Below are 41,716 nucleotides of genomic sequence, written 5' to 3' on the forward strand. Positions count from 1 at the left end.
GTCTTCTCCTCCGGCCAGACGGTGCGGCAGGCGCCCGGCACCTACGCGGCGCTCGGCTCCACCGACCTCATCGTCACGGCGGGCGGCGGCATCGTCGCCCATCCGGGTGGGCCCGGCGAGGGGGTGGCGGCCCTGCGCCAGGCCTGGGAGGCGGCGGTGGCGGGGATCCCGCTCGGCCACCACGCCCGCACCCATCCGGCTTTGGCGCAGGCGCTGGAGGGCGCGGCATGAGCGCAGGGTCCAGGAATCGTCGCCCGCTCCCCGACGGCCCCCTCGTCGCCTTCTACGGCGACGACTTCACCGGCTCCTCGGCGGCGATGGAGGTGCTGGCCTTCGCCGGGCTCGAGACCGTGCTGTTCCTCGCGGCCCCGAGCGCGGACCGCCTGAAGGCCTTCGCGGGCGCCCGCGCCATCGGCATCGCCGGAATCGCCCGCTCCCAGCCGCCGTCCTGGATGGACCGGGAGCTGCCCCCCGCCTTCCGGCTCCTCGCCTCGCTCGAGGCGCCGGTCGCGCACTACAAGGCCTGCTCGACCTTCGATTCGGCGCCGCATGTCGGCTCGATCGGCCGGGCCGCCGAGATCGGCCGAGACGTCTTCTCCGGCGACTGGACCCCGATGGTCGTCGCCGATCCGGGGATGGGACGCTACCAGAGCTTCGGCCACCTCTTCGCGATGGCGGGCGGAACCGGCTACCGGCTCGACCGCCACCCGACCATGGCCCGCCACCCGGTCACGCCGATGGACGAGGCGGATCTCGGCCGCCACCTCGCCCGCCAGACGGCGTTGCCGGTCGGCCTCGTCGACTTCGTGGCGATGAAGCGGGGGGAGGGCGATGCGGCGCTCGCCCGGGCGCGAGAGGCGGGCGCGGCGATCGTCTCCCTCGACGTGCTCGATGCCGAGACCCTGGCCGAGGCCGGCCGGCTGATCTGGGAACGGGGCGGGCGCCCCGTCTTCGCGGTCGGCTCGCAGGGGGTCGAGGCCGCCCTCGTGGCGTATTGGCGCGCCGCCGGCCTCCTGCCCGCCGAGCCGCCGGTCTCCCGGTGCGCCTCCGTGGAGCGGATCGCGGCCGTGTCCGGCTCGGTCTCGCCGGCGACGGCCGGCCAGATCGCCCACGCCCTCGACCGGGGCTTCGCCGGCATCCGGCTCGATGCCCGCCTCGTGGTCGACGAGCCGGCCTTCGCCCGGGAGATCGGCCGGGCGGCCGAGGCGGCGGCCCGGGCCCTCGGCGAGGGCCGCGATCCCCTGGTCTACAGCGCCACCGGCCCGGACGACCCGGCCGTCGCCGCCCTGCGGGAGGCGGTCGCGGCGGCGCATCTCGATCCGGTTCTGGCGAGCGAGCGGCTCGGGGCCGGGCTCGGGCGGGCCCTGCGGGAGATCGTGCTGGCGGCGGGCCTGACCCGGGCGGTGATCGCCGGCGGCGACACGTCGGGCCACGCCGCGATGCAGCTCGGGATCGACGCGCTCACCGCGCTCGGCCCCCTCGATCCGGGCTCGCCGCTCTGCCGCGCGCACGGTGCCGACACGCCCCTCGACGGGCTCGAACTGGCGCTCAAGGGCGGCCAGGTCGGCCGTCCCGACTTCTTCCTGGCCGTCAAGCAGGGCGGCCGCACCCCTTCGTGAGGCGATGGACGTGAGGAGATCGACATGACGCAGCGGCTCGCAGGCAAGGTCGCCCTCGTGACCGGGGCGGCGCGGGGCATCGGCTTCGCCGTCGCGGCCGCCTTCGTGCGCGAGGGCGCGACGGTCGTCGTCGCCGACCTGAACGGGGCGGGCGCGGCAGAGGCCGCCGCGTCCCTCGGCGAGTCGGCGATGCCCGTCACCGTCGACGTCGCCGATCCGGATTCGGTCGCCGCGATGATGGCGGCGATCCTCTCGGCCCATGGCCGCGTCGACATCCTGGTCAACAATGCGGGGATCGGCGCCAACACGCCGTTCCTGGAGACGAGCCTCGCCGACTGGAACCGCATCATCGGCGTGAACCTCACCGGCGCCTTCATGGTGGCGCAGGCCTGCGCCCGCGAGATGGTGCGCACCGGCGGCGGCAAGATCATCAACATCGCCTCGCTGTCGGGCCAGCGCGGCGGCAACGGCCGGGCGGCCTACGGCTCGGCCAAGGCGGGGCTCGAGCTCCTGACCAAGGTGATGGCGGTGGAGCTCGCGCACGCCAACATCAACGTCAACAACATCGCGCCGGGCGCGATCGAGACCGAGATCGCCAAGGCGATGCACGACCGGGCGACCCGGGCCGCCTACGCCGCCCGGATTCCGATGACCCGCTACGGCACGCCGGAGGAGATCGCGGATGCCGCCGTGTTCCTGTGCTCGGACGAGGCCCGCTACATCCACGGCCACACCCTCAACGTCGATGGAGGTTTTCGCGAGGCGGGCTTGATGTTCACGCGGGACGCGGGCTGACCGGCCGGGGCCGATGGCGACAGGGGCCAGGGTGTCGCGCGCAAGGGCCCCCGAAATCGGTCCGGCGCCGCTCGTGACCCCGTCGAGAGCCTCGATCGGCTGGGCCAGCTTTCGGAGCGACGCCGTCCCGGCTCACCACCACCTGCATTGCCGCGAGGGAGCGGGACGGGGATAGCGGGGATCGCGGTGCGGCTCCGCACACGCCCTCAGGGATAGGGACAATTTGAGCGACCCGGTACAGGCCGTGTTCCGGCGCTGCTCGGATGTTCGTGCGCATGGACAGCGAGGCGAACACGCTCATGACGACGACATCCGCCCAAGAGACCCCCGCCCAAGAGACACCCGCCCTAGAGAACGGCCTCCAGGCGCGTGAAGACGACACCTTGACGGGCCTTCGGCCCGGGCAGAACAGCGACCGGCTCGCCGAACGCCGCGGCGGACGCATCCTCGCGAACGTCGCGCGCCTGAGCCTGGCCGCGGGCTGCGCGCTCGCGCTCTCCGCCTGCGTGACCCCGCAGGAGCAGCGTGCGATGGATCAGCGGCAATGCTACGAGTTCGGGTTCGAGACGGCGACGGACAGTTTTGCCCAGTGCATGATGGGCCTGAGCCAGCAGCGCACCCAGATCCAGGCCAACCGCGACATGCAGGCCCGGGCGCAACTCGCCGAACAGAACCGCCAGCGCGAGGCGCAGCAGGAACTCTACAAGGTCCTCAGCATCCAGCGCAGCGGCGACAAGTCGTTCCCCGTCTGCGGAGCATCCATCTCCGGCGGCATGGATCGCAACACCATGACCTGGTACGGCCCGAACTGCCGCAGCCGCTGAGCGGATGCCACAGGGAGCCGATCCCTCGATCCGCGCTCGCTCCCGGCACGCAGGGCGGGCCCCCGCACCGGTGAGCGGCGGCAAAGCCCGGCGTCAGGCTCAGTGCTTTCGATCGCGGGTGCAGGACGCGAGAGCATCCACCACGCGGCATGCGGACCTTACCCTGCCGCCACCGCCGCCGACCACGGCGAGGCGACGTCGCTGCACCCCGTGGCCTCGCCGCTCTCCAGCCGCACGAAGTTCGGGCAGGCGAAGTTGATCGGCAGGACGCCGTGCTCCACCACCGTGAGCGGGCCCGCCGCCGCGAGGGCATCGCGCACCTCCTGCGGGAGGCGGGCATCCGCGCTCGTGCCCTCCGGGCCCGAGACGTCGATGCGGGGGCTGTGGGCCGCGGCGCCCGCCTCCATGCCGAAATCGAGGAGGAAGGCGAGGGTCTGGTAGACGCTCGCCAGGATGCGCCGCCCGCCCGACGCGCCGGCGGCGAGGCGCGGGCCCTCGCCGGTCCGCGGCGTGACGATGACCGGGCACATGTTGCAGAGCGGGCGCGCGCCCGCGGCGATCGGGTTGGCGCTGCCGGGGCGTGGATCGAACCACATCACGCCGTTGTTCATCAGCACCCCGGTCTTCGGCAGCACGACCCGGCTGCCCATCGAGGAGAGCAGCGTCGTCGTCACGGATACCAGCATCCCGTCCCGGTCGACGACGGTGAGGTGCGTCGTGCAGGTGTCGCCCGGCTCCAGGGCCGTGCCCAAGCCTGCTTCGCCCGAGCCCGCTGCGCCCAGTCCCGCGAGGCGGCGGGCATAGGCGTCGCGCATCACCGTCGAGAGCGCGGAGAACCAGGCGGCGTCCGGGCCTGGGCGGGGGAGGGCGACATCCGCCATGCCGGCGACGACGTCGGCGAGCGTCGGCGCCGCGGTGAGCCCGCCCGCCGTGTGGACGAGGTGGTCGTCGCGCCACGCGATCGTCGGTGCGTCGCGGAGCACCGCGCGGCAGCGGGCCAGGTCCTCCCGATCCACGATGCCGCCGAGGGCCGCGATGTCGGCGGCGAGGTCGCGGGCGATCCCGCCCTCGTAGAAGTCGCGCAGGCCGCCATCCGCCAGCCGCTCCAGCGTCTCGGCCAGGCGGCCGAGCGGCAGGAAGCCGGGCGTGCCCTGGTAGGGCGGGACCGGCGGCAGGCCGCCCGGCAGGTAGATCCGCGCGCTCTCCTCGTAGAGCCGCAGCACCGAGGCCGAGGAGGCGATCTTCAGGGTGGTGTACCAGTCCTGGGCAAGGCCCCGCCGCGCCAGGGCGAGGGCCGGCGCCAGGAGGTCCGCGACCGGGCGGCCGGTCCCGAACGCCTCGTGCAGCGCGGCGTAGCCCGCCACCGCCGAGGGGATGCAGAACGACAGCGGCCCGTGGACGTTGCGATCGCCCTCGACCTCCGGCCAGGTGAACAGGTCGCGCTTCTCCCGGCCGGTGAGGGGATAGTCGGCGGCCCGGGTGTTGCGGCTCGAGACCGGTCCGAAATCGACGACGGTCGCCCGGGTGGCGCCGGCCGGCAGCACCAGCGCGAAGCCGATGCCGCCGAGCCCGCTGTTCCAGGGCTCGACCGCCGCGAGCGCGAAGGCGGTGGCGAAGGCCGCGTCGGCGGCGTTGCCGCCCGCAGCCAGGATCGCCGCTCCGGCCTCGGCGGCCTCGCGGTTCTGCGCCACCACGATGCCGTCCCGGCCCGACGCGACCGGCTTCGTCACCGTCCAGTTCTGCGTCCGATAGGGCGTGCTGTCGTGAGCCGGCATCGAGATCCTCCCGGGCGCGCCGGCCGCCTCGCGGCCGGGCCTTGCGTCGCCCGAGGATGACCGGCGGAGGGCGCTGCGCCAAGCGCCGATCCGTCGACGGATGCCCGGGCGCATCGGCCCGATCCAGGTCCCGGCCACCGCCGGGACCGGCAGCGGGGGCGGCACCCGCGCGCCTCGGCACCGCCCCCCCGACCCGGACCATGACGGTGCCGGCCGCCGCCCCGCTGCCCACCGACCCGTCCCGCCGAGGTCGCGGCGGGACCGGTCCCTTACTCCTCGGCGGCGGCCTCGGCCTTCCGCGGACGGCCGCGGCGCGCCGGAGCGGCCGGCTCGGGCTTCGCCTCGGCCTGCGCCTTCGCGGCGGCGCGCTCGCGCCGGATCTGGCCGAGGCCGAGGCTCTTGGCGAGTTCGGAGCGCTGGGCCGCGTAATTGGCCGCGACCATCGGGTAGTCGTAGGGCAGGCCGAATTTCTGGCGGTACTCGTCCGGCGTGAAGCCGCGCGTCGTGAGGTGCCGCTTCAGGCTCTTGTACGGCTTGCCGTCCAGGAAGCTCGTGATGTGATCCGGCGTCACGGATTTCCGGATCTGCGCCGGGCTGACCTTGTGGTCCTCCTCCGGCTCGGCCGCCGGCTGGCCGATGCCGACGAGGGACGCGTGCACGGATGCAATCAGGCCGGGTAGATCTGCCGCCCGAACGTTGTTGTTCGAGACGTAGGCGCCGACGATGTCACTCGTCAGCTCGATCAGAGGGGAGGTGAGGGAGGTTGCGTCGTCCATGTTTTATTCCAATTTATCACACGCTCCTGTGATGGGCGCCGGTCGATCCAAGGTCAATCGGCTGGATCGAACAACCAGCAGATAAAATCGCCGGGCCGGCGGAACAGGTGGGGATTAAGCTTGTGAATAGGCAGGCGGGGCCGGATCGCCCGCGCGTCGGGCACAGGCCACGACAGGACCGGAAAGGGCCGCTTTCCCGGCGGGGATGCGATCCCGTACGGCCCCGCTCGAACCCGGTGCCGACCTCGGCGTTCGCTCGTGGGGCAGCGTGCGGGAGCAGCAACCATGGATGTCGGACGCAAGTCGGGGCGCCTCGGACGGGTCGTCGAGGTCGGAATCCGCGGCCAAGCCCGCTACGCCCGGATGGCGAGCGGCGAGACGATCTGGTGGGGCTCGGAGGAGGACGTGCCGGACCGGGTCGCCCTGGCGGCCGCCGCCCTGTGCGACGCCGCCGAGCGCGGGCGCGCGGCGGGGCGCGGGCGGGCGACACCCTGACCGTCCGCGGTGCGATGCCGAAGGCGGCATGAGCGCCGCGCGCTTACCGATCCATGAGCGCCGCGCGCTCACCGATCCATGAGCGCCGCGGGGTCACCGATAGAAGAACACGGTCCGGTAGCCCTTGACCGTCACCACCTCGACGTCGATTCCGTAGACCGCGCGCAGGACCTCCGGGGTCACGATCTCCTCCGGCGGGCCGACGGCCACGACCTTGCCGTCGCGCATCGCCACGATCTGGTCCGAGTAGCAGGACGCGAAGTTGATGTCGTGGAGCACCGCCACGATCGTCCGGCCGCGCTCGTCCACGGCCCGGCGCAGCAGGCCCATCATGGCGGCGGCGTGGCGCATGTCGAGGTTGTTCAGGGGCTCGTCGAGCAGGATGCAGTCGGTGTCCTGGGCGAGCACCATGGCGATGTAGGCGCGCTGGCGCTGGCCGCCCGAGACCTCGTCGAGGAAGCGCTCGGCCAGGGGCTCGAGGTCGAGGAAGGCGAGCGCATCGGCGATCCGGGCGCGGTCGGCCTCCGTCAGCCGGCCCTTCGAATGCGGATAGCGCCCGAAGGCGACGAGGTCGCGGATCGTCACCCGGGCGGTGACGCCGTGCTCCTGGCGCAGGATGCCGAGGCGCCGGGCCAGGACGTCGCCCGGGGTCGCACTCACGTCGAGCCCGTCGACGAAGGCGCGGCCGGCGCTCATCGGCAGGAGCCGGCTGATCATCGACAGGACGCTCGACTTGCCGGCGCCGTTCGCCCCGATCACCGAGACGAAGGCGCGCTCCGGCATCCGCAACGAGACGCCGTCCACCACCACCGTGTCGCCGTAGCGGCGCGTGAGGTCTCGGGTCTCGATCATCGGGCGCGTCTCGCGAGGAGGACCAGCAGGGTGAGGCCGCCCAGGAACTCGATCACGATCGACAGAGCGGCGTTCAGGGCGAAGACCCGCTCCAGGATGAGCTGGCCACCCACCAGGGTGATCGCCGCGACGAGCGCCGCCGCCGGCAGCACGAAGGCGTGGCGGTAGGTCGGCATCACCCGGTAGGCCAGGTTGGCGACGAGGAGCCCGAGGAAGGTCACCGGGCCGACGAGCGCCGTCGAGAGCGAGACCAGAAGCGCGACGAGGACCAGCACAAGGGTCAGCGTCCGCCGGTAATCGACCCCCAGCGCGATGGCCTCGTCGCGGCCGAGCAGCAGCACGTCGAGGCGGCCGACGAGCCGCCACACCCCGAACCCGGCCGCCGCGAGACCGAGGGCGGCCAGCGCCAGCAAGTCCGGGTGGACGGTGTTGAAATTGGCGAAGAAGCTCGTCTGGAGCACGACGAACTGGTTCGGGTCGAGCATCCGCTGCAGGAACTGCGACAGGCTGCGGAAGAGCACGCCGCAGACCACGCCGACGAGCAGCAGCAGATGCAGGCTGCGCTCGCCCCGCGCCAGGAGCCAGCGGTAGAGCAGGCACGCGAACAGCACCATCGCGCCGGCCTCGGCGAGGAAGCGCAGCCGCGGGTCGCCGAAACCCCCGCTCCCGACCGCGACGACGAGGCCGGTCTGGATCAGGCGGTAGAGCTCGTCGAAGCCCATGATCGCCGGCGTCAGGATCCGGTTGCCGGACACGGTCTGGAACAGCACCGTCGCGGTGGCGACGGCGCAGGCCACGAGGAGCAACGAGGCGAGCTTGGTGCCGCGGAACGGCAGCACGAAGCCCCAGCGGCCATTGGCCCCCACCGTCATGAAGGCGATGGCGAGCCCCAGGGCGGCGAGGGCGAGGAGCAGCAGCACCCGGGCCGGGCTCATGCGCACCCGCGCGAGGGCGCCGAGAGAACGGCCGAGAAGACGGCCAAGGGGGCGGCCGAGCGAGCGACCGGGAGCGCTGTCGAGCGCACCGTCATGCATGGCGGGAATCCCGGCGCAGCAGGAGGACGAGGAAGAGGGCGCTGCCGACGACACCCATCATGGTGCCGACCGGGATCTCGTAGGGGAACCGGATCACCCGCCCGAGCACGTCGCAGAGGAGGAGGAGCCCCGCCCCCGACGCCGCCACCAGGGGCAGGGACCGGCGCAGGTTGTCGCCCGCCACCATCGCGACGAGATTCGGCACCACGAGGCCGAGGAACGGGATCGCCCCGACCGTGGCGATCGTCACGGCGGTGATCATCGCCACGATGGCGATCGCCGCGGCGACGACGCGGCGGTGGTCGAGCCCGAGATTGATCGCGGCGTCGCGGCCGAGGCCCGCGATGGTGATGCGGTCGGCCATGGCGTAGGCGGCGAGGGTCAGGAGCGCCGCGAGCCACAGAAGCTCGTAGCGCCCGCGCAGGACGGTCGAGAAGTCGCCCGCCTGCCAGGTGCCGAGGAATTGCAGCATGTCGTTGCGGTAGGCGATGAAGGTCGAGGCCGCCCCGACCACGCCCCCCAGCATGATCCCGACGAGCGGGACCGTCAGCCGGGCGCGCAGCGGCATGGCGCGCAGGATCCGCAGGAACAGGACGGTGCCGGCAAGCGCGCTCGCGGTCGCCGCCAGCATCTTCACCACCACCGGCGCGCCGGGGGCCAGGAGCGTCACGAGGAGCATGCCGAGTGTCGCCGACTCCGCCGTGCCGGCGGTCGAGGGCTCGACGAAGCGGTTCTGCGCCACGAGCTGCATGATGACCCCCGCCACCGCCATGCCGGCGCCGGCCAGGATCAGCGCCAGGGTGCGCGGCACCCGGCTCGCCAGCAGGATCTCCGGTCCGCCGGCATCGCCGACGCCGACGAGGAGGCTGGCGGCGGCGAGGACGACGAGGGCGGCCGGGAGGAGGATGCGGAGGGAAGGCGGGGCCATTCTCAGCGCGCGCCGTCGAGGGCGGCGGCGATCTGGTCGATCGTGGTCTGGAGCGCCCTCAGGCCCCCGGCGGCGAGGTACCAGCTGGCGGCATCGACGTAGACGACCTGTCCCTTGCGCCAGGCATTGGTCTGCCGCACCAGCTCGTTGTCCAGGAGCTGGCGCGCCGGCTGGCCCTGCGTGCCGATCGCGGAATCCCGGTCGAGCACGAACAGCCAGTCGGGGTTGGTCTTGGCGATGAACTCGAACGAGATCGGCTGGCCGTGGATGCCGGCGCCGAGATCGCGCGAGGCCGGCCGGAAGCCGAGGACGCCGTGGATCAGGCCGAAGCGCGAGCCCGGGCCGAAGGCGCTCAGGCGCCCCCCGGTGGAGAGGACGAACAGGGCCGTGCCGGCCTGCCCGGCCTTGGCCTGGATGGCCGCGAGGCCGGCCTGGATCCGGGCGATGCGCTCCTCGGCCTGCGCCTCCTTGCCGAAGAGGCGGGCGAGCGCCCGGATGTTGCGCAGCTCGCTGCCGAGGGGATCGGCGGCGTCGCTGGAGAGATCGATGGTCGGCGCCATCTTCGACAGCGCCTCGTAGCGCGGTCCCGAGCGGCCGCCGACGACGATCAGGTCGGGCTCGGCCGCGTTGATCGCCTCGTAGTCGGGTTCCCACAGCGTGCCCATCCGGCGATAGCGGGAGTCGTTGTACTGCGCGAGGGAGGGCGGCTTCGCCCCGCCCGGCACGCCGAAGACCGGGACCCCGAGGGCGTCGAGGGTGTCGAGCGCGGCGAGATCGAACACGACGACCTTCTTCGGCACCGCCGGCAGGACGGTCTGGCCGCGGGCGTGCTGCACGGTGATCTCGGCGAGGGCGGGCCCGGCCAGGAGGCCTGCCAAGGGGCCTGCGAAGAGCAGGGCCAGGGACAGGGCCGTGAGCAGGGCCGAGATGGGGCACCGGATCGGCTTGAGCGACGGCAACGTGGATCTCCCGTGAGGGGCTGGTCGGCCCGGTGTCCAAGCAGAGTTGCGATGGCAAGCCAACGCTTCGTCCGCTCAGGTTCTTGTCTGGTCGCAGATTTTTGTCGCAAAGCCGGCGACCACTTTTGCGAAATCTGCCTAGCCCATCCCATCCGCGACCTCATCCCGAGATGCTGGCGACCGGAGATCGCGTTCGGCCGGAGGGAACCTCGGGGGGCCTTCCGGATGTCTCTACGGATTCCGGAAGCGTCCTTCGAGCCCTGCGCGACGCTTCGGCATCTCAGGATGAGGTCGTGGATCGGAGGGACGAGAGGGCCGGTCGCGGCCCCATCCCCGGCCCCAGCCGCGCCATGCAGTGGACATCCACGAACGCGCCGTTCCGGAAGCTCGCGGCCCGATGGGTGCCCTCGATCTCGAACCCGAACCGCTCGTAGAGCGCGATCGCCCGGGTGTTGTCGACGAACACCGTCATCTCGATCCGGGTGACGTTGAGCCAGTTGTCGGCGGTGTCGATGATCGCGGCCAGCAGCTTCGCGCCGATGCCGCGCCCCGCGACGTCCTCGTTCACGGCGAGCCAGAACTCCGCCGCGTGGGCGCGCCGGCCGTAGAACGGGCGCAGGGCCGCGGCGCCCACCACCCGGCCGTCGACCTCGGCCACGAGGTGGACGTCCCGCGGCGAGCGCGGCGCCGCCCAGGCCTTGACCGCCTCGAACGACTCGAACGGGAGCGCCAGGGTCCCGAACCGGAAGGCGGGCTGGTTGTACATCTCGAAGAGGTCCGGCGCGTCCGCCTCGCGCATCGCGCGCAGGTTCACATCCATGCCGATCTCCGCGTCCCGATCATCAGGTCTCTTGCCCTTCAGGTCTCTCTTGACCCTCACGTCCATGCGAAATGCAGCGTCTCGCGAAAGGCGAAGCGCTCGAGGTGGCGCACGATCACGGCGTGGAAGTCGGGCAGCGTGGCGGGGTCGTCGACGGCGAGGTCGATCGTCAGGGCCTCCGCGTCGGCGGCGAGCCGCGCCTCCCCGAGGGGCAGGGCGATCCGGGCCGTCGTCGCGTCGAACTCCGTGTCGAACTTGTGCGACCAGTGCTTGGCGAGCTGCTGCAGGTAGCGGCTCGCATGAGCCGTGCCGACGATGGCGCGGGAATGGGTCATGAGAGGAGGACTTTCTCGGCCGGGCCGTGGTCGGGGAGGTGCGCCGCGTGCCAGGCCCGGTAGGCGGCGGCGAGCTGGCGCTTGAGCGAGAACTCGACCGCGTCGAGCTCGTCGAGCTTGGCCATGACGGCCGCCGCCTGCGCCGGATCCTCCGTCCGGGCGAGCTTGAGGACGGCGTAGTGCAGGGCGGTCAGGCCGTTCACCAGGGTCTCGATCTCGTCGCAGACCTGCTGGAACCCGGCATCGGGCCAGCGCAGGGCGCGCCAGAAGAAGGCGAAGCCGTGCTCGTAGGCCCATTTGCGGATGGTGATGACCGGGAGCTCGCGCAACGCCCCGCCGAGGGCGGCGAGCGTCAGCCCGCCCCGCCCCTCGGCATGGGCCGCCACGATGGCCCGGACGGCGTCGATCAGCGGGTTGGCGTCGGGGACGAAGCAGGCCTCGAAGAAGGCCGCGAGATCCGCATCCGCCGGCGGGCGGGCGCGCGCCGGATCGAACCGGTAGCCGCCCGCGACGCTCGGCTGGCGGATGGCGTTCAGCATCCGGTCCCGCTCGATCCGCCCCTCCCAGCGGAAGTCGGGATCGCGCACCTGCCAGAGGTCGGGATCCTCGGTGAGGCTCACCAGCAGGTAATGCGGGAAGGGGTTCTGGTTGAACTTGTTCTCCCGCTCCGGCAGGTGGAACATGTCCAGCATCACCATCACGCTCTCGTCCGGGTCGCGGCGCGCCAGGAGGTCGAGCAGGGTCGCGACGTTCTCGTCCTTGGAGCGGGAATGGTCGTACCAGGGGACGATCGGCACGCCGTAGAGCCGCTCGAACCAGTGGCGGAACGCCTCGTGGTCCATGGCGTCCGAGTGGTAGGCGAGGCGGGAATCGTCGGTGATCGCGAATTCGGCGTCCCAGATCAGGAAGTAGAACGGCCGGTGGTCGATCCGGCGCGCCTTCAGCCCGTCGCAGACGCAGCTGACGAAGCAGTGGATCTTCAGGTCGTAGGGCAGCTCGCCGTGGACCCCGTCGGACGGCGCCTCCGGTGCGGCGGGAGCCTCGGCCGCCGGCTCGCGCGCGACGAGGGCGGCGAGGTCGGCGACGGTGGAGAGGTCCTGCCGCGCGATCGCCTCCTCGGGGATCGAGAGCCCGAGGTTCAGTTCCAGGGACAGGATGAGCTGCAACACCTGCACGGAGTCGAGGTACAGGTCCTCGTTCAGCCGCGCCTGCGGCCCGAACAGGTCGAGATGCGGATGGTTCATCTCCTCGCGCAGGACCGTGCCGATGGCCGCGACGGCGGCGTCCCGGTCCAGGCCGGACGTCACGACGGGATCCATGGCGATGTTCCTCGACCGATCGACGACGAGAGTCATGGGGTGGCCTCCATCGCGCCGCTGCGGTAGCGCTCGGCGGCCTCCCGGCGGGAGATCTTGCCGTTGGCCTGGCGCGGGATCGCGCCGACCTGCACCGCCTCGACCGGCACCTGGTGCCCGGCGAGCCAGCGGCGGCACCAGTCCTGAAGGGCGCGGGGCGGCACCGGCGCCTCGGCGCTGAACAGCAGCATCACCCGCTCGCCCGCGAAGGCATCGGCCTTGGCGAAGGCCACCGCGTCGGTGACGCCGGGCATCGCCATCACCACGTCCTCGACCTCGCCCGGATAGACGTTGAGGCCCGAGACGTTGATCGTGTCGCTCTCGCGCGCGACGAAGACCAGCATGCCGTCGGGCTGCCGGTAGCCGAGATCGCCGGTCCGCACCGTGCCGCCCTCGCCCTCGACGACGATCTCCGCCGGCGCCTCGGCGCTCTCGCCCGCCCGGACGCGGTGATGCGGCAGGGGGCGGCCGATCGCGTCGGCCCGCTGCAGGTCCGGGTTCACCGCGATGCAGCCGGTCTCCGAGCAGCCGTATTGCTGGAAGAGATGGGTCACCCGGGCCCGGATGGCGGTGAACCAGGGAGCCGGCAGCAGCGTGCCCGAGGTCATCGCCGCGTGGATCCGCTCGTCCTCGGGCATCAGCCGGGCGAGCGTGTGCAGCATGGCCGGCGAGGTGTAGAGCAGCGGCCGCTCGATCTCGCGCAGGCGGCGCAGCAGGTATTTCGGGTTGCCGGTCTCGAGCACCACCGGCGCCCGGCCGCGGCGCAGGCCCACGAGGAGGCCGCAGATCAGCCCGTAGGAATGGGTGATCGGGCAGGCGATCACCGGGGTCATCCCCTCCGGCTCGGTGAAGGCCGCGACGTAGCTCTCGATCTCGCGCTCCACCGCATGCCAGGGGCGGGCGATGCATTTCGGATCGCCGGTCGTGCCGGAGCTCATCTGGAGCAGGTGCCCCTCGCCCGGCACGGGGGGCGGGGCCTCGTCCAGGCTCTCGCCGTCGAGGTCGTCGAGGAAGATCCGGTGGCAGCCGGCGCGGGCGGCCAGCCGCCGCGCGCCGTCATTGGGCAGGGCCGGATGGATCGGCAGCAGCGTCGCGCCCACCCGGCGGGCGGCCAGGATGAAGGCGAGGCTCGAGGGGTTGTCGCGGAAGCGGGCCGCGACGCGCTCGCCGCTGCCGCCCCGCAGGCCGGCGCGCTCCGCGAAATGCGCGAGGGCGGCTTCCATCTCGTCCGCCGCGACGTTGCGTCCGTCGATCTCGATCATGAGCCTGTCCGCAGGAGGGTGAGAGGGGAGGGGAAGAGGGCATTGGGGACGAGGCGGCTGCAGCGCGCCTCTTCCAGGCCGAGCTTGCGCGCGAGGAGCGCCTCGACCCGCAGCCGCGGCGCCTCCACGCCGAGCCGGGCGAACCGGTCCGCCAGGCCGTGCTCCGCCGCGTGGCGGCGCAGGCGCCGGCCGAGGCGGTCCCAGAAGCCGGCCTCGTCGAGCCCGCAGCAACGCCCCAGGAGGCGGGTGACCTCGGTGAGGTTGAAGACGAACAGGCTGTCGGTCACCAGCTCGGCGAGGGTGGCGGCCGAGCGCATGGCGTGGAAGCGGTCGTCCGGCGGACCGGCATGGGCCGGGTCGATGGCGCCGAGATCCGGCGCCGGCGGCACCCCGGCCAGGAAGTCCGGCGCGTATTCGGCGCTCTCGTGGAAGTCGCGCAGGATCACCCGCTCGGGCCAGCCGTCGCGGTGGACCAGGATCATGTTCTGGCCGTGCGCCTCCAGCGCCACGCCATGCGCCACGAGGAGGTGCCAGACCGGCAGCACCGCGACCTCGACCAGCCGGTCGAGCCAGGCGTGGAGGCCGTACCGCGCCAGCCAGGGCGCGACGAAGGCGGTGCCGTCCGGCTCGACAGCCGGGAGCGCGTTGAACGGCACGGCGGCCTCGCCGGGCGCCAGGTCCGGGCTCTCGCGCCAGATCGCCGCGAGCCGGCCCGCCAGGGGACCGTCCCGGTCGGCGATCCCGGCGGCGTATTCGCGCAAGACCGCCATCCGCCCGAGCACGGGATCGCCGGCGACGATGTCCGCCAGCCAGTCCGAGAGCGCCGGCGCGGTCAGGACGAAATGCGGGTCGAGGATCCGCAGGCTCGACGTGCTGACGACGCTCAAGGCGAGCTTCACGCTCGGGGCCCGCGGGTCGTCGCAAGCGTGCAGGGTGCGCAGGGACTGGCTCGCATGGTAGCGCGGGCCGGCCGTCCCGAGGGCCACGGCGCCGCCCTCGGCCAGCCGGGAGCGCAGGGGCTCGGTCCCCGCGAGGCGGCGCATCTGCCAGGGATGGACCGGCAGCACCGCGTGCGACCCGGGAGAATGGCCGGCCTCGTGCAGGCGGTGCCCCAGGAGGTCCCACTCCGCCCCGAGCGTCGCGCGCCAGAACGCCTCCTCGCTGCCCGGCAGCGACAGGGTCACGGCGCTCCGGGGCAGGGCGAGCCAGTCGAGGCGGAAGGCCTGCGCGGCCTCCGGCCCGTAGCGGGCATGGTCGTCGAGGGTGAAGCCGGTCCGGGCCTTGAAGCAGGGATGGTAGGGGTGGCCCTCCCACAACGCCGCGTCGAGCGCTCCGAAGGGCAGGGCGCGGCGCTCCGGGGCGCGCAGGGCCTCTGCGTTCCAGCGGCAGAGCGCGACCGTCTGCCGGAGTTCCGCCAGCAGCCGCTCGCGATGCTCCGGGCCGGCCGGCAGGGCCTCGATCAGGGCGGCGAGCGGGGCCGGCTGCCAGCCGCCTCCGGCCCGCGCCATCTCGACCGGCGCGGCGAGGCGGGGGCGGCCGAAGGGGCCGAGGGTGCCTGCGGCGCGGAAGCGGCGCTCGCCCAGCCGCCAGGACAGTCGCCGGTCGCCCGGTGCGGCCTCGGCCATCCCCTCGAACAGCACCGCCTCCGCGAGTTGCCGCAGGACGCGCTCCTCGATGGCAGATTCCTCGATGACAGGAGCCTCGATGTCTTGCGCCTCGGGCCGGGCGGTCACCTCAGGATGCCAGGACACGGCTGGACGTCGCCCGTGCGGCCCGCCGCTGGAGCGGGTTCGGCATGTCGATATAGGTGCCGGCGCCGTCGGCCGAGGCCAGCTCGTCGCGGTCGGCCAGGCGGACGCGCAGGTTGGCCTTGGTGCAGAGCGTCGGCCCGTCGAGGACCGAGCGGACGAAGGCCCGGCCCAACCCCGTCATGCGGCGGGCGATCGTCTCCAGCCGGCGGGCGAGGTCGTCGAGGAGCACCTCCTCCCGCACGATCCCGTCATGGCCCATCCGGGCCACCACGGAGAAGACCTGGTTGACCACGAGGTAATAGGCGAGGCGCCGGCGGATCTCTTCGTCGTCGAAGTAGAGCGAGGCGATGGTGCCGGTCTCGGGCACGAGGCGCTGCAGGCGCGGGCGGGCGGACTCCGACAGGTAGAAGCCCTGGTTGTCGCGGTAGAAGCCGCGGCGCGGCCAGCCCTCGGCGACGTCGAGCAGCGCGTTCTGCTGGTGCGCCTCCAGGGCGATGCCGTGCCGCTCGTAGAGGCCGACCACCGGCTCCAGCATGCAGTCGAGGTAGAGGCTGAACCAGGTCCGCGCCGCATGGGCGAGGCCGGTGCCGCCGACCCGGCGCAGCAGGCTTTCGAGCCGCGAGGGGCGGCCCGGCACGGGCTCGGCGGTCAGCGCCGCGAGGGTCGCGATGCCGCGCTCGGCGCCGCCCCGGAAGGGGTTTTCGCGGAGGACCGTCTCGAAGCCGCTCTCGCGGCGATCGGGGCAGTGGAGCGTGAGATAGGCCGGGTCGGCGACGATCCGGAAGGCCGGGTGCTCCGCCTCGCCGCTGCGCGCCAGGAGCCGCGCCACGGCGACCCCGGCCTCCAGCTCGGCCATCCGGTTCACCCGCAGCGAATTGGTCAGGGTGACGGGAAGCGAGAACTTCGCCATCCAGGCGCTGTCCGGCGCGTAGACCGTGCGCAGCGACGAGGTCGCGGTGAAACGCGGCCCGAAGGCACCGAGCGGCCGCAAGGTGCCCGCCGCCACCATCCCGGCGACGTGCGGCGTCAGCAGCAGGGCCTCGGCCTGGAGCGGATGCATCGGCAGGGCGATCTCGCCGGGGCGCAGGGGCAGGCGCGCGGCGTCGCGGCCGAGGAGATCCAGGGCGATCTCCGGCGCCGACCGGGCGATCGCCGAGTCGTGCCGCACCCGGGCGGCGTCCGCGGCGAAGACCGCGAGCTGGAACTCTCCGCCCTCCTCGGGCGCGTAGGATCGCGCCTGCCAGGGCGTGAGACCCTGCCGGCTCTTCGGCGTCGGATGCAGCCAGTGGCCGAAGACCAGGGAGCGCTCGGCCCCGATGAAGCTCGCCGCCTGGTCCGGATCGGGCGGCGGCAGGTCGAGCTGGCGGGCGGTCTCGCGGTAGCTGTCGAGCACGCGCCCCAGCAGCTCCAGCTCGCGCTCGCGGGCGGTCTCGTCCCCGCCCTCGTCGCACCGGGCATAGGCCTCGCCGAGCAGCTCCTGGAGCGCGCGCATCGGCGCGACGAGGCGCCAGCGCGGCTCGTGGTGCTGGCGGGTCCAGAGCCGCCCGAAGCCCTGTGCGCCGCACAGCGAGGGCGAGACGATCTCGGCCCGGATCGCGACGCGCTGGCTGCGCAGGTTCCATTCCACGCAGGCCGCCGGCGGGCCGTCGGCCAGGGCGTGGCGCACCGGGATGCCGGGGTCGATCTCGCGCAGGTAGCCGTTGGCGAAGCTGCGGAAGGCCGCCGCCTCGGCGACGCTCTGGGACGATGGGGACATGACGACCAAACCTTGTTCTGGCCTCCGGCGGGACTATCGGGGTCGGGTCTGCGGCCGAGACGCCGCCGCCCTGCGATCGCGGCGACCGGCCGGGCCCGAGGGACCGCATGCGGATCGCGTGCGGGCCTGCGTCACGGCAAGATCTATCACCCGCACGGCACGTACGAGTCAAGAAAATATGCCAAAATATCGTGCAATATAATGTAGTTTTTAACTATTCTGAAAACACAAAATCCCGTTTCTCGGATGATACGCAACGGATTTGCGCGTCCTTTGCTGCGAGACACGGATCAGAATCCCGGTTGCAGCGGGGATACCGCTGCGATGACCAGGATCGACCAGCCCGGACGGCCGTGACGGCGAGGCCGTCCGGACGAGGGCCGGATCCCTCCTCCCCCTGCGCCCGCGAGAAGAGGAGGGGACTTGCGCCCCCTCCTGCTCCGGGCATCCCGCGCGACACTCAGAAATCGACCGTCGCCGAGACGATGACCGTGCGGGGCGCGCCGACCGCCAGGAAGCCGCGGGCGGCCGAGGCCCAGTAGGAGTTGTCGAACACGTTCTCGACGATGGCCCGCACCGTGACGGGCTTTCCGGACGCGCCCTCGAAGGTGTAGCGCAGGCCGGCATCGAAGCGCGTCCAGTCGGGGACGCGCTGCGTGTTGGCCTGGTTGTAGAACTGGCCGCTCGTGTAGATGGCGCGGCCGGTGAGCGTCAGGCCGGGCGCCAGCCACGGCGGCAGGTCGACCTCGCCGTAGAGGTTGAACGCCACGTCGGGCACGCCGGGGGCGCGGTTGCCGTCGAACTGGCCGCCCGCCGTCCTGACCAGCCGCCCGTCGAGGAAGGTGACGCCGCCGAGCAGCCGCACCCCCGGGGTCAGCTCGCCGAAGGCCGAGAGCTCGAGGCCGCGGTTGCGCTGCAGGCCGCTGACCGAGAACCGGTTCGTGCCGGGATCCGTGAAGGCGTTGGGCTGCTCGATCTCGAACAGCGAGGCCGTGAGCGCGACGGTGCCGAAATCGTACTTGGCGCCGAACTCCTTTTGCCGGTTCACCACCGGAGCGAAGACCTCGTTGGCGTTGACCGCGGTGAAGGGCGGGGACGGGCCGGGGTCGAGCGCCTCGATGTAGTTGCCGTAGAACGACAGGTTGTCGGTCGCGCGGAACACCGCCGCGAGGGCGGGGCTGAACCGCCCGCTCTTGTAGTCCGACGCCTGGGTGCCGAGGGTCGGCCCGGGGCGGGTGTTGTAGCTCTGCTGGCTGATCTCCTGGAACCGCCCGCCGAGGGTCAGCAGGAAGCGGTCGCCGCCGAGCGACAGGGTGTCGGCGATGCCGACGCTGGTCACGTCGAGATTCGCGAAGAGCGGCCGGCTGTCGGAGCGCGGCAGCAGGATCGTGTTCACCGAGCCGCGAGCCAGGTGGATCGGATCGTAGATGTTGGTCTGGAAGACCGGCAGGGTCGGCGGCGTGAAGCCGCCGCGGTAGTTCCGGTTGTTCGACCCCACCGCCGCGACGTTGAGCTGGTGCCCGAGGATTCCGGTCTGGAACTTGGCGCGCAGGCCGACCTCGCCGCTCATGCCCGAGATTTCCTGTGGCTGGATGGCGAGGGAGTTGGTCGCCTGGCCGGTCACGCTCGTCACGCGGTAGGACGAGGTGAGGAAGTCCTCGTTGTAGCGGCTGACGCCGCCGGCCGCGTAGAGCGTCGTGTCGGGCAGGATGTCGTACTCGATCCGGCCCGCCGCCATGTTGAAGCGGCTGTCGATGTATTCGAGCGAGCTGGCGGTGTTGAGGCGGTTGTTCGGCGCCCGCGGCACCGGGATGTTCGGCGCCACCGCGTTGAACAACGACGTCGGGGCGGTGATGTTCTGGTTGTTGTGGACGAGGTCGAGCGAGGCGCGCAACTGCTCGCCGCGATAATCGAGGCCGAGCGTCGCGACGCCGACCTCGATGGCGTTCTTGTCGAGCGGCGTGTCGCCGTTGCGATAGGAGCCGTTGAAGCGAACGCCCCATTCCTTCGACGGGCCGAAGCGGCGGCCGAGATCGGCGTGGGTCCAGACCTGCGAGTTGCTCAGGTAGGTGGTGGTGAGACGGGTCAGCGGCTCGTCGTAGGCGCGCTTCGGGATCAGGTTGATCGTGCCGCCGACGCGGCCGGTGCCGCCGCTGATGAGGGCGGAGGGGCCCTTCAGGATCTCGACCCGCTCGATGCCTTCGAGGAAGGACCGGCGCGGGTTGGAGAGGTAGAACAGGCCGTCGAAGGCGACGTCGAGGTTGGTGACCGAGAAGCCGCGGATGAAATAGGAGTCGCGCTCGCTGAAGGGCGGCGCGTCGTTGCGCACGGACGGGTCGTTCAGCACCACCTCGGAGAGCGAGCGCGCCTGCTGGTCCTGGATCAGCTTCTCGGTGTAGCCGCTCACGTTGAACGGCGTCGTCAGGATCGAGCGGTTGCCGAGGAAGCCGACCCGGGTGCCCGAGGCGACGAGGCCGCCCGCATAGGGCGGCGGGGGCTGACCCACAGTCCCGGTCGGCGGCGGCAGGCCGGCGGCGCGGGATCCGGCGGCGGGACGTCCCTCGACGACGATCTCGTCGAGCCGCACGGTCTCCTCGGAACGTCCCCCGAGCTGGGCATAGCGCGGGTTGACCAGGGTGACGGTCGACGGGCTCACGCTCCGGTAGGCCAGGCCGGTGCCGTCGAGGAGCCGCCCCAAGGCCTCCAGCGGCCGGAACTCGCCCTCGACCCCGGTCGTGGTCAGGGTGCTCGTCATGTCGGTGGCGTAGACCAGCTTGACCTTGGCCTGCTCGGTGAAGCGCACGAGCGCCGGTTCGAGGGGGCCGACCGGGATCGAGAGGGCGACCGTGTCGCCAGTCTCCGCGGCCGTGGCCGCCCGTTTCCCGCCGGGCAGCGCGCCGGGCGCCGGTTGCCCCCGGGCGGCGTCCGGCACCAGCGCCAGCAGCGACACCCCGGCGAGCGCGATCCCGGCCAGCCGTCCACACGCAACCCTACGCTCCCGCGCCACCATGTCCGATCACCTCGTCCGTCTGCCAGGAAGGGGCGGTGCGTCGGCGCGCTCTCGTCCCCTCACCCGCTTGAGATCAACGAGGCGCCGATCTCCTGACGTCCGATCGCGCGATTTCTCGAAAAATTTTCAGAGGGGGGAGCCGACCAGGACCATGAGCGGGGTCAGCCGGGTGACCCGCAAGGACAGGCTCGCGGCGAGCGCGTCGAGGGCGTCGTCGGTGTTGCGGGGATCGAAGGCGCCGGTGACGCGCCGCTCGCCGGCCTTGGCGTCGAGCAGCAGGATGCGCCCGCGGCGATAGCGCGCGAGCTCCGCGAGGACGTCGGACAGGCGCTCGCCGGAGACGATCAGGCGCCCGTCGCGCCAGGCCGTAGCCCGGGCGACGTCCGCCTTGACGACCGCGGGCGCAGCCCCGGCCTGGGCGCGGACCGCCTCGCCGGCCGAGACCTGCAGGCGCCGGCCCGACTCCGTGACCTCGACGCGCCCTTCGGCGACGCCCACCGGCTGGGACGCGCCGTCGGCGCGGACGAAGAACACCGTGCCCACCGCCCGGACGCTGACCCCGCCGCCCTCGACGATGAAGGGCCGGCCCGGATCGTGGGCGACGTCGAACACGGCCTCGCCGCGCAGGAGCGCGACCCGGCGCTCCGTGCCGGTGAAGTGCAGGGCGAGGGCGGTGCCGGTATTCAGGTCGACGCGGCTGCCGTCCGCGAGGGTCGCATGCCCGATCTCGCCGACGCCGCTCCACAGGTCGGCGCGCAGCCAATCGGCGAGGCCCGCCCGGTAGGCCAGGGCCGCGCCGAGCACGAGGGCGACAGCGAGGCAGGCCGGCCCCGTCCGGGCCCGGCGCCGGCGCGTGCCGGGCGCAGGGCTGGGCAGATGGCCGAGCCGGTGCCACAGCGCGTGCATCTCCGCGTAGGCCGCCTCGTGGGCCGGGTCGGCCGCGTGCCAGGCCTCGAACGCCGCGCGATCGGCCTCGGTCGCGTCGGTGGAGGAGAGGCGCACGACCCAGCCGGCCGCAGCCTCGTCGATCGGATCTTCATCGTCCCGGGCTTCGCCGTTCGGGTCCCGCGCGTCGGTCTCGTCGCTGATGGCCACGGCCAGGCTCCCTCACGGGTCCCATGCCCGGACGGTCCGAGAATGCGTGCCCTACGCCCTATGATCGACGAGCCGTCCGCGTCCTGACGTCCGCTCTCTAAAAAAGTTCGCCACAGCGGCGGCGGCAATGCAAGAGCGCCTTGATCAGGTGCTTCTCGACCATGTTCCGGCTGATGTTCAGCCGTGCGGCCACCTCGCCGTTCGGCAGCCCTTCGATGCGCGCGAGCAGGAAGGCCTCCCGGCAGCGCGGCGGCAACTCGTCGATCGCCGCGGCGAGCCGCCTGAGGTCCTGACGCGCCATCGCCTGCCGCTCCGGAAGGGCCTGCCCGTCGGCGAGGCCGGCCCAATCGTCGTCGCTGACCGACTGGAAGATCGTGCCTTCCAGCCGCTGCCGGTTGCGCATCCGCCGCGCGACGTTGCTGGCGATCTGGAACAGGAACGCGGAGGGCTGCTCGACCTTGGTCCGGGCGAGCGCCGCGAGCATCAGGAGGTAGGTCTCCTGATGCGCGTCCGCCGCATCCACCGGGTTGCCGAGCCGGCGCGTCAGGAAGCGCCGCAGCCTCACGCCGTCGTCCCGATGCAGCGCATCGATCGAGATGGCCTGCATGCCCAACTCCGAACTCGTCTAAACTGTCTCTTGATTAAGAGACCATCTTGATTACGGTCATGCAAGCGTAGGGAACCACGCCCCATTTTCATCTTATTAGGTCCAGTTCTAAACTGGGTGGCCTGCCTCAGCGCAAGCCGTTGTGTTGCTGCCAGAAATAATCCGCAACCCCGTCCGCTTCACCGGACGGGCCGCGGCGCGACGGCGCACGAAACCCTCGCGATGATGCGGGATTGCAACATGCGGCGGGCGGACCGCGCCCGGTCCCGGGGCGGGAACACGTTGCGCGGCCCGCGCCTTGTCCCTCGGGGCGAGCGCGGAGGAACGGCATCATGCGGGATCACGGGGCCTCGTTCGGCATCGGCTTCGTCGCGGGGCTGCGCAGCCTGACGGCCTGCGCCGCGCTGACCTTCGCCGCCGCGCAGCGGCGGACCCGCGGCGGGTTCATCCCGTCCGGTCCGGGCGCTCGGGGTCTCGCCACGGCGGCGGCCCTGGCCGAGATGGCCGGCGACAAGATGCCGTTCGCCCCCGACCGGCGCATCCTCCCGTCCTTCGCGGCCCGGCTCGTCATCGGCGCCGCCGGCGGCTGGGCCCTCGCCGGGCGACGCACCTCGCCGGAGGCCGGCGCCCTCGCGGGGCTCGTCGGCGCCGTGGCCGGCACCCTCATCGGCCGCGCCGCGCGAGGCCCGGATTCCCGCACGCCGCCCGGTCGCGCCAGGGGGCTCGCCGAGGATGCGGCCGCCGTCGCGCTCGCGGCCGGCGTGGTCGCCTCGGCCGAGCGCCGGATGCGGGGGGTTTAGCCCGCAAGAGCGCTCAGCGCCGCCGCATCGTCGCCGCGACGCGCGCAGGCTCCCCTGCCGCCGCGACCTCCCGGACCGTCGCGATCCGCAGCGGCTCTTTCCGGCCGCGCACCGGGCGCAGGCCGAGATCCGCCGCGCGCAGGTCGGCGGGCAGCGGCCCGAGCCGGTCGAGCAGGTCGCCCGAGACGATGACCGGCACGTCGAGCTCCTTGGCCAGGCCTTCGAGCCGGCTCGTGGTGTTCAGCGCATCGCCGAAATACGCGATCTTGCGCCGCTCCAGGCCGATCTCGGCGGTCACGACCGGGCCGCAATGGAGCGCGGCGCGGAAGGTGGGGACTGCGCCGAACCGTTCCACCCAGCGATCCGCCTCCGCCTCGACGCTGTGCATGAAATCGAACACGCAGCGCAGGCAGGCCGCGTCCCGCGCGCCCCGGTCCATCGACCAGCTCACCAGGGCCATGTCGCCGACGTAATCGTCGATGGAGCCGCGGGCGCGATGCACCGGCAGGGCCAAGGCGGCGAAGATCGCCCCGAGCCAGCTCTGGGCCGCGAGGTCGCCGTGCTCCTCGGCGAAGCGCGTCGAGCCCGCCACGTCGAGGAAGAGGAAGATGCGTTCCTCGGTGATCGGGCGATGGTAGCGGCCGACGAGCAGGCTCGCGAAGACCCGCGGCCCCATCAGGTCGCGGACGCGGAAGACGAAGGTCGCGAGGGCCGAGATCCCGAGCGCGTAGGCGAAGCCCGTCTCCGACATCATCATCGCGCTCCGGGCATCGGGCATGAGGCCGAGGCCGCGATGGAGGATCGTGCCGGCGACCGCGTTGCCGAGGACGATCATCGCGATGTAGGTCGCCAGCGTCGCGACGGCGAAGATCGGGGTCGCGGCCCGGCGCGTCAGCGCGCGCCAGCGCCGGACGAGGAGGCCGCGCTCGTAGAGCATCAGCGGCGCACCGATGAAGATGCCCCGGATGGCGGCGACGACGGGCTCGCCGCCGACGACCGCACCGTAGAGCAGGCCCGCCAGCGCCCCGATGGTGGGCGCCACGATCCAGAAGCGGGCTCGGAAGGGAGGCATGGCCCCTCCATAGCCCAGCCGGGCGGCCGGCGCATGTCCGGCCGCCGGCATCTCAGCGGGCGTAACGGGTGAAGACGAAATCATGGTTCCTCACCCGCGCTTCGTGGCAGGCAAAGCAGGTCTCGTGCTGCGCCTCGTCCACCGGCGCGCCGTCGATGAAGCGGCCGAAGCCCCAGCCGCCGCTCTGCGGGTAGCGCCCGGAATCCTTGACCATCACCTGCACGGTGGTGGCCCGGCCCGGCACCGTGGCCGGCTCGAACTCGGCGGAGCGGGTCCGTTTCCAGGCGAGCTTCACCAGGATCGCCCCGTCGGGAAACGGCAGCGTGCCGTCCCGGTAGGCCTTCACCGCGAGATCGTTGCCGAGGACGGCGCGCAGCTCGTCGAGCGGCGCATCCTCGAGCGCCGGGGCGATCAGGCGCCAGTCGCGGTAGCCGTCCGGCACCGTGACGCCGTAGATCGGCGAGGCGGGCTTCACCGGCCCGCCGGCCACCGGGGCCGCCGCGACGAGGAGGCCCGACAGGGCGGCGCCGGCGAGCGGCAGGGCGACGCTCCGGCGGGGATCAGAGGGCATCGACGTCCACCACGGCCTGCGCGAAGGCCCGCGGGGCCTCCTGGGGAAGGTTGTGGCCGATGCCGCCGGTGAGCGTGCGGTGCGCGTAAGGCCCGGTGAACATCTTGGCATAGGCGGAGGGCTGAGGGTGCGGCGCCCCGTTCGCGTCGCCCTCCAGCGTGATCGTCGGGACGGCGATGGTCGGGAAGGCCGCGAGCTTGCGCTCGGTCGCGTCGAAGCGCGCCTCGCCTTCGGCGAGGCCGAGCCGCCAGCGGTAATTGTGGATCGAGACCGCGACATGGTCCGGGTTCTCGAGGGCCGCGGCCGAGCGGGCGAAGGTCGCGTCGTCGAACCGCCATCGCGGCGAGGCGATTTCCCAGATCAGCCGGGCGAAGTCGCGGGTGTAGCGGGCATAGCCCTCGCGGCCGCGCTCGGTGGCGAAGTAGAACTGGTACCACCACTGCAACTCGGCCTTGGGCGGCAGCGGCATCGCGTTCGCCTGCTGGCTGCCGATCAGGTAGCCGCTCACCGAGACCAGCCCGGTGCAGCGCTCAGGCGAGAGCGCCGCGAGGATGCAGGCCGTGCGCGCGCCCCAATCGTATCCGGCGACCAATGCCCGCTCGACCGCCAGCGCGTCGAGGAAGGCGAGGGCGTCGGCCGCGAGCGCCGCCTGCTGGCCGTTGCGCGGCGTCGCCTGCGAGCGGAAGCGGGTCTCGCCGTAGCCGCGCAGGTACGGGATCAGGACGCGGTGGCCGGACGCCGCGAGGATCGGCGCCACCTCGGCGTAGCTGTGGATGTCGTAGGGCCAGCCGTGCAGGAGCAGGACCGGCTTGCCGTCCCGCGGGCCGGCCTCCGCGAAGGCGACGCTGAGGTCGCCCGCCTCGATCCGCTTCAGCGGCCCGAAGCCGGGAGGAGCGCCCGCGGGAGCCGCCGGCTGGGCCCGGGCCGGACCGGTCCCGGCGAAGGACGCGGCGGCCAGGAGGGCGCCGGCCCCCGTCATCCAGGCACGGCGCGTCGCGTCGATCCCGTCGCCCGTCTTCGGTTCAGGCGTGATCAATTCAGGCGTGATCAATTCAGGCATGGGCGTCGTCCTTCAGAGGATGCCGATGCGGGGCGAGTAGCGGTGGCGAGTATCACCCATGTGCCGAGCGAAGCCGAGTTTGTAAGCGCCTGTAGGTCGCAGCTCCAGGGGCTACAAACGGATACGAAGCGGAGCGCGACCCTCTCCGGGTCGCGTCAGGCGAGGGTCAGCCTGGCCTCCAGCCCGCCGCCGGCGCGGTTTCGCAGGGAGAGCCGGCCGCCGATCGCGGCGGCGAGCTGGTCGGCGATGGCGAGGCCGAGGCCGGTGCCGCCGGTGTCGCGGCTGCGGGATTCCTCCAGCCGCACGAAGGGGAGCAGCACGGCCTCGAGCTGGTCCGCCGGGATGCCCGGGCCGCGATCCAGGACCGCGATGACGATCCGGCCCTCGGCCTCCTGCACGTCGAGCTCCACCCGCCCGGCATAGCGCAGCGCGTTGTCGATCAGGTTGGCGAGGATGCGCCGCAGGGCGCGCGGACGGGTCGTCGGCGTGACGTCCGGCAGGGCGGCGATCGTCACGTCCCGCCCGGTATCCCAGTAGTCGAAGACGAGGCTCTCGATGAAGGCCCGCAGATCGAGGCGGACCGGCGCCTCGACGGCGCCGTGGACGCTGCGGGCATAGGCGATGCCCTCGCGTACCAGCGCCTCGACCGCGTCGAGATCCGCCAGCAGCCTGTCCTGCTCGGGGCCCTGGATGCCCGTCTCCACCCGCAGCCGCATCCGGGTGATCGGCGTCTGGAGGTCGTGGGAGATCGCCGCGAGGATGCGCAGGCGCTCGTCGAGGTGGCGGGCGATGCGGTCCTGCATCGCGTTGAAGGCCTTGGCGGTCCGCACGACCTCGTCCGGCCCGGTCTCCGTGAAGCGGGCCGCCGGCCGGCCGGGCTCGATCCGGTCGACGGCCTCGGCGAACCGGGTCAGCGGCCGCAGGGCCAGCCGCACGGCGAGCCCGATGCAGGCCATGAGGACGAGGAGTTGCACCGCCAGCGCCGCCGGCAGCCACGCGGCGACCGGACGCGCCGTCGGCCGCACTTCGATGGTCAGGCCCGTGCCATCCGCCAGCACGAGATGGGCCTGCAACCGCTCGGTCGGGTCGACGACGGCGTCGAACCGCACGGGGAAGCGCGGCCGGAGCGCGCGGCGGATCTCGTCGGCGATCATCTCGGCCCGGGGCGAGAGCGCCGGCGCCCCCGGCGGGCCGGCGCCGAGCTCGAAGCGATAGGTCGGCCGGTCGAGGAGCAGCAGCCAGGCGGCCCGTTCGTCGGGCGGCAGCCGGTCGAGCAGGGCGACCGCGACGGCGACGTCGCGCTGGAGCGTCGTCAGCATGACCGCCCGCGCCGACTGGTCCCGCTCCAGCACCATGACGAGGGCGGCGAGCGCCTGCGTGCCGAGGAGGCCCAAGGCCAGGATCAGGAAGAGCCGGCCCCCCAGGCCCCCGGGCCTCAAGCGCCTCATCCCCGAGCGCCTCATCCCCGAGCGCCTCATCCCCAAGTGCCTCATCCCCAAGTGCCTCATCCCTCCTGCGCCCGTGCGGGATCGATCGGCCATTCGTCGCGCGCCTGCGCGATGGCGATGGGCATGGCGAAGACGTAGCCCTCGCTGCGCACCGTCTTGATGTAGGCGGGCTCCCGCGCATCGTCCCTCAGGCGCTGGCGCAGGCGGCTGACCAGGAGGTCGATCGAGCGATCGAACAGCTCGGCCTCGCGGCCCTGCGTGAGGTTCAGGAGCTGGTCGCGCGAGAGGACGCGCTGGGGATGGTCGAGCAGCACGCGCAGCAGCCGGTACTCGGCGCCGCTGAGCGGCACGACGGTTCCGCTCCCGTCGATCAGGTGGCGGGTCGTCGTGTCGAGCCGCCAGGCGCCGAAGGCGAGGAGGCGGGCGGCCTCGGTCACCTGGAGGTTGGGCGGAAGCATCCGGGTGCGGCGGAGCACGGCCTTGATCCGGGCGAGCAGTTCGCGCGCCGCGAACGGCTTCACCAGGTAGTCGTCGGCGCCCATCTCCAGCCCGACGATCCGGTCGGTCTCGTCGCTGCGCGCGGTCAGCATCAGCACCGGGATCGCCCTGTGCTTGCCCACCCGCAGCTCCCGGCACAGGACCAGGCCGTCATCGCCCGGCATCATGATGTCGAGCACCACGAGGTCGACCCGGCCGGTATCGAGGAAGGCGCGCATCTGCCGCCCGTCGGCGGCCACGCTCACCCGCAGGCCGTTCTTCCCGAGATAGCCCGACACCAGGTCGCGAATCTCGCGGTCGTCGTCGACGATCAGCACGTGATCGGTCTGGTCCACGGGCGCCTCCTCGGGCCGGGCTTTCTCCCGAATACCGCCAGGCCGGCCGCCCGGCGATGCGAAGATCGTATCGCCATGGAGCCCCGTTGCCCCGATGCGCGCATGACTTGGACGCATGACCAGCTTGGACGCATGACCAGGCCGCATCGCTCGGCCTGCATCACTTGCCCGGACGGGGTGGAAAGACACCCGCGCAGCCCCTATATGGTCGGCATGGCAGATAACACTTCCACTCCCTACACCATCGAAATTTCCCCCATCACGAAGCCGGCCGGGCAGTTCCAGTGGGCCATCCGCCGGAACGGCAAGCTGATCGAGCGCTCCGATCGCCCGCATCCGACGGAAGCCAAGGCCGAGGCCAGCGCCCTCGCCGCCGTCGAGCGCAGCATGCACTCCGCCGGCAGCGGGCGCTGGTAAGCGCCGCCGCTGCCGTACGACATTTCGTGATCCCGGAAACGGGCGGGGCCTCCGGCGTCCCGCCCGTTTCCGCGTGGGCACCACGATGCCGTTGACGCTGACGATGCCGCCCGATCCGCCTGCCCTGGTGCGGATGGTCGCGGCCGATCCTTGCGAGGCGGGTATCCGTGCGCGCCTGCTCGCGCCGCCGCGGACGGCCGGCGAGGAGGAGGTCCGGCTCACCTGCTCCTTGCGCCTGTCGCCCGGCGACCGGGTGCTCAGACGGATCGTGATCGAGGGCGCGGCGGCCTCCGGCCTCACCCTCGATTGCGCCGGCGCCACCCTCGGCCGCCCGGGCGAGCCGGCACATCTGGGCGCCTACACGATCGCGATCCGCTCCCGGCCCCCGTCCCGTCCGGGCGAGACTCCGGGCGAGACCTGGGACCGCCCCTCCGGCATCCGCATCCGCGACTGCACGGTGTACGGCCATGTCCGGATCTGGGGCATGGGCGAGAACGGGCAGGGGCCGATCCTGCGCGATTCCTCGCACAGCCTCGGCCACACCGCGCGGGCGCAGGCCGCCGCGCCCACGGACGTGACGATCACCGGCACCACCATCGTCGCCGCCGGGCCGATCCCGCTCTATCTCGGGCCCGGCGTCACGAAGGTCACCCTGCGCGGCTCGCGGCTCGCCGGCCGCTCGGTCTCGACGGCGCTCTACCTCGATGCCGAGAGCGCCGAGAACCGCATCGCGGACAACGACTTCGAGACCGAGACGGCGCGCGAGGCCGTCGCGGTCGACGGCTCGGCGCGCAACCGCATCACCGGCAACCGCTTCACCCTGCGCGGCCAGGGGGCCTTGCGCCTCTACCGGAATTGCGGCGAGGGCGGCACGGTGCGCCACCAGACCCCCTCCGACAACGTGATCACCGGAAATCTCTTCCGCACCAGCGGCTTCTTCCAGGCCGCGCCGATCGTGGTGAATTCCCGCAACGGCTGGCGGCTGACCTGCGGCGAGGATGCCGGCTACCCGTTCGGCAGCAGCATCGACAACGCCGATCACGGCACCGGCAACGTCGTGGCGCCGAACACGGTCGAGTGACGGGGCTCAGGCGCGCGCGGCGAGAATCAGCAGCGCCACGAGGCTCGCGACCGCCACCGGCATCTGGACTGGGCGCAGGCGCGCGAAGAACAGGGGCGCCTCGCCGCGCCGGGCGGCGACCGGGTCGAGGATGGCGACGAGGCCGTAGCCGACGATCAGGAGCGCGGCGGAAGCGCCCGCGCGGCCGAGCGCCACCGCCAGCAGGGCTGCGAAGCCGAGGGCGAACAATCCCGTCATCGTGGCGATCTGCGCGACCGTCGCGCCGCCCTCGGTGCGGAAGCTGACCCCGCGCCGGACCCCGGAGAAGAACAGCAGGATCGCGCAGGCCCACAGGAGCGTCGCCGCGGCGGCCGCCTGGCCGGGCTCGCCCCCCATTGTCCACGCCGCGACCGCGCCGGCCACGAAGGGCAGCATCGGGAGGGAGGCCAGCGCGACGCTGAGCCACGGCACCGCCCGGGGCTCGTGGACCGTGAGGGTCCGCCCGGTCGCGTCGTCCTGCATGGATCGGCTCTCCTGCTGCAATGGCCCGTCGAGGTCGCGGCATGCCCCTCGCGACGGGATGGGATGGCGATCGTCCTCGAGGCGGCTCACCTGTCTGGCTTGCCGGCCTCGCCCGCTCTATGCTGCCGGAAAATCGGGAGGATCGGATGGTTCGGAACGCGAAACGCGCTCTGTCTTGGTCGGTTGCGGCCGTGCTGTGGGCGGGCGCGTCGCTCGCCGCAGACGGGCCGCCGGTCCAGGAGGGCCTCGCGACCGATCGCCTGGCGCGCATCGCGCCGGCGATGCAACGGGAGATCGAGAAGGGCACGGTCCCCGGCGCGGTGACGCTGATCGCCCGCAACGGCAAGATCGTGCATTTCGAGGCGCACGGCTTCCTCGATTCCGCCAAGACGAAGCCGATGACCCGCGACGCGGTGTTTCGCGGCTTCTCGATGACGAAGCCCTTCACGGCCGTCGCCGCGATGGCGCTGATGGAGCAGGGCCGGCTCGGCCTGCGCGATCCGCTCGCGCAGTACTTCCCCGAGTTCAAGGACATGAAAGTCTACAGCGAGGTGCGCGACGAGCGCGGGCGGACGAGCCGCGTCGCCGTGCCGGCCAAGCGCCCGATCCTGGTCTGGGACCTGTTCCGCCATACGGCGGGCTTCACCTATGGGGGATCGGCGCCCTTCCCGGAGATGAGGGAGGCCTACGAGAAGGCCGATGTCGAGAGCCTGAACTCGGACCTCTCGAACGAGGAGTTCGTCAAGCGCCTGGCCGCGATCCCGCTCGCCTACGAGCCGGGCACGCGCTGGGAATACTCGGTGGCCACCGACGTCCTCGGCCTCGTCGTCGAGAAGGTGGCGGGCAAGCGCCTCGACCTCGTCCTCGACGAGGTGCTGTTCAAGCCCCTCGGCATGACGCAGACGAGCTTCCAGCTCCGGCCGGACCAGGCCGCCCGGTTCGCCGACGCCTACGACGCCGATCCGCTCAAGGCCGACCTCTGGAAGCTCGCGCGCAGCGAGCAGGACCCGGCCAAGCGCTACGTCCATGGCGGGGCCGGCGCGGTCATCACGGCCGAGGATTACTTCCGCTTCGCCCAGATGGTGGCGAATGGCGGCGCGCTGGACGGGGTGCGGATCCTGTCGCGCGAATCGGTCGAGTTCATGCTGTCGAACCACATCCAGGGCCTCGACGGCGCGCCGACCCCGACCACCGGCCCCGGCTACGGCTTCGGTCTCGGCTGGGGCGTGCGGCTCGACGAGGGCGGCGCCTGGGTTCCCGGCTCGAAGGGCGACGCGATGTGGGCGGGCGCCGGCGGCACCAGCTTCACGGTCGACCGCAAGGAGGGGATCGTCGGCATCTTCCTGGCCGCCGGCCCGAGCACGCGCCAGCACACGCGCTTCCTGTTCAAGAACCTGATCTACGGGGCGCTGGTGGAGTAGAACCCGGCGCGGCAGGGATGTCCGGGCAGGCCGGACATCCCTGCCGCGCGAGAGAGCCTCAGGCCGCCCGGATCGTCGCCAGGAAGCGCGAGACCTCGGCCGAGAGGTGCTCGGCCTGATGCGACAGCGCCGCGGTCGAGGCCAGGACCTGGCTCGCCGCCGCGCCCGTCTCCTCCGCCGCGCCCGCCACGCCCGCGATGTTGCCGGTGACCTCGCTCGTGCCGACGGCCGCCTGCGCCACGTTGCGGACGATCTCCTGGGTGGCCGCCCCCTGCTGCTCCACCGCCGCGGCGATCGAGGTCGCCACGGCGCTGATCTCGCCGATGCGGGCCGCGATGCCGCCGATGGCCGAGACGGCTTGGCCGGTCGAGCCCTGGATGCGCCCGATCTGCCCGGTGATCTCCTCGGTCGCCCGCGCCGTCTGGGTCGCCAGCTCCTTCACCTCGGCGGCGACGACCGCGAAGCCGCGCCCCGCCGCACCCGCGCGGGCGGCCTCGATGGTGGCGTTGAGAGCCAGCAGGTTGGTCTGGCCGGCAATCGTCGAGATCATCGCGACCACGTCGCCGATCTTGGCGGCCGCCGCGCTCAGCTCCCGCACCAGCTCCGTCGTCCCGGACGCCTCCGCGGCCGCCGTCCGGGCCAACTCGGCCGAGCCCTGCACCTGCCGTGCGATTTCCTGCACCGAGGCACCCAGCTCCTCGGCCGCCGCCGCCACCGTGCCGACATTCGTCGCCGCCTGGTCCGCCGCGGCCGCGACGGTGGTGGATTGCGACGCCGTCTCGGCGGCGATGCCGGCCATGCTCTGGGAAGTGGTCCGCAACTCGGTGGCGGCGTCCGTGACACGGCCGATGACGCCGCCCACCATGGTCTCGAAGCGGTCGGCCAGCTCGCGCGTCGCCGCCTTGCGCTGTTCCTCGGCCGAGGCACGGGCGAGCGCCGTCTCCGCCTCCAGCCGCTTCATCCGGATCAGGCCGTCCTTGAACACCTGGACGGCCTGCGCCATCTCGCCGAGTTCGTCGCGCCGGTCCGCGCCCTCGACCGGCGCGTCGAGGTCCCCGCCGGCCAGCCGGCGCATCATCCCGGTCATGCGGCCGATCGGGCCGATCACCCGCCAGCGCACGACCACGAACCCGGCCAGCGCGAGGAGCAGGGCGGCGGCGAGCAGGCCGATCTCGACGGCGAGCCGCGTCGCGGCCTCGGCACGGCGCGTCTCGGCGTGCTGCCGGGCGAGGCGCATCGCCGTGTTCGCGATCGCCGTCAGGGCGTCGAGGCCCTGGTTGCCGAGCCGGTTGAGCTCGTCGTTGCCGATGCCGGAGGGACGCCGCGCGGCCGCATCGTCGTAGGCGGTCTTGCGGATCCGCTCGTAGGCGCCGAACGACACCTCCCGGGCGGTGCCCGCCAGGGCCGCCAGCTCGGCGGGCGCCCCGGCCCGGGCCAGGAGCTCGTTGAGCACCGACCAGTTCACGAGCGCACGGCCGCGCAGCTCGGCCATCCGGCGGTCGAGATCCGGTGTCAGCTCGCCGCGGCTGCGCACCTCCGCCAGGGCCGTGCGCTCCAGCCCGAGCCCGTCGCGGGCGAGCCAGGCCGCCTGCTTCACGGCCATCAGCTCGGCCGTCGCGGTGTCGGTCATGCGGATGGTCTCGCCGAGGGCGACCGACATCGCCTCCAGCCGGTCGATCACGTCGGTGGCGGCGGCGTTGTAATCCCGGCTCAAGCCAGGGCGCCGCTGCTCCGGCGGAGCCTTGAGCGCCGCATCGGCCTCGCCGCGCAGGGCGGAGAACCGCGCGACGCTCCCGGGCAGGCCGGCCGCGATCTCGGGCCGGCCGCTCGTGCAATCGATCTCACGGCAGAGTTCGACGACGCGCGCAGCGGCCGGATCGGCCTTCCGGCGCGCCGCGGCCAGCATGTCGAGGAACGCGTCGGAGGCCGGCTGCCTGGCGTCGAGCGCCACCCGCGTGGGGCCGCGCTGGGTGCGGGTGTTCTGGAGCGCGGCGAAGACCTCGTATCCGGCCTCCGCCACCTGCGCGGCCCGCGCGCTCTCCCGAAGCTTCTGCGCGTCGCTGTAGATCGGCGTGCCGACCGCCACGGCCATGAGTGCCGTCATCGACCCGAGCAGCATCTGGAGGGTCGTGCTGATTCTCGGCGGAAATCGTCTCGCGTCCATTATTCGTCCAGATGTCGGCATCGTCAGGGGCGTGCCGCCGCAGGCTGGGCGATAAGATTGAAATTTATCTTACCATTTTAATCGATTTACATATGTTTAAATGATGAAACCTGACCGAGTGTTATTTGGCACTTTTCTATCATTCCGGTTCGGCAGGTCGATACCTTGCCGCAAGGACGATGAAGTCTACGGGTGATGCGCACCGCCACGACGTGATCGTGCCAGGACGTCTCCAAGGTGAGAGGCATGACGGAGCCGGGCCTCGCGGACGGGCGACCGGGCCTCCGTAGCGGGGCGCGGCAGGGATGAAAAAATTCCGCGCCTCATGGAATAACAAGGCGGGAGAAGCATCCCTGTCGGTGTGACGACGATTCGCGAGGAGGTCCGTCACGTGGAGGTCCGTCACGTGGAGGTCCGCGCATGCCGGCAGGCCGATCGTGGGCGATCCGATGCGCCTCGTCGCGCCGCGGATGCCGGACCGGCACGGCGACAGCCTCCCGGGGGCGATCGACGAGGGCCGTCCTGCCCCCCGGCAACGACATCCGCCGCAGGCCCGCGGCGAACACCTGAAGGCAGCCCATGGCCTTGCTGAACACCCTGATCGGGGCACCTCCCGGAATGCCCGCCCGCACCCTGCTGGTGCGCCTCGCCGCCATCGGCGCGGTCCTCGCCGGGAGCGCCGGCACCTTCGCGTATGTCGGCGGCTGGCTGTCGCCGGGCGCCCTCACGCCGGCCCGGGTCATCGACCGGTTCGAGGAGGTGAACGGCCCTCATCCGGGCTTCCGCCGCAACCACGCCAAGGGATTGTGCGTCGCGGGCCGCTTCGCGAGCAACGGCGCGGGCGCCCGGCTCTCGAAGGCCGGCCTGTTCGCTGACGGGCGGGAGACCCCCGTGGAGGGCCGCGTGGCGCTGGCCGGCGGCCAGCCCTACGCGGCGGATGCCGAGGCCACCGTGCGCAGCCTCGCCCTGCGTTTCCGGCTGCCGGATGGCGAGGAGTGGCGCACGGGCATGAACAACATCCCGGTCTTCCCGGTGCGCACGCCGGAGGCCTTCTACGAGCAGCTCCTCGCCGCCAAGCCCGATCCGGCGACGGGCAAGCCCGATCCCGAACGGATGAGGGCCTTCGCCGCGGCCCATCCGGAGAGCGCGACGGCGGCCGCCGTGATCAAGGCCCGCACCATCACCGCGGGCTTCGCCGACAGCACCTATTGGGGCCTCAACGCCTTCCGGTTCGTCGCCGCCGACGGCAGCGACCGGGCGGTGCGCTGGGCCGTCGTGCCGGAGGGGCCCGCGCAGACCGTCCCGGCTGCACGGGGCGACAGGAACGACCTCTTCGACGCGTTCGCCGCGACGCTGGCCCAGGGGCCGCGGCGCTGGCACCTGCTGGTGACCGTGGCCGGGCCCGGCGACCCGGTCGCGGACGCGACCCGGCCATGGCCCGCGGAGCGCGAGAGCGTCGATGTGGGCACGCTCACCCTCACCGGCACGGCGCCCGAGGCGGCCGGCAACTGCCGGGACATCAACTTCGACCCGCTCGTCCTGCCCGACGGCATCGCCCCCTCCGACGATCCCCTGCTGAGCGCCCGCTCGGCCGCCTATTCGCGCTCCTTCACGCGCCGGTCCGGCGAGGAGAAGCCCCCCAGCGCCGTCGCCGGTGCGCCGTCCCGTGGAGAGGTCCGCTGATGCCGTCCGCCCGCTTCAACCGGCCCGCCCGCCTGCTCCACTGGGTCATGGCGGCCCTGATCCTCGCCATGCTGCTGATCGGCGTCGGCATGGTGACCTCGCTCTCCGGTTACGGGGCCCTGGTCGCGCTGCACCGGCCGCTCGGCATCCTGATCCTGGTCCTCGCTCTCCTGCGGCTCGTCAACCGCCGGCTCCACCCGCCGCCGCCCCTGCCGGCGGACCTGCCGGCCTGGCAGCGCCGGGCCGCGCAGGCCTCGCACGTCGCGCTCTACGGGCTCATGCTCGCCATGCCGCTCGTCGGCTGGGCCATGCTGTCGGCGGCGCGCTACCCCGTCGCCCTCGTCGGCCCGGTCGTGCTGCCGCCGATCCTGCCCCGGAGCCCGATGCTCTATGCCGGGCTGCGCTCGCTCCACACGATCCTCGCCTACGCGCTGTTCGGGGTGATCCTCGCCCATGTCGGCGCGGCCCTGCTGCACGGGCTGATCCGCCGGGACGGGGTGTTCGCCAGCATGGCGCCCTGGCGTCCCCGCCGCCCGGGCGAAGGCTAGGCCGCCTTCCCGGCCCGCACGATGCGGTAATGGATCGGCTTGAAGCTGCCGTTGTTCGATTGCAGGGCGGAGCAGGCGGTCAGGCCGATGATGAGGTCGGCCTGCGCCTCGAAGGTGATGTGGTCGCCGGCCCGGCTGAGGGGCGGGGCGACGTGGAACGTGCCGGTCGTCCCGTCCACCGGCACGTTCATGAAGCAGTTGAAGGCGACCGGGATGCGGTCGGGCCCGATTCCGTAGGGCGCGAGCGCCGCGGCGAGGTTGCCGAAGCAGCCGCGATGCGGGTCGGCGTCGCCGTAGATGATGCGGAACGTGTCCGCCGAGCAGGGCGTCAGCAGGAAGTCGTGGCGCCCCACGCTGTCCTCGACGATCCGCAGGAGCACGTTCGAGCGGTTCGAGTAGAGCGGGTCGCCCGTCGTCAGATAGATCCGGCTCGCATAGTCGAGGGTGCGCCCGGAGGAGAGAACCTCGTCCGTGTCGTGCCGGTTGAAGGCGAGGAGGTCGGCCACCTGCTCGCCGCGCGGGTCGATCACGGTCAGGCGGTCGCCCCTGTCGAGGGTGAAGGCGACGCCGGAGCGCGGGGCGATCTCGTGCCGGCCCTCAGCGCACATCGGTGCCTCCCCGGCCGGCGCGCGGCCGGAACGGGCAGCGCCACGCCTCGTCGACGGCCCGGCCGCTGTACTGGCGCGCCTCCGAGACCTCGCCGTGGCGCGCCAGCATCGGGTTGGCGGAGCCCGCCAGCGCCACGTCCCGCTGCACGATCGAGGCGCGCAGCGTCTCGTAGCGGCCGGCCTCGCGCAGCTGCTCGAACTGCCGGTGGGGATTGAACACCAGGGCGGGGGAGGAGAAGCGCCGCGCCGGCCGGCTGGCGCCGGGATGCAGCCCGACGACGAAGAACGCCTCGCCCCCGAAGCTCAGGGAGAAGTGCGGATTGTCCGGATCGGCCGCCACGCGCTCGTCCCAGCGATGGCCGAGCCAGGCATCCTTGTCGGCGAGCGACTGGAGCCGCTGCCACAGGTGCCGCTCGAACGCCGCCTCGCTCAAGGTGTCCGGATCCTCGAACACGACGGCGAGGCTCTGGAAGGTGTCGGGCCGCGCCCGGTAATGCGCCGCGAAGGCGAGCAGGGCCGGGTAGATCCGCATGTCGTCCCAGGCCGAGGTCACCGACCGGGCAACGAGGACGCGCATCCGTCCCCGGGACAGGGCCGCCTTGGCGCCGACGCACGGGAAGTCCGTCTGCCGGATGAAGGCCCGGAAGGCCTTGGCCCGCGGATGATCCTGGTCGTTCCGGGGCAGGGGCATGGGACCGGGTGGCGGAACGATGCGGGACAGCGAGGCCGGCCTGCCGATACGCTGCATGGCCGACATGGGATCTTGCTCACTCACGGCAGATGAACTCCACGAATATCACCGTCTCCGTCGCCGGTCCGGGGCCGCGCCGCGCAGCCCCGGGGACGTCGCGCCCGCCTCACCCCTCCGGCCTCAGGCGCTGCGCAGCAGGTGCAGGCTGAACACGCCGAGCGCGTCCAGCCACACCGCCTCGGGGGTCCAGCCGCTGCGTCGCGCGATGTCCTGGAAGGCCTCGGGCGCGTACTTGTAGGAATTGTCGGTGTGGATGCTCTCGCCGGCCGCGAAGCGGAAGGTCTCGCCGTCGAGCCGGCACGCGGTGTCCCGCGTCGCGACCAGGTGGGCCTCGACCCGGAAGGGCTCCGGCAGCACCCGCGCCTCGTGCCGGAAGGCGTCGAGGTCGAAGGTGGCGCCGAGCTCCCGGTTCGCCCGCGCGAGCAGGTTCAGGTGGAGCGCCGCCATCAGCCCGTCGGCGCCGCCATAGGCCCGCAGCAGCCTTTCCTCGTCGCGGGTCGGATCGACGCCGATCAGGAACCAGCTCGGCCCGAGCGTGGCACGGACCCGCTCCATGAAGGCGACCGCCTGCGGGCCCGAGAAGTTGCTGATGCTGGTGCCGGGAAAGAAGCCGAGCACCGGCCCGCCCGAGAGATCGACCGGCAGCGCGATCGGCTGCGAGTAATCGGCGTGGACCGGGATCATCTCGACCTCGGGATAGTCCGGGGCGAGCCGGTCGATCGCCGCCTTGAGGAAGTCCCAAGAGATGTCGAGCGCGACGTAGCGGGCGGGCCGCGCCAGCGCGTCGAGCAGGGTGCGGATCTTGCGGCTCGCGCCGCTGCCGTACTCCACCACCGTGACGCCGGCGCCGATCCGGTCCGCGACCTCCGCCGCCACGCCGGGCAGGAGCGTCATCTCGCGACCGGTCGGATAATAGTCGCTCGTGCCGCAGATCCGGTCGAACAGCGTCGAGCCCTCGACGTCCCACAGGTACTTGCCCGGCAGCGCCCGGGGCCGGGCCGCCAGGCCGGCGCGGGCGTCGCGCAGGAACGCGGCTCTCTCCCGGGTCTCGGTGTTCGGCATGCTCGCCTCCCGCATCAGATCGGCCGCGTCGCCGTCAGGACCGCGAGGGCGATGCGGTCCGCCTCGGCATAGGCCGGACCGTCCAGCTCCTCGCCGTAGACGTCCGGATCGACCTCGTCATAGGCCCAGTCCAGCCCGGCATCGGCGCACAGCTCGCAGGCGGCGGCCCGGAACATGTCCCGGCCGCCGACGATGGCCGTCCCGGTGAACAGGACCAGCGAGCCACCCGGGGCGAGCCGGTGCGTGGCCGCCTCGACCACCGCGAGGGACAGCCCCGAGCCGTGCACGCCGCCTCCGTCCCGGTAGGCGCGCCCGGCGGCATCGACCATGAAGGGCGGGTTCGAGACGACCAGGTCGAACGCGCCCTCGACCTGTCCCAGGAGGTCGCTGCGCCGGGCCGTGGCCGAGGTGACGCCCGCCGCGCGGGCATTGAGGCTGGCGGCGTGGAGCGCCGCCTCGTTGATGTCGACGAGGGCGATTTCGGCCTCCGGCGCCCGCTTGGCGACCACGATCCCGGCGGCCCCGGAACCGCAGCCGATATCGGCCACGTGGCGCAGCGGGGCGGCGCGGGCCCCCAGATGGGCGGTGACGGCACGGACGAACCGCAGCGTGTCGGGGCCGAAGAACACCGAATCGGCGGCGAGCGGCGGATAGGCCGAGTGCAGGAACAGCTCGCCGTCGAGGCTCGACAGGCGCAGGGTGGGCCGCCACAGCGCGCCGTCCGGAACCGCCGCGCCAGCTTCCCGCATGAGGTCGAACAGCTCGCGCGGGATCACGTCGGGCCGGAAGGGCCGGCTCCAGCCGAGGATGTCGCGCAGGTCGCGCGCCTCGGCGCTGCCGGGCCGCCGGTTCACCCGCTCGTGCGTGGCCGGCGTCACCGTGGTGAAGGCGTAACCCGTCGCGCGGACCGCCTCGACCAGGGCCAGCAACGCCGCATCCCTGTCGGGGGTCGAGGCCAGGAACGGGCTCGTCGGCATCGTCATGGGCGCAACGCTCCCTCGCCGGCGGGATCGTGCGGCGTCGGCACGGCCGGGACACGGTCGGAATGGCCGCGGCGGCCCCGCGCGAGGGCGAACCCTCCGGTCTGCAGCTCGCATCGACACCTCACCCCGGACGCCCTCCCTGCTCGGGCACGATCTTCCAAGATACTGGATCGCAGTATCTCGATCGGTCCGGTCGGCAACGTGCGACGGGTGCATCGGTTCGAGGGCGTGCCACGCTTTGGCGTTCGCCCCGGCGGAAGGCCATCCGCGGTGGGAAACGGTCGCGCCGCAGCGATCCAGGCTTCGAGACCTGCGCGCGGCGTCGGCCTGCATGATCGGCAGCCGATGGTTTCCGGATGCTGGCAGGGAGTATAAAGCGAGGCTCGATCCGATTCCCCGTCACGCCCCGAACACCCGATGCCGGACAAGAATGCGCTCGAAGCTGCCATCGATCGCGAGGAGCGCTACCGCCTGCTGGTCGATTCAATCGTCGACTACGCGATCTACATGCTGGACGCACAGGGCCACGTCGCGAGTTGGAACCGCGGCGCGGAACGCTTCAAGGGCTATACGAGCCGCGAGATCATCGGCCAGCACTTCTCGCGCTTCTACACCGACGAGGACCGGGCGACCGGCCTGCCGGCGCGCGCCCTGCACATCGCCGCGACGGAGGGGCGCTTCGAGCAGGAGGGCTGGCGCGTCCGCAAGGACGGCAGCCTGATGTGGGCCCACGTGCTGATCGATCCGATCCACGCCGACGACGGCACGCTGATCGGCTACGCCAAGATCACCCGGGACATGAGCGAGCGGAAGGCGACGCAGGATGCCCTGCGGCAGAGCGAGCAGCGCTTCCGCCTGCTGATCCAGGGCGTGCAGGACTACGCGATCTACATGCTCGATCCGCGCGGCCACGTCACGAGCTGGAACCGGGGCGCGCAGCGCTTCAAGGGCTATACCGACGAGGAGATCGTCGGCGAGCATTTCTCGCGGTTCTACACCGAGGAGGACCGGGCCTCCGGGCTGCCCGCCCGCGCGCTCCGGACCGCCGCGGAGGAGGGCCGGTTCGAGGCCGAGGGCTGGCGGGTGCGCAAGGACGGCTCGCAGTTCCGGGCCCACGTCGTCATCGACCCGATCCGCGGCGAGCACGGCGAGCTGATCGGCTTCGCCAAGATCACCCGCGACGTCACCGAGCGGCGCGAGGCGCAGCGGGAGCTGGAGGCGACGCGGGCCCGCTTCATCCAGTCCCAGAAGATGGAGGCGATCGGGCAGCTCACCGGCGGGGTGGCGCACGACTTCAACAACCTGCTGGCCGTGGTGCTGGGCAACCTCACGCTCGCCCTCAAGCGCCTGCCCGACGACCGCAAGCTCCGGCAGCTGATCGAGAACTCCATCCACGCCGCCGAGCGGGGCGCGACCCTGACCAAGCGCATGCTCGCCTTCGCCCGGCGCCAGGAACTGACCACCGGGCCGATCGACGTGCCGGAGCTGGTGCGCGGCATGGCCGAGCTGCTGCAGCGCTCGATCAGCCCCGGCATCCGCATCGACACCCGGTTCCCGCTCCGGCTCGCCCCGGCCTTCGCCGACGCGGCCCAGCTGGAGCTGGCCCTGCTCAACCTGACCGTCAACGCGCGGGACGCGATGCCGGAGGGCGGCACGCTCACCATCGCGGCGCGGGAGGAGCGGATCGCGGCCGACGCGGTCCCGGGCCTCGCGGCCGGCCGCTACGTCTGCCTGTCCGTCACCGATACGGGCACCGGGATGGACGAGGCGACGCTGGCCAAGGCGGCGGAGCCGTTCTTCACCACCAAGGGCGTCGGCAAGGGGACGGGCCTCGGCCTCTCGATGATCCACGGCTTCGCCGAGCAGTCCGGCGGGCGCCTGCTGCTCAGAAGCGCGCCCGGCCAGGGCACCACCGCCGAGATCTGGCTGCCGGTGGCCGAGGGGGAGCACCGGCGCAGCGAGGAAGCCGCCCCGAGGCCGGACCTCCCGGCGCTCGCGCCCAGGACCGTCCTGGTGGTGGACGACGATCCCCTCGTGCTGATGAACACCGCGGCCATGCTGGAGGATCTCGGCCACGCGGTGCTGGAGGCCTCCTCCGGCGCGCAGGCCCTGCGCCTGCTGCGCGAGGCCGGCGGGCGCATCGACCTGATGATCACCGACCAGGTCATGCCGGGCATGACCGGCGCCCGGCTGATCGACGCGGTCCGCAGCGAGGCGCCCGGCCTGCCGATCGTCCTGGCGAGCGGCTTTGCCGACCTCCCGGAGGCCGGGCTGTCCGGCATCGTGCGGCTCGCCAAGCCGTTCGAGCAGGCCGACCTCGCCCGCGCCCTGGTGGCGAGCCTGCGCGGGGAGGGGCCGCGCTCCCAGCCGGGGTGAGGCTTCAGGCGGCGCGCCTCTCGGCGTAGCGGCGGCAATGCTGCAGGTAGCCGACCTCGTGGCGGCCGGCGAGCTCGACCACGCTCGACCACAGCCAGGACGGGGCCTCGCCGTCCCAACCCCGGGTGACCTCGTCGCGCCACGCCGCCCGGACCGCCTCGTCCATCTGCCGGCCATGGGCCTGGCCGACCACGTAGGCGAGGTAATGGGCGGCCCGCACCGCCTCCTCGCGGCTGAACTGGTCGATGTCGAGCTTCAGGTCCTGCGGGGCGAGCTCGCGCATCACCGC

General features: G+C 72.5%; 39 protein-coding genes. 12 read left to right on the forward strand and 27 right to left on the reverse strand.

What is annotated here, in order from left to right; genetic code table 11:
- The 4 genes from VQ03_RS07825 to VQ03_RS07840 form a co-directional block, all read left to right on the forward strand.
- Positions 1 to 231, forward strand: a 231-nt coding sequence (locus tag VQ03_RS07825; RefSeq protein WP_048450321.1) for a RuBisCO large subunit C-terminal-like domain-containing protein, incomplete at its 5' end; no start/stop codon positions are given.
- Positions 228 to 1,619 carry a four-carbon acid sugar kinase family protein gene (locus VQ03_RS07830; protein ID WP_048450322.1) on the forward strand — a complete coding sequence of 464 codons (1,392 nt, stop codon included), beginning with the start codon at positions 228 to 230 and terminating at the stop codon, positions 1,617 to 1,619. The genes VQ03_RS07825 and VQ03_RS07830, both read left to right, overlap by 4 nt.
- Positions 1,620 to 1,643: 24 nt before the next feature.
- Positions 1,644 to 2,414 carry an SDR family NAD(P)-dependent oxidoreductase gene (locus VQ03_RS07835; RefSeq protein ID WP_048450323.1) on the forward strand — a complete coding sequence of 257 codons (771 nt, stop codon included), beginning with the start codon at positions 1,644 to 1,646 and terminating at the stop codon, positions 2,412 to 2,414.
- A gap of 275 nt (positions 2,415 to 2,689) precedes the next feature.
- Positions 2,690 to 3,238, forward strand: a complete 549-nt coding sequence (locus VQ03_RS07840) for a hypothetical protein (RefSeq protein WP_245292001.1) — start codon at positions 2,690 to 2,692, stop codon at positions 3,236 to 3,238.
- Between the two features lie 158 nt (positions 3,239 to 3,396).
- On the opposite strand, the gene VQ03_RS07845 is transcribed toward VQ03_RS07840, so the two are convergent.
- Together VQ03_RS07845 and VQ03_RS07850 are read right to left on the reverse strand one after the other, a co-directional pair.
- Positions 3,397 to 5,013 carry a gamma-glutamyltransferase gene (locus VQ03_RS07845; RefSeq protein WP_048450324.1) on the reverse strand — a complete coding sequence of 539 codons (1,617 nt, stop codon included), beginning with the start codon at positions 5,011 to 5,013 and terminating at the stop codon, positions 3,397 to 3,399.
- Positions 5,014 to 5,282: 269 nt separating this feature from the next.
- Positions 5,283 to 5,789, reverse strand: a complete 507-nt coding sequence (locus tag VQ03_RS07850) for a Ros/MucR family transcriptional regulator (protein ID WP_048450325.1) — start codon at positions 5,787 to 5,789, stop codon at positions 5,283 to 5,285.
- Between the two features lie 285 nt (positions 5,790 to 6,074).
- Here VQ03_RS07850 and VQ03_RS07855 point away from each other — a divergent pair, with 285 nt between their 5' ends.
- Positions 6,075 to 6,284 (forward strand): hypothetical protein, encoded by a 210-nt coding sequence (locus VQ03_RS07855; protein WP_048450326.1) that lies wholly within the window; start codon positions 6,075 to 6,077, stop codon positions 6,282 to 6,284.
- Between the two features lie 93 nt (positions 6,285 to 6,377).
- Here the strand turns inward: VQ03_RS07855 and VQ03_RS07860 are convergent, their stop codons facing one another.
- The 13 genes from VQ03_RS07860 to VQ03_RS07915 form a co-directional block, all read right to left on the reverse strand.
- A complete protein-coding gene (locus VQ03_RS07860) occupies positions 6,378 to 7,136 on the reverse strand; it encodes an iron ABC transporter ATP-binding protein (protein WP_048450327.1) in 759 nt (252 codons plus the stop codon).
- Positions 7,133 to 8,071: an iron chelate uptake ABC transporter family permease subunit gene (locus VQ03_RS07865; RefSeq protein WP_048450351.1), complete on the reverse strand. Its 939-nt coding sequence runs from the start codon at positions 8,069 to 8,071 to the stop codon at positions 7,133 to 7,135. Before VQ03_RS07865 ends, VQ03_RS07860 begins: the two co-directional genes overlap by 4 nt.
- Positions 8,072 to 8,162: 91 nt before the next feature.
- The gene (locus VQ03_RS07870; protein ID WP_048450328.1) at positions 8,163 to 9,098 is read right to left on the reverse strand and encodes an ABC transporter permease; all 936 of its coding nucleotides are present in this window, start codon (positions 9,096 to 9,098) and stop codon (positions 8,163 to 8,165) included.
- A gap of 2 nt (positions 9,099 to 9,100) precedes the next feature.
- Positions 9,101 to 10,057 (reverse strand): siderophore ABC transporter substrate-binding protein, encoded by a 957-nt coding sequence (locus VQ03_RS07875; protein ID WP_157064008.1) that lies wholly within the window; start codon positions 10,055 to 10,057, stop codon positions 9,101 to 9,103.
- A 280-nt stretch (positions 10,058 to 10,337) separates the two neighbouring features.
- Positions 10,338 to 10,877 carry a GNAT family N-acetyltransferase gene (locus tag VQ03_RS07880; protein ID WP_048450329.1) on the reverse strand — a complete coding sequence of 180 codons (540 nt, stop codon included), beginning with the start codon at positions 10,875 to 10,877 and terminating at the stop codon, positions 10,338 to 10,340.
- A 56-nt stretch (positions 10,878 to 10,933) separates the two neighbouring features.
- Positions 10,934 to 11,212 (reverse strand): DUF2218 domain-containing protein, encoded by a 279-nt coding sequence (locus VQ03_RS07885; RefSeq protein ID WP_048450330.1) that lies wholly within the window; start codon positions 11,210 to 11,212, stop codon positions 10,934 to 10,936.
- The gene (locus VQ03_RS07890; RefSeq protein WP_425350039.1) at positions 11,209 to 12,507 is read right to left on the reverse strand and encodes a DUF6005 family protein; all 1,299 of its coding nucleotides are present in this window, start codon (positions 12,505 to 12,507) and stop codon (positions 11,209 to 11,211) included. Before VQ03_RS07890 ends, VQ03_RS07885 begins: the two co-directional genes overlap by 4 nt.
- A gap of 56 nt (positions 12,508 to 12,563) precedes the next feature.
- Positions 12,564 to 13,829, reverse strand: a complete 1,266-nt coding sequence (locus tag VQ03_RS34525) for an AMP-binding protein (protein ID WP_167376065.1) — start codon at positions 13,827 to 13,829, stop codon at positions 12,564 to 12,566.
- Complete coding sequence (locus VQ03_RS34530) at positions 13,826 to 15,580, reverse strand: IucA/IucC family protein (RefSeq protein ID WP_245292002.1); 1,755 nt, start codon at positions 15,578 to 15,580, stop codon at positions 13,826 to 13,828. Before VQ03_RS34530 ends, VQ03_RS34525 begins: the two co-directional genes overlap by 4 nt.
- The gene (locus VQ03_RS07900; RefSeq protein ID WP_048450332.1) at positions 15,564 to 17,336 is read right to left on the reverse strand and encodes an IucA/IucC family protein; all 1,773 of its coding nucleotides are present in this window, start codon (positions 17,334 to 17,336) and stop codon (positions 15,564 to 15,566) included. The genes VQ03_RS34530 and VQ03_RS07900 overlap by 17 nt, the downstream gene beginning before the upstream one ends.
- A 460-nt stretch (positions 17,337 to 17,796) precedes the next feature.
- Entirely contained in the window at positions 17,797 to 20,346 is a 2,550-nt protein-coding gene (locus VQ03_RS07905; protein ID WP_157064009.1) for a TonB-dependent receptor, read from the reverse strand.
- Between the two features lie 126 nt (positions 20,347 to 20,472).
- Positions 20,473 to 21,441, reverse strand: a complete 969-nt coding sequence (locus VQ03_RS07910; protein WP_048450333.1) for a FecR family protein — start codon at positions 21,439 to 21,441, stop codon at positions 20,473 to 20,475.
- Positions 21,442 to 21,538: 97 nt separating this feature from the next.
- Complete coding sequence (locus VQ03_RS07915; RefSeq protein ID WP_048450334.1) at positions 21,539 to 22,048, reverse strand: RNA polymerase sigma factor; 510 nt, start codon at positions 22,046 to 22,048, stop codon at positions 21,539 to 21,541.
- A 332-nt stretch (positions 22,049 to 22,380) separates the two neighbouring features.
- Between VQ03_RS07915 and VQ03_RS07920 the strand changes: the two genes are divergently transcribed.
- On the forward strand, positions 22,381 to 22,848 hold the full coding sequence (locus tag VQ03_RS07920) for a hypothetical protein (RefSeq protein ID WP_048450335.1): 468 nt from the start codon (positions 22,381 to 22,383) through the stop codon (positions 22,846 to 22,848).
- A gap of 13 nt (positions 22,849 to 22,861) precedes the next feature.
- Here the strand turns inward: VQ03_RS07920 and VQ03_RS07925 are convergent, their stop codons facing one another.
- The 5 genes from VQ03_RS07925 to VQ03_RS07945 form a co-directional block, all read right to left on the reverse strand.
- Positions 22,862 to 23,920, reverse strand: a complete 1,059-nt coding sequence (locus VQ03_RS07925) for an adenylate/guanylate cyclase domain-containing protein (protein ID WP_048450354.1) — start codon at positions 23,918 to 23,920, stop codon at positions 22,862 to 22,864.
- Between the two features lie 52 nt (positions 23,921 to 23,972).
- Positions 23,973 to 24,491: a cytochrome P460 family protein gene (locus tag VQ03_RS07930; RefSeq protein WP_048450336.1), complete on the reverse strand. Its 519-nt coding sequence runs from the start codon at positions 24,489 to 24,491 to the stop codon at positions 23,973 to 23,975.
- A complete protein-coding gene (locus VQ03_RS07935) occupies positions 24,481 to 25,551 on the reverse strand; it encodes an alpha/beta fold hydrolase (RefSeq protein ID WP_048450337.1) in 1,071 nt (356 codons plus the stop codon). The genes VQ03_RS07930 and VQ03_RS07935 overlap by 11 nt, the downstream gene beginning before the upstream one ends.
- A gap of 155 nt (positions 25,552 to 25,706) precedes the next feature.
- Complete coding sequence (locus VQ03_RS07940; RefSeq protein ID WP_245292003.1) at positions 25,707 to 26,999, reverse strand: HAMP domain-containing sensor histidine kinase; 1,293 nt, start codon at positions 26,997 to 26,999, stop codon at positions 25,707 to 25,709.
- A gap of 56 nt (positions 27,000 to 27,055) precedes the next feature.
- A complete protein-coding gene (locus VQ03_RS07945; RefSeq protein ID WP_048450339.1) occupies positions 27,056 to 27,832 on the reverse strand; it encodes a response regulator in 777 nt (258 codons plus the stop codon).
- A gap of 102 nt (positions 27,833 to 27,934) precedes the next feature.
- On the opposite strand from VQ03_RS07945, the gene VQ03_RS35250 reads away from it, so the two are divergent.
- Both VQ03_RS35250 and VQ03_RS07955 read left to right on the forward strand, forming a co-directional pair.
- A complete protein-coding gene (locus tag VQ03_RS35250) occupies positions 27,935 to 28,249 on the forward strand; it encodes a hypothetical protein (protein ID WP_425350038.1) in 315 nt (104 codons plus the stop codon).
- An 85-nt stretch (positions 28,250 to 28,334) separates the two neighbouring features.
- Entirely contained in the window at positions 28,335 to 29,330 is a 996-nt protein-coding gene (locus VQ03_RS07955) for a right-handed parallel beta-helix repeat-containing protein (RefSeq protein ID WP_208605486.1), read from the forward strand.
- Between the two features lie 6 nt (positions 29,331 to 29,336).
- Here the strand turns inward: VQ03_RS07955 and VQ03_RS07960 are convergent, their stop codons facing one another.
- A complete protein-coding gene (locus VQ03_RS07960) occupies positions 29,337 to 29,831 on the reverse strand; it encodes a DUF3429 domain-containing protein (RefSeq protein WP_048450340.1) in 495 nt (164 codons plus the stop codon).
- 191 nt (positions 29,832 to 30,022) lie between these two features.
- On the opposite strand from VQ03_RS07960, the gene VQ03_RS07965 reads away from it, so the two are divergent.
- Complete coding sequence (locus VQ03_RS07965; protein ID WP_245292004.1) at positions 30,023 to 31,252, forward strand: serine hydrolase domain-containing protein; 1,230 nt, start codon at positions 30,023 to 30,025, stop codon at positions 31,250 to 31,252.
- A gap of 58 nt (positions 31,253 to 31,310) precedes the next feature.
- On the opposite strand, the gene VQ03_RS30915 is transcribed toward VQ03_RS07965, so the two are convergent.
- On the reverse strand, positions 31,311 to 33,371 hold the full coding sequence (locus VQ03_RS30915) for a methyl-accepting chemotaxis protein (protein ID WP_245292005.1): 2,061 nt from the start codon (positions 33,369 to 33,371) through the stop codon (positions 31,311 to 31,313).
- A 624-nt stretch (positions 33,372 to 33,995) separates the two neighbouring features.
- Here VQ03_RS30915 and VQ03_RS07975 point away from each other — a divergent pair.
- On the forward strand, positions 33,996 to 35,099 hold the full coding sequence (locus VQ03_RS07975) for a catalase family peroxidase (RefSeq protein WP_048450343.1): 1,104 nt from the start codon (positions 33,996 to 33,998) through the stop codon (positions 35,097 to 35,099).
- Positions 35,096 to 35,647: a cytochrome b gene (locus VQ03_RS07980; protein ID WP_157064012.1), complete on the forward strand. Its 552-nt coding sequence runs from the start codon at positions 35,096 to 35,098 to the stop codon at positions 35,645 to 35,647. The genes VQ03_RS07975 and VQ03_RS07980 overlap by 4 nt, the downstream gene beginning before the upstream one ends.
- Here the strand turns inward: VQ03_RS07980 and VQ03_RS07985 are convergent.
- The 4 genes from VQ03_RS07985 to VQ03_RS08000 form a co-directional block, all read right to left on the reverse strand.
- The gene (locus VQ03_RS07985) at positions 35,644 to 36,255 is read right to left on the reverse strand and encodes a DUF1989 domain-containing protein (RefSeq protein WP_048450345.1); all 612 of its coding nucleotides are present in this window, start codon (positions 36,253 to 36,255) and stop codon (positions 35,644 to 35,646) included. The genes VQ03_RS07980 and VQ03_RS07985 overlap by 4 nt on opposite strands.
- Complete coding sequence (gene gntA, locus VQ03_RS07990) at positions 36,245 to 36,946, reverse strand: guanitoxin biosynthesis heme-dependent pre-guanitoxin N-hydroxylase GntA (RefSeq protein WP_048450357.1); 702 nt, start codon at positions 36,944 to 36,946, stop codon at positions 36,245 to 36,247. The genes VQ03_RS07985 and gntA overlap by 11 nt, the downstream gene beginning before the upstream one ends.
- A gap of 180 nt (positions 36,947 to 37,126) precedes the next feature.
- Positions 37,127 to 38,068 (reverse strand): L-histidine N(alpha)-methyltransferase, encoded by a 942-nt coding sequence (egtD, locus tag VQ03_RS07995; RefSeq protein ID WP_245292006.1) that lies wholly within the window; start codon positions 38,066 to 38,068, stop codon positions 37,127 to 37,129.
- 14 nt (positions 38,069 to 38,082) lie between these two features.
- Positions 38,083 to 39,051, reverse strand: coding sequence for a methyltransferase (locus VQ03_RS08000; protein WP_048450347.1), 969 nt, complete (start codon positions 39,049 to 39,051; stop codon positions 38,083 to 38,085).
- Between the two features lie 417 nt (positions 39,052 to 39,468).
- Here VQ03_RS08000 and VQ03_RS08005 point away from each other — a divergent pair, with 417 nt between their 5' ends.
- Entirely contained in the window at positions 39,469 to 41,427 is a 1,959-nt protein-coding gene (locus tag VQ03_RS08005; protein WP_048450348.1) for a hybrid sensor histidine kinase/response regulator, read from the forward strand.
- A gap of 4 nt (positions 41,428 to 41,431) precedes the next feature.
- Here VQ03_RS08005 and VQ03_RS08010 read toward each other — a convergent pair.
- Positions 41,432 to 41,716: DUF2252 family protein (locus tag VQ03_RS08010; RefSeq protein WP_157064010.1), on the reverse strand; the 285-nt coding region annotated here is incomplete at its 5' end.

Origin of the sequence: Methylobacterium tarhaniae (assembly GCF_001043955.1) — a bacterium.
Taxonomy (GTDB): domain Bacteria; phylum Pseudomonadota; class Alphaproteobacteria; order Rhizobiales; family Beijerinckiaceae; genus Methylobacterium; species Methylobacterium tarhaniae.

Bases quoted from the DNA above. Each gene is read 5' to 3' on its own strand.
- VQ03_RS07975 (WP_048450343.1), top strand. From the start codon at position 33,996: ATGGCCTTGCTGAACACCCTGATCGGGGCACCTCCCGGAATGCCCGCC.
- VQ03_RS07960 (WP_048450340.1), bottom strand. From the start codon at position 29,831: ATGCAGGACGACGCGACCGGGCGGACCCTCACGGTCCACGAGCCCCGG.
- VQ03_RS07845 (WP_048450324.1), bottom strand. From the start codon at position 5,013: ATGCCGGCTCACGACAGCACGCCCTATCGGACGCAGAACTGGACGGTG.
- egtD (WP_245292006.1), bottom strand. From the start codon at position 38,068: ATGCCGAACACCGAGACCCGGGAGAGAGCCGCGTTCCTGCGCGACGCC.
- VQ03_RS07900 (WP_048450332.1), bottom strand. From the start codon at position 17,336: ATGTCCCCATCGTCCCAGAGCGTCGCCGAGGCGGCGGCCTTCCGCAGC.
- VQ03_RS07925 (WP_048450354.1), bottom strand. From the start codon at position 23,920: ATGCCTCCCTTCCGAGCCCGCTTCTGGATCGTGGCGCCCACCATCGGG.
- VQ03_RS07830 (WP_048450322.1), top strand. From the start codon at position 228: ATGAGCGCAGGGTCCAGGAATCGTCGCCCGCTCCCCGACGGCCCCCTC.
- VQ03_RS07840 (WP_245292001.1), top strand. From the start codon at position 2,690: ATGGACAGCGAGGCGAACACGCTCATGACGACGACATCCGCCCAAGAG.
- VQ03_RS07905 (WP_157064009.1), bottom strand. From the start codon at position 20,346: ATGGTGGCGCGGGAGCGTAGGGTTGCGTGTGGACGGCTGGCCGGGATC.
- VQ03_RS08000 (WP_048450347.1), bottom strand. From the start codon at position 39,051: ATGACGATGCCGACGAGCCCGTTCCTGGCCTCGACCCCCGACAGGGAT.
- VQ03_RS07985 (WP_048450345.1), bottom strand. From the start codon at position 36,255: ATGTGCGCTGAGGGCCGGCACGAGATCGCCCCGCGCTCCGGCGTCGCC.
- VQ03_RS07930 (WP_048450336.1), bottom strand. From the start codon at position 24,491: ATGCCCTCTGATCCCCGCCGGAGCGTCGCCCTGCCGCTCGCCGGCGCC.
- VQ03_RS30915 (WP_245292005.1), bottom strand. From the start codon at position 33,371: ATGCTGCTCGGGTCGATGACGGCACTCATGGCCGTGGCGGTCGGCACG.
- VQ03_RS07860 (WP_048450327.1), bottom strand. From the start codon at position 7,136: ATGATCGAGACCCGAGACCTCACGCGCCGCTACGGCGACACGGTGGTG.
- VQ03_RS07850 (WP_048450325.1), bottom strand. From the start codon at position 5,789: ATGGACGACGCAACCTCCCTCACCTCCCCTCTGATCGAGCTGACGAGT.
- VQ03_RS34525 (WP_167376065.1), bottom strand. From the start codon at position 13,829: ATGATCGAGATCGACGGACGCAACGTCGCGGCGGACGAGATGGAAGCC.
- gntA (WP_048450357.1), bottom strand. From the start codon at position 36,946: ATGCCCCTGCCCCGGAACGACCAGGATCATCCGCGGGCCAAGGCCTTC.
- VQ03_RS07880 (WP_048450329.1), bottom strand. From the start codon at position 10,877: ATGGATGTGAACCTGCGCGCGATGCGCGAGGCGGACGCGCCGGACCTC.
- VQ03_RS07915 (WP_048450334.1), bottom strand. From the start codon at position 22,048: ATGCAGGCCATCTCGATCGATGCGCTGCATCGGGACGACGGCGTGAGG.
- VQ03_RS07865 (WP_048450351.1), bottom strand. From the start codon at position 8,071: ATGAGCCCGGCCCGGGTGCTGCTGCTCCTCGCCCTCGCCGCCCTGGGG.
- VQ03_RS07955 (WP_208605486.1), top strand. From the start codon at position 28,335: ATGCCGTTGACGCTGACGATGCCGCCCGATCCGCCTGCCCTGGTGCGG.
- VQ03_RS08005 (WP_048450348.1), top strand. From the start codon at position 39,469: ATGCCGGACAAGAATGCGCTCGAAGCTGCCATCGATCGCGAGGAGCGC.
- VQ03_RS07870 (WP_048450328.1), bottom strand. From the start codon at position 9,098: ATGGCCCCGCCTTCCCTCCGCATCCTCCTCCCGGCCGCCCTCGTCGTC.
- VQ03_RS07920 (WP_048450335.1), top strand. From the start codon at position 22,381: ATGCGGGATCACGGGGCCTCGTTCGGCATCGGCTTCGTCGCGGGGCTG.
- VQ03_RS07885 (WP_048450330.1), bottom strand. From the start codon at position 11,212: ATGACCCATTCCCGCGCCATCGTCGGCACGGCTCATGCGAGCCGCTAC.
- VQ03_RS07835 (WP_048450323.1), top strand. From the start codon at position 1,644: ATGACGCAGCGGCTCGCAGGCAAGGTCGCCCTCGTGACCGGGGCGGCG.
- VQ03_RS35250 (WP_425350038.1), top strand. From the start codon at position 27,935: ATGACTTGGACGCATGACCAGCTTGGACGCATGACCAGGCCGCATCGC.
- VQ03_RS07855 (WP_048450326.1), top strand. From the start codon at position 6,075: ATGGATGTCGGACGCAAGTCGGGGCGCCTCGGACGGGTCGTCGAGGTC.
- VQ03_RS07935 (WP_048450337.1), bottom strand. From the start codon at position 25,551: ATGCCTGAATTGATCACGCCTGAATTGATCACGCCTGAACCGAAGACG.
- VQ03_RS07940 (WP_245292003.1), bottom strand. From the start codon at position 26,999: ATGAGGCGCTTGAGGCCCGGGGGCCTGGGGGGCCGGCTCTTCCTGATC.